42 protein-coding genes and 1 pseudogene are annotated in these 48,593 nt (G+C 73.5%); 19 read left to right on the top strand and 24 right to left on the bottom strand.

Features of this window, described 5'->3' with window-relative positions; genetic code table 11:
- Window positions 1–1,163: tetratricopeptide repeat protein (locus ABD350_RS05700; RefSeq protein ID WP_344346646.1), on the top strand; the 1,163-nt coding region annotated here is incomplete at its 5' end.
- A 190-nt stretch (window positions 1,164–1,353) separates the two neighbouring features.
- On the opposite strand, the gene pcaDC is transcribed toward ABD350_RS05700, so the two are convergent.
- From pcaDC to ABD350_RS05665, 7 genes are all read right to left on the bottom strand, one after another.
- Window positions 1,354–2,475, bottom strand: a complete 1,122-nt coding sequence (gene pcaDC / locus ABD350_RS05695) for a bifunctional 3-oxoadipate enol-lactonase/4-carboxymuconolactone decarboxylase PcaDC (protein ID WP_344346645.1) — start codon at window positions 2,473–2,475, stop codon at window positions 1,354–1,356.
- Window positions 2,472–3,812 (bottom strand): 3-carboxy-cis,cis-muconate cycloisomerase, encoded by a 1,341-nt coding sequence (gene pcaB, locus ABD350_RS05690; protein ID WP_344346644.1) that lies wholly within the window; start codon window positions 3,810–3,812, stop codon window positions 2,472–2,474. Before pcaB ends, pcaDC begins: the two co-directional genes overlap by 4 nt.
- A complete protein-coding gene (gene pcaG, locus ABD350_RS05685; protein ID WP_344346643.1) occupies window positions 3,809–4,411 on the bottom strand; it encodes a protocatechuate 3,4-dioxygenase subunit alpha in 603 nt (200 codons plus the stop codon). Before pcaG ends, pcaB begins: the two co-directional genes overlap by 4 nt.
- Window positions 4,412–4,416: 5 nt before the next feature.
- Window positions 4,417–5,190 (bottom strand): protocatechuate 3,4-dioxygenase subunit beta, encoded by a 774-nt coding sequence (gene pcaH, locus ABD350_RS05680; protein WP_344346642.1) that lies wholly within the window; start codon window positions 5,188–5,190, stop codon window positions 4,417–4,419.
- 19 nt (window positions 5,191–5,209) lie between these two features.
- On the bottom strand, window positions 5,210–6,430 hold the full coding sequence (locus ABD350_RS05675; protein WP_344346641.1) for a thiolase family protein: 1,221 nt from the start codon (window positions 6,428–6,430) through the stop codon (window positions 5,210–5,212).
- Window positions 6,431–6,707: 277 nt separating this feature from the next.
- Window positions 6,708–7,352: a CoA transferase subunit B gene (locus tag ABD350_RS05670; protein WP_344346639.1), complete on the bottom strand. Its 645-nt coding sequence runs from the start codon at window positions 7,350–7,352 to the stop codon at window positions 6,708–6,710.
- A complete protein-coding gene (locus tag ABD350_RS05665) occupies window positions 7,352–8,107 on the bottom strand; it encodes a CoA transferase subunit A (protein WP_344346638.1) in 756 nt (251 codons plus the stop codon). The genes ABD350_RS05670 and ABD350_RS05665 overlap by 1 nt, the downstream gene beginning before the upstream one ends.
- A 186-nt stretch (window positions 8,108–8,293) precedes the next feature.
- Here ABD350_RS05665 and ABD350_RS05660 point away from each other — a divergent pair, with 186 nt between their 5' ends.
- Window positions 8,294–8,779 (top strand): MarR family winged helix-turn-helix transcriptional regulator, encoded by a 486-nt coding sequence (locus ABD350_RS05660; RefSeq protein WP_344346637.1) that lies wholly within the window; start codon window positions 8,294–8,296, stop codon window positions 8,777–8,779.
- Window positions 8,780–8,900: 121 nt separating this feature from the next.
- Window positions 8,901–10,091 (top strand): zinc-dependent alcohol dehydrogenase, encoded by a 1,191-nt coding sequence (locus ABD350_RS05655; RefSeq protein WP_344346636.1) that lies wholly within the window; start codon window positions 8,901–8,903, stop codon window positions 10,089–10,091.
- Between the two features lie 99 nt (window positions 10,092–10,190).
- On the opposite strand, the gene ABD350_RS05650 is transcribed toward ABD350_RS05655, so the two are convergent.
- Window positions 10,191–11,273 (bottom strand): ATP-dependent DNA ligase, encoded by a 1,083-nt coding sequence (locus ABD350_RS05650; protein WP_344346635.1) that lies wholly within the window; start codon window positions 11,271–11,273, stop codon window positions 10,191–10,193.
- A 74-nt stretch (window positions 11,274–11,347) separates the two neighbouring features.
- On the opposite strand from ABD350_RS05650, the gene ligD reads away from it, so the two are divergent.
- Both ligD and ABD350_RS05640 read left to right on the top strand, forming a co-directional pair.
- Window positions 11,348–12,364: a non-homologous end-joining DNA ligase gene (gene ligD / locus ABD350_RS05645; protein ID WP_344346634.1), complete on the top strand. Its 1,017-nt coding sequence runs from the start codon at window positions 11,348–11,350 to the stop codon at window positions 12,362–12,364.
- Between the two features lie 173 nt (window positions 12,365–12,537).
- Window positions 12,538–13,614 (top strand): LacI family DNA-binding transcriptional regulator, encoded by a 1,077-nt coding sequence (locus ABD350_RS05640; protein ID WP_344346633.1) that lies wholly within the window; start codon window positions 12,538–12,540, stop codon window positions 13,612–13,614.
- 11 nt (window positions 13,615–13,625) lie between these two features.
- On the opposite strand, the gene ABD350_RS05635 is transcribed toward ABD350_RS05640, so the two are convergent.
- Window positions 13,626–14,417 carry a VOC family protein gene (locus ABD350_RS05635; protein WP_344346632.1) on the bottom strand — a complete coding sequence of 264 codons (792 nt, stop codon included), beginning with the start codon at window positions 14,415–14,417 and terminating at the stop codon, window positions 13,626–13,628.
- Window positions 14,418–14,663: 246 nt separating this feature from the next.
- Here ABD350_RS05635 and ABD350_RS05630 point away from each other — a divergent pair, with 246 nt between their 5' ends.
- Complete coding sequence (locus ABD350_RS05630) at window positions 14,664–14,909, top strand: WhiB family transcriptional regulator (protein ID WP_344346631.1); 246 nt, start codon at window positions 14,664–14,666, stop codon at window positions 14,907–14,909.
- An 89-nt stretch (window positions 14,910–14,998) separates the two neighbouring features.
- Here the strand turns inward: ABD350_RS05630 and ABD350_RS05625 are convergent, their stop codons facing one another.
- The 4 genes from ABD350_RS05625 to ssgD form a co-directional block, all read right to left on the bottom strand.
- Window positions 14,999–15,973, bottom strand: a complete 975-nt coding sequence (locus ABD350_RS05625) for an acyl-ACP desaturase (RefSeq protein ID WP_344346630.1) — start codon at window positions 15,971–15,973, stop codon at window positions 14,999–15,001.
- A gap of 227 nt (window positions 15,974–16,200) precedes the next feature.
- Window positions 16,201–16,977 (bottom strand): dimethylargininase, encoded by a 777-nt coding sequence (ddaH, locus tag ABD350_RS05620; RefSeq protein ID WP_344346629.1) that lies wholly within the window; start codon window positions 16,975–16,977, stop codon window positions 16,201–16,203.
- Window positions 16,978–17,090: 113 nt separating this feature from the next.
- The gene (locus ABD350_RS05615) at window positions 17,091–18,725 is read right to left on the bottom strand and encodes an ABC-F family ATP-binding cassette domain-containing protein (protein ID WP_344346628.1); all 1,635 of its coding nucleotides are present in this window, start codon (window positions 18,723–18,725) and stop codon (window positions 17,091–17,093) included.
- A gap of 309 nt (window positions 18,726–19,034) precedes the next feature.
- On the bottom strand, window positions 19,035–19,451 hold the full coding sequence (ssgD, locus tag ABD350_RS05610; protein WP_344346627.1) for a spore wall synthesis regulator SsgD: 417 nt from the start codon (window positions 19,449–19,451) through the stop codon (window positions 19,035–19,037).
- A gap of 223 nt (window positions 19,452–19,674) precedes the next feature.
- Between ssgD and ABD350_RS05605 the strand changes: the two genes are divergently transcribed.
- Complete coding sequence (locus ABD350_RS05605) at window positions 19,675–20,844, top strand: WD40/YVTN/BNR-like repeat-containing protein (protein ID WP_344346626.1); 1,170 nt, start codon at window positions 19,675–19,677, stop codon at window positions 20,842–20,844.
- Between the two features lie 75 nt (window positions 20,845–20,919).
- Entirely contained in the window at window positions 20,920–21,258 is a 339-nt protein-coding gene (locus tag ABD350_RS05600; RefSeq protein WP_030618251.1) for a hypothetical protein, read from the top strand.
- A 9-nt stretch (window positions 21,259–21,267) separates the two neighbouring features.
- Here ABD350_RS05600 and ABD350_RS05595 read toward each other — a convergent pair whose 3' ends face one another.
- Complete coding sequence (locus tag ABD350_RS05595) at window positions 21,268–21,564, bottom strand: YciI family protein (protein ID WP_344346625.1); 297 nt, start codon at window positions 21,562–21,564, stop codon at window positions 21,268–21,270.
- Between the two features lie 59 nt (window positions 21,565–21,623).
- Between ABD350_RS05595 and ABD350_RS05590 the strand changes: the two genes are divergently transcribed.
- Window positions 21,624–22,379, top strand: a complete 756-nt coding sequence (locus ABD350_RS05590; protein WP_344346624.1) for an endonuclease V — start codon at window positions 21,624–21,626, stop codon at window positions 22,377–22,379.
- A 155-nt stretch (window positions 22,380–22,534) separates the two neighbouring features.
- Here the strand turns inward: ABD350_RS05590 and ABD350_RS05585 are convergent, their stop codons facing one another.
- Window positions 22,535–23,713 carry a saccharopine dehydrogenase family protein gene (locus ABD350_RS05585; RefSeq protein WP_344346623.1) on the bottom strand — a complete coding sequence of 393 codons (1,179 nt, stop codon included), beginning with the start codon at window positions 23,711–23,713 and terminating at the stop codon, window positions 22,535–22,537.
- Window positions 23,714–24,052: 339 nt separating this feature from the next.
- Between ABD350_RS05585 and ABD350_RS05580 the strand changes: the two genes are divergently transcribed.
- Genes ABD350_RS05580 through ABD350_RS05570 form a run of 3 tightly spaced genes read left to right on the top strand, consistent with a single transcriptional unit; the run spans window position 24,053 to window position 28,729 of the window.
- Window positions 24,053–25,252 carry a CaiB/BaiF CoA transferase family protein gene (locus tag ABD350_RS05580; protein WP_344346622.1) on the top strand — a complete coding sequence of 400 codons (1,200 nt, stop codon included), beginning with the start codon at window positions 24,053–24,055 and terminating at the stop codon, window positions 25,250–25,252.
- Window positions 25,253–25,295: 43 nt separating this feature from the next.
- Complete coding sequence (locus ABD350_RS05575) at window positions 25,296–26,510, top strand: acetyl-CoA C-acetyltransferase (RefSeq protein WP_344346621.1); 1,215 nt, start codon at window positions 25,296–25,298, stop codon at window positions 26,508–26,510.
- A 41-nt stretch (window positions 26,511–26,551) separates the two neighbouring features.
- Window positions 26,552–28,729 carry a 3-hydroxyacyl-CoA dehydrogenase NAD-binding domain-containing protein gene (locus tag ABD350_RS05570; RefSeq protein ID WP_344346620.1) on the top strand — a complete coding sequence of 726 codons (2,178 nt, stop codon included), beginning with the start codon at window positions 26,552–26,554 and terminating at the stop codon, window positions 28,727–28,729.
- Window positions 28,730–28,891: 162 nt separating this feature from the next.
- Here the strand turns inward: ABD350_RS05570 and ABD350_RS05565 are convergent.
- A pseudogene (locus ABD350_RS05565) lies at window positions 28,892–29,578 on the bottom strand (MerR family transcriptional regulator); the annotation flags it as partial.
- A 218-nt stretch (window positions 29,579–29,796) separates the two neighbouring features.
- Between ABD350_RS05565 and ABD350_RS05560 the strand changes: the two are divergent.
- Genes ABD350_RS05560 through ABD350_RS05550 form a run of 3 tightly spaced genes read left to right on the top strand, consistent with a single transcriptional unit; the run spans window position 29,797 to window position 32,477 of the window.
- Window positions 29,797–31,263, top strand: coding sequence for an amino acid permease (locus ABD350_RS05560; protein ID WP_344346618.1), 1,467 nt, complete (start codon window positions 29,797–29,799; stop codon window positions 31,261–31,263).
- Window positions 31,264–31,305: 42 nt separating this feature from the next.
- Window positions 31,306–31,563: a macro domain-containing protein gene (locus ABD350_RS05555; RefSeq protein WP_344346617.1), complete on the top strand. Its 258-nt coding sequence runs from the start codon at window positions 31,306–31,308 to the stop codon at window positions 31,561–31,563.
- Complete coding sequence (locus ABD350_RS05550) at window positions 31,560–32,477, top strand: PfkB family carbohydrate kinase (protein ID WP_344346616.1); 918 nt, start codon at window positions 31,560–31,562, stop codon at window positions 32,475–32,477. The genes ABD350_RS05555 and ABD350_RS05550 overlap by 4 nt, the downstream gene beginning before the upstream one ends.
- Before the next feature lie 52 nt (window positions 32,478–32,529).
- Here ABD350_RS05550 and ABD350_RS05545 read toward each other — a convergent pair whose 3' ends face one another.
- Window positions 32,530–34,017 (bottom strand): M1 family metallopeptidase, encoded by a 1,488-nt coding sequence (locus tag ABD350_RS05545; protein ID WP_344346615.1) that lies wholly within the window; start codon window positions 34,015–34,017, stop codon window positions 32,530–32,532.
- 179 nt (window positions 34,018–34,196) lie between these two features.
- Between ABD350_RS05545 and ABD350_RS05540 the strand changes: the two genes are divergently transcribed.
- Window positions 34,197–36,143, top strand: coding sequence for a Xaa-Pro dipeptidyl-peptidase (locus ABD350_RS05540; protein ID WP_344346613.1), 1,947 nt, complete (start codon window positions 34,197–34,199; stop codon window positions 36,141–36,143).
- Between the two features lie 405 nt (window positions 36,144–36,548).
- Here ABD350_RS05540 and ABD350_RS05535 read toward each other — a convergent pair whose 3' ends face one another.
- Window positions 36,549–37,463 carry an FAD-dependent oxidoreductase gene (locus ABD350_RS05535; RefSeq protein WP_382466805.1) on the bottom strand — a complete coding sequence of 305 codons (915 nt, stop codon included), beginning with the start codon at window positions 37,461–37,463 and terminating at the stop codon, window positions 36,549–36,551.
- Window positions 37,464–37,596: 133 nt separating this feature from the next.
- On the opposite strand from ABD350_RS05535, the gene ABD350_RS05530 reads away from it, so the two are divergent.
- Window positions 37,597–39,237: an ABC-F family ATP-binding cassette domain-containing protein gene (locus ABD350_RS05530; RefSeq protein ID WP_344346610.1), complete on the top strand. Its 1,641-nt coding sequence runs from the start codon at window positions 37,597–37,599 to the stop codon at window positions 39,235–39,237.
- On the opposite strand, the gene ABD350_RS05525 is transcribed toward ABD350_RS05530, so the two are convergent.
- The 4 genes from ABD350_RS05525 to ABD350_RS05510 all read right to left on the bottom strand — a co-directional run bounded on the left by ABD350_RS05525 (window position 39,234) and on the right by ABD350_RS05510 (window position 43,495).
- Entirely contained in the window at window positions 39,234–39,809 is a 576-nt protein-coding gene (locus tag ABD350_RS05525; protein ID WP_344346609.1) for a DinB family protein, read from the bottom strand. The genes ABD350_RS05530 and ABD350_RS05525 overlap by 4 nt on opposite strands.
- A gap of 85 nt (window positions 39,810–39,894) precedes the next feature.
- Window positions 39,895–42,336: a Tex family protein gene (locus ABD350_RS05520; RefSeq protein WP_344346608.1), complete on the bottom strand. Its 2,442-nt coding sequence runs from the start codon at window positions 42,334–42,336 to the stop codon at window positions 39,895–39,897.
- Between the two features lie 106 nt (window positions 42,337–42,442).
- On the bottom strand, window positions 42,443–42,574 hold the full coding sequence (locus tag ABD350_RS05515) for an LPFR motif small protein (RefSeq protein WP_268253357.1): 132 nt from the start codon (window positions 42,572–42,574) through the stop codon (window positions 42,443–42,445).
- A 165-nt stretch (window positions 42,575–42,739) separates the two neighbouring features.
- Window positions 42,740–43,495 carry an enoyl-CoA hydratase/isomerase family protein gene (locus ABD350_RS05510; RefSeq protein WP_344346606.1) on the bottom strand — a complete coding sequence of 252 codons (756 nt, stop codon included), beginning with the start codon at window positions 43,493–43,495 and terminating at the stop codon, window positions 42,740–42,742.
- Window positions 43,496–43,775: 280 nt separating this feature from the next.
- Between ABD350_RS05510 and ABD350_RS05505 the strand changes: the two genes are divergently transcribed.
- Window positions 43,776–44,270: an ATP-binding protein gene (locus tag ABD350_RS05505; protein ID WP_344346659.1), complete on the top strand. Its 495-nt coding sequence runs from the start codon at window positions 43,776–43,778 to the stop codon at window positions 44,268–44,270.
- 9 nt (window positions 44,271–44,279) lie between these two features.
- Here the strand turns inward: ABD350_RS05505 and idi are convergent, their stop codons facing one another.
- On the bottom strand, window positions 44,280–44,873 hold the full coding sequence (gene idi, locus ABD350_RS05500) for an isopentenyl-diphosphate Delta-isomerase (RefSeq protein WP_344346605.1): 594 nt from the start codon (window positions 44,871–44,873) through the stop codon (window positions 44,280–44,282).
- A gap of 302 nt (window positions 44,874–45,175) precedes the next feature.
- Window positions 45,176–46,117, bottom strand: coding sequence for a cation diffusion facilitator family transporter (locus ABD350_RS05495; RefSeq protein ID WP_344346604.1), 942 nt, complete (start codon window positions 46,115–46,117; stop codon window positions 45,176–45,178).
- A 580-nt stretch (window positions 46,118–46,697) separates the two neighbouring features.
- On the opposite strand from ABD350_RS05495, the gene ABD350_RS05490 reads away from it, so the two are divergent.
- Complete coding sequence (locus ABD350_RS05490; protein ID WP_344346603.1) at window positions 46,698–48,527, top strand: DUF5941 domain-containing protein; 1,830 nt, start codon at window positions 46,698–46,700, stop codon at window positions 48,525–48,527.
- Window positions 48,528–48,593 lie beyond the last annotated feature (66 nt).

The raw sequence follows: 48,593 nt of genomic DNA, 5'->3' as shown, positions 1-48,593 counted from the left end.
TCCGCACCGTCGAGGCCGAGGCCGCCCGGCACGCGGCCGGACCGGTGCGACTGCGGCTGCAGGCGTTCCAGTTCATGTGGGAGGGCATCCACGGCGAGACCGCCGCCCCGGCCCGCTCCCGGCGCCTCGCCGACCTCGCGAGCACCTGCACCGGCCGCGACAACGCCGAACGCGCCCTGCTGATCCTGCGCGCCTTCGACGCCATGACCCACGGCGAGAGCGCCGACGCGGTCGTCGACCTGTGCGACCGCGCCCTCGTCAACGGCCGCCTCGCGCCCGGCCTCGGCTGGACCGACCCCGAATGGGGCATGGAACTGCTGATGATGCTCGGCAGCGCGTACGCCTACGCCGACCGACTCGACCGCGCGGAGAGCCTGTTCTCCGAGGCCCGGCGCGTCTACACCTCGGCCGGCTGGCGCGGCGTCCACCTCTCCCTGGCCAACGCCTTCCTCGGGCTCGCCTACCGCAGACAGGGCCGGCTGCGCGATGCCGAGACCACCCTGCGCGAGGCCGTGCGGCTCGCCGAACGCGTCGGCCGCCGCCTGCCGTTGTACTGGTCGGCCACCTGCGGACTGGTCGACACCCTGCTGGCCCGCGGCCGGGTGGCGCAGGCCTGGTCGGTCGCCGAGCAGTACGGCTTCGCACCGCCGTACCCGTCCACCATCGTGCTGCCCGACATCCGCTCCGTGCGCGGCCGGCTGCTGCTCGCCGTCGGCCGCACCGCGGAAGGCGTCGGCGAACTGGAGGCCGCCGAGAAGACCGCCGCCTCCCGCGGCGGCCACAACCCGGTCCTCGCGCCCTGGTCCGTCGACCTCGCCCGGGCCCTCGCCGGGACGGACCCGGCCCGCGCCGCCCAGCTCGCCGCCGACGCCCGCAAACAGGCCGAGCGGTTCGGCACGGACACCGCCATCGGCGAGGCCCTGCGCTGCGCCGCCGCGCTGGAGACGGGCCAGCGCGCGGTACGGCTCGCCGCCCGCGCCGTGGCCTACCTGGAGGCCTCGCCCTGCCAGTACGAACACGCGGCGGCCCGCATCGAGTACGGCATCGCCGCCGGCTCGGCCGCCGACCTCACCCGGGGCCTGGACCTCGCCCGCCTCTGCGGCGCCGACGGACTGGCCCACCGGGCCCAGGAGGCACTGGAGAGCGGGCGGGGACCGCGCTGAGCCGGGCCCGGACCAGCCCTCCGGCAAGCGCCCGGCGACCGCCGCCGGCCGCTGCCGTACCCGCGGGCCGTAGGCGGCCTCGTGCGCCCGCGCGGGACGGGTGCCGTAGAAGCAGCCGCCGCTGCCGGGCACCCCGCCGCCTCGCGCACCGGCCGCGACGGGGTCCCACGGGCCACGACCCCGCCGCCCGTCAGCCCGCCTCCTCCTCGGCGAGCACCCGCTGGGCCGTCGCGAACGCCGAGTTGGCGGCCGGCACCCCGCAGTACACGGCCGTCTGCAACAGCACCGCGCCGATCTCCTCCGGCGTCAGCCCGTTGCGCCGCGCCGCCCGGACATGCATCGCCAACTCGTCGTAGTGGCCGTACGCGACCAGCGCGGTCAGTGTGATCATGCTGCGCTCGCGGCGCGACAGCGTCGGGTCGGTCCAGATCTCCCCCCACGCGTAGCGGGAGATGAAGTCCTGGAAGCGGGCGGTGAACGGGGTCTGCCGGGCCTGCGCGCGGTCCACGTGGGCGTCGCCCAGCACCTCCCGGCGCACCGCCAGCCCGCTCGCCGACGGCCCGTCGAGGTGGGTGCGCAGCGCCGCCAGCACCGCCCGGGGGACCTGCGCCGGGGCCAGATGGGAAGCCCCGGGCAGCTCCACCAGCGCCGCCCCGGGCACCGCGTCCGCGATCTCCCGCAGATGCGCGGGCGGGGTCGCGGGATCCTCCCGCCCGGCCACCAGCAGCGTCGGTACGGTGATGTCGGCGAGCCGGTCGCGCAGGTCGAACGCGGCGAGCGCGTCGCAGCAGGCGGCGTACGCCTCCGGGTCGGCCCTCCGGTGGTCCCGGACCAGTTCCGGCACGCTGAACCCGGGCGTGAACCAGCGCGCGTCGGCGCTCGCCGCCAGCCACTCCAGGCCCTCCCGGCGCACCCGCTCCGCCCGCTCCCGCCAGGGCGCCGCCCCGCCGAAGTGGGCCGAGGAGCACACGAGGGCCAGCGAGGTCAGCCGCTCGGGATGGTGGACGGCCAGGTGCAGGCCGACCGCGCCGCCCAGGGACACGCCCGCGTAGGCGAACCGGTCGACGCCGAGGGCGTCGGCGAGCGCCAGCACCAGCGCGGCCAGGTCGCCGACGGTCGCGCCCGCTCCGATCAGGTCCGCCGCCGAACCGCCGTGCCCCGGCAGGTCCCAGCGGACCACCCGGTGGGCGGCGGACAGTTCGGGCGCCACCTGGTCCCACAGGGCCAGCGAGGTGCCGAGCGAGGGCCCGAGCAGCAGCGGCGGCGCGGAAGCGGGGCCTTCCGCACGGTGGTTGAGGAGGGTCACGGTCAACGTCGCTCCAGAGCACGGTCGGTGAGGGGCCCGGCGAAACCGGTGTACCGGGCGGGGTCGGTCGCCTCGTCCAGGTCGAGGCCCGCCAGCTCCGGCTGTTCGGCCAGGAGTTCGCGCAGCGGGCGGTCCTCGGCGTGGGCGCGGCCGGCCAGTTCGGTCAGCAGCTCCTTGGCCCGGGCCCGGCCGAGGACGGGCGTGAGGACGGCGGCCAGCCGCTCGGAGACGATCAGTCCCCGGGTACGGCCGAGGTTGCGGCGCATCACCTCCGGGTGCACGCGCAGTCCTTCGGCCAGCTCCGCCGCGTGCCCGGCCGCGCCGCCCACCAGCCGGAGCAGATCGCGCAGCGGCTCCCACTCGGCGTGCCAGGCACCGGCCGGCCGCTCGTCCTCGGCGGCCAGACAGCCGTACAGCGTCGCCGCGAGCTGGGGAGCGCGCCGGGCGGCGGCCGCCAGCAGCGTGGAGCGCACCGGGTTCGCCTTGTGCGGCATGGCGGACGAACCGCCGCCGCTGCCCTCGCTCACCTCGCCGGTCTCGGTGCGCGACAACGTCAGTACGTCCACGGCGAGCTTGCCCAGCGCGCCCGCCGTGAAGGCCAGGCACCCGGCCAGGTCCGCGATCGGCGTGCGCAGCGTGTGCCAGGGCAACGCCGGTGCGGCCAGCCCGACTTCACGGGCGTACGCCTCCGTCAGGACGGCCGGGTCCGGGGCGCCGTACGCCTGGAAGGCCGCCAGCGTGCCGGCGGCGCCGCCGAGCTGGACGGGGAGCGAGTCGCGTACCCGGGTGAGGCGGTCGCGCGCGTCCAGCACCAGCGCGCGCCAGCCGGCCGCCTTCAGCCCGAACGTGGTCGGCACCGCGTGCTGGGTGAGCGTCCGGCCCGGCAGCACGGTGTCCCGGTGCCCGGCCGCGAGGCGGCCCAGCGCCCGCTCGGCACGCCCGAGATCGGCCAGGACCGGGCCGAGGGCGCGCACGGCGACCAGCATCGTCGCCGTGTCCATGATGTCCTGGCTGGTGGCGCCCCGGTGGACATAAGGACCGTACTCGGCGCCGACCGCCGCGGTCAGGTCGGCGGCCAGCGGGATCACCGGGTTGCCGCCGCCGGCGGCCCGGGCCGCCAGGGAACCCAGGTCGAACCGGGCCGGGTCGGCCGCCTCGGTCACCGCCGCCGCGGCCCCGGCCGGGGCCAGCCCCAGCGCGGCCTGCGCCCGGGTCAGCGCGGCCTCGGCATCGAGCAGCGCCCGCAGATACGCGGGGTCGCCCGTCTCGGACACGGCGCCCGCCGGCCCCCGCCCGGGGGCCAGCAGACCGGTGTCGGCGCAGGAAGGGAACTCGGATGTCACGAAAACTCCAGGAAGACCGTCTCGCCCTCGCCCTGAAGGCGGATGTCGAAACGGTAGGTGCCGTTCCCCTCGTCATCCGCGATCAGCGTGTCCCGCCGGTCGCCCACCCGGGTGAGCAGCGGGTCGGCGGCCAGGGCGGCTTCGTCGCCCGGCAGGTAGACACGGGTGAACAGGTGCACGAGCAGGCCCCGCGCGAAGACGCAGACACTGAGGTACGGAGAGTTGCGCCCGCGTGCGCCGGGGCGCAGCGTCCGCGCGTACCAGTGGCCGTTCGCATCCGTCTGGATCCGCCCCCAGCCGGTGAACTCCACCCCGTTGCGGCCCAGGAAGCCGCCCGTGGCCGGGTCCCGCCGCAGCGAGCCGTCCACCCGCGGCACCGTGCCGTCGGGCCGCGGGCCCCACACTTCGAGCAGCGCGTCGGGCAGCGGATCACCCGCGCCGTCGAGGACGTACCCGTGCACGGTGACGGTGTCCGGATGACCGGGCGGGGCGATCTCCTCGCCGCCGCGGAACGGCAGCGCGTAACCGTAGAACGGGCCGACCGTGTGGGACGGGGTGGGCGGCACCTGCTCCGGACTGCCCGGGTCGATGAGCGTCATGGCGGTCAGCGTCCTTCTTCGATCCAGGTGGCGGCCGGGCCGTCCAGCACGATGTCCCAGCGGTAGCCCAGGGAGAACTCGGGCACCGACAGGCCGTGGTCGTAGGTGGCGACCAGCCGCTGCCGGGCCGCGTCGTCCGTCACGGACTGCAGGATCGGGTCGTAGGGGAACAGCGGGTCGTTCGGGAAGTACATCTGGGTCACCAGCCGCTGGGTGAACGCCGTGCCGAACACCGAGAAGTGGATGTGGGCCGGGCGCCAGGCGTTCACGTGGTTGCGCCAGGGGTAGGGGCCCGGCTGGATGGTGGTGAAGTCGTAGCGGCCCCCGGCGTCGGTGAGGGTGCGGCCGACACCGGTGAAGTTCGGGTCCAGCGGCGCGTCGTGCTGCTCGCGCCGATGGGCGTAGCGGCCGGCCGAGTTGGCCTGCCAGATCTCGATCAGCTGACCGCGCACCGGACGCCCGTCGCGGTCCAGCAGCCGCCCGGAGACGGTGATGCGCTCGCCGATGGGCTCCCCGGTGTGCTGCCGGGTGAGATCGTTGTCGATCTCGGTGACGTCCCGCTCCCCGAAGGCGGGGGAGCGCAGTTCCACCAGCTCCGGGTCCTGGCGCGTGTCGATCGCCACCAGGGGCTGTTTCGGATGGCGCAGTACCGAGGACCGGTACGGCGCGTAGTCGCGGCGCGGATGGTGCTCGACGGGCGCGCCGTCGGCGAGGCGCTTGCCGTACGCGAGGCGCTCGGCGGCCATCTCCTGGTCGATGTCCTGCTGGGTGAGAGCCATGGTGGTACCTGACGCTTCCTTATCGTTCGAGGACGAGGGCGAGGCCCTGGCCCACGCCGATGCAGAGGGTGGCCACGCCGGTGCCGGAGCCGCGGCGGGCGAGCTGGTGGGCGACGGTCCCGGCGAGCCGGGCCCCGGAGGCGCCGAGCGGGTGGCCGAGCGCGATGGCGCCGCCCTGCGGGTTGAGGAGGGCCGGGTCGAACTCCGGCCATTCGGCGAGGCAGCCGAGCACCTGCGCGGCGAACGCCTCGTTCAGCTCCAGGACGGACAGATCGCCGAAGCCCTTGCCGGCCTTGGCGAGGGCCCGGTTGACGGCCTCCACCGGCGCCAGCCCGAAGTACTGCGGGTCGATGGCGGACAGGCCGGTCGCGCTGATCCGGGCCAGCGGCTCCCGGCCGGTGGCCCGCAGCCCCTCCTCGTCGGCGAGGAGCAGGGCCGCCGCGCCGTCGTTGAGGGGAGAGGCGTTGCCCGCGGTGACCGTGCCGCCTTCGGCGCGGAAGGCGGGCTCGAGCTTCGCCATGGCGGCGAGGGAGGCGTCCGGCCGTACGCACTCGTCGGCGGTGAAGCCCACCGGCTCGCCCTTGCGCCGCGGCACCGGGACCGACGTCAACTCGGCGTCGAACAGCCCCTGTTCCCGCGCCGTTGCGGCCTTGCGGTGGGAGTCCAGGGCGAACTCGTCCTGCCGCTCGCGACCGATGCCGTGCTTGTCGGCGATTCTTTCGGCGCTCTCGCCCAGCGGGATGGTCCACTCGGGGTCCATCCGCGGGTTGACCATGCGCCAGCCGAGCGTGGTCGAGAACAACTCGGTGTGGGCGGCCGGGAACGGGCCGTCCGGCTTCGGCAGGACATACGGCGCCCGGGTCATGGACTCCACCCCGCCCGCCACGGCGAGGGACGCGTCACCCAGGGCGATGGCACGGGCCGCCTGGATCACCGCCTCCAGGCCGGAGGCGCACAGCCGGTTCACGGTCACGCCGGGCACGGAGGTCGGCAGCCCGGCGAGCAGGGCGGCCATACGGGCGACGTTACGGTTCTCCTCGCCGGCGCCGTTGGCGTTGCCGAGGTAGACGTCGTCGATCCGCGCGGGATCCAGCTCCGGGGTGCGGGCGAGCAGCGCGCGGAGGGTGTGGGCGGCCAGGTCGTCGGGACGGACGGCGGCCAGGGCGCCGTTGTAGCGGCCGAACGGGGTGCGGACGGCGTCGACTATGTATACGGGCTTCGGGGTGTGAGCGGAGTTCACGGGGTGGGCGCCTCTGTGGTGTGAGCGGGGGCGGGGACGACGGGGCGAGCGGAGTCAACGGGGCCGGCGGGGGTGACGGCGGCGCGAAGAGGCGCGGCGGTGTGAGCGGGGTTCACGGCGACGAGGCTCACGGCGGGGTGAGCGAGGTGAACGGTGTGAACGCGGTTCACATCGCCGGAGGCCACGGCTGTGTGAGCGGGGTTCACGGTGCCGGAGGCCGCGGCAGTGTGAGCGGAGTTCACAGCACCGCAGGTCGCGGCGGCGGTGTGAACGCGGTTCACAACAGCCCCTCCGCAATGCTCAGTTCGGCGTCCGTCCTGGCGATGACCTCGTCCACGCTCACACCCGGCGCGGTCTCCGTCAGCGTCAGCCCCTCCTCGGTGACGTCCAGCACCGCCAGATCCGTGATGACTCGGTTCACACACCCCTTGCCTGTCAACGGCAGCGTGCACTCCTTGAGGATCTTCGCCGAGCCGTCCTTCGCGGTGTGCGTCATCACCACGATCACCTGCCGGGCACCGTGCACCAGGTCCATCGCGCCCCCGATCCCGGTGACCAGCTTCCCGGGCACCGCCCAGTTGGCCAGGTCGCCCCGGGCCGACACCTGCATCGCGCCGAGAACGGCCACGTCGATATGCCCGCCCCGGATCATCGCGAAGGACAGCGCCGAGTCGAAGAAGGACGCCCCCGGCAGCACCGTCACGGTCTCCTTGCCCGCGTTGACCAGATCGGGGTCGACCTGGTCCTCCGTGGGATACGGGCCGGTGCCCAGGATGCCGTTCTCCGACTCCAGCACCACCTCGACCCCCTCGGGGAGATGGTTCGGGATCAGCGTCGGCAGACCGATCCCCAGGTTCACGTACTGGCCGTCCCGCAGTTCACGGGCCGCGCGGGCGGCCATCTCCTCGCGTGTCCAGGCCATCAGCCGCTCACCGTCCGGAACTCGATCCGCTTGTCCGCCGCCTGTTCCCGGGTGAGCGGCACCACCCGCTGCACGAAGACGCCCGGCACGTGCACCGCGTCCGGATCGAGCGCGCCGGGCTCGACCAACTCCTCCACCTCGGCGATCGTGATCCGGCCGGCCATCGCGGCCAGCGGGTTGAAGTTCCGCGCCGACCTGCGGAACACCAGATTTCCGTGCCGGTCCCCGCGCGCGGCCCGGACCAGCGCGAAGTCGGTGCGGATGCCCCGCTCCAGCACGTACTCCACGCCGTCGAACTCCCGCACCTCCTTTGGCGGCGAGGCCAGCGCGACCCCGCCCGAGCCGTCGTAGCGCCAGGGCAGTCCGCCCTCGGCGACCTGGGTGCCGACGCCGGCCGGGGTGTAGAAGGCGGGGATGCCGGCGCCGCCCGCGCGCAGCCGTTCGGCCAGCGTGCCCTGCGGGATCAGCTCCAGCTCCAGCTCACCGGCTAGATACTGGCGGGCGAACTCCTTGTTGCCGCCGATGTACGAGCCGGTCACCCGGGTGATCCGGCCCGCCGCCAGCAGCACCGCCAGCCCGGACTCCATCGCGCCGCAGTTGTTCGACACCACCTTCAGCCCGCCGACACCGCGCTCGTGCAGCGCCTGGATCAGCACGTTCGGCACACCGCTGAGCCCGAACCCGCCGACGGCGAGCGACGCGCCCTCCGGCACATCGGCCACCGCCTCGCCGGCGGTGGCCACCACCTTGTCCATCCGTGTAGCTCCGTCTCTCCGGTACCCAGATAGTCAGGGCACTGAGTATTTCGTGAGGTGCCGCTCACGCTGCCACCAGAGTCGAAGGCCGTCAAGACCTGGATTTTCCGGCGGTCTCAGTACAGGACAGCCGGTTGGTGGCCGGGTATCGTTCAGTGCACCAACGAATCGATCAGGGGAGCGCACATGGCCGCGGTGGACCTCACCACCCATCCCGGACACCTCGCCCGGCGGCTGCAGCAGGCGCACTACCTGCTGTGGAACACGATGGTCTCTGAGGAGATCACCTCGCCGCAGTTCGCGGTCATGAACGCGCTCGTCGCCGAACCCGGGCTCGACCAGCGGACCGTGGGGGAGCGGGTGGGCCTCGACCGGTCCACCATCGCCGAGGTGATCAGCCGCCTCGACCGTCGCGGACTGCTGCACAAGGTGCGCGATCCGCAGGACGGCCGGCGTTTCCTGCTCCGCCTCACCGACGAGGGCGCGCGCACCCACCGCAAGCTGTCCGTCCGCACCGCCCGGATGAACCAGGTCTTCCTCGCCCCGCTGTCCGCCGACGAGCAGACCGTGTTCTTCGACCTGATCCGCCGGGTCGCCGACGCGGCCGAGGGCCTGCGCAACCCGGCCGAGAGCCGGCGCGGTCCCGCCGAGCCACTGGCCGCCCAGGGCTGACCGGGCCACGCCGACCGCCTCGCCGCCGCCCTCTCGGTACCGGGTTCGGCCCCGGCCCGCCCGGGTACCCGGCCGCCACCGCACACGGACGAGGCCGAACGTGACCTAGGGAGTGCGACCGATGAAGGCAGTCACCTGGCAGGGCAAGCGCGACGTCCGGGTCGAGGACGTGCCGGACCCGCGGATCGAGGAACCCACGGACGCCGTCATCCGCGTGACGTCCACCGGACTGTGCGGCTCCGACCTGCACCTGTACGAGGTGCTCACCCCGTTCATGACCCCGGGCGACATCCTCGGTCACGAACCCATGGGCATCGTGGAGGAGGTCGGCCCGGAAGTGCCCGGGCTGCGCCCCGGCGACCGGGTCGTGGTGCCCTTCCAGATCGCCTGCGGGCACTGCTTCATGTGCGACACGGGCCTGCCCACCCAGTGCGAGACGACCCAGGTCACCGGCGAGGGCATGGGCGCCGCCCTGTTCGGCTACACACGCCTGTACGGCGCCGTGCCCGGTGGCCAGGCCGAGTATCTCCGGGTTCCGCAGGCGCAGTTCGGCCCGATCAAGGTTCCCGAGGGCCCGCCGGACGACCGGTTCGTCTACCTCTCCGACGTGCTGCCCACCGCATGGCAGGCCGTCGAGTACGCCGCCGTCCCGCCCGGCGGCACCCTCGCGGTGCTCGGCCTCGGCCCGATCGGCGACATGGCCTGCCGGATCGCCAGGGTCCACGGCGCGGAACGGGTCTTCGGGGTGGACCTGGTGCCCGAGCGGCTGGCCCGGGCGCAGCGGCGCGGCGTCGAGACGTACGACCTCAGGGCGTTCGACGACGAGAAGGCACTGGTCCACGCGATCCGGGAGGCGACCGGCGGGCGGGGCCCGGACGCCGTGATCGACGCGGTGGGCACCGAGGCGCACGGCAGCGCCGCCGCCAAGCTCGCCCAGACGGCGACCGCGATGATGCCGCGCAAGCTCAGCGGCCCGCTCGCCGAACGCTTCAGCATCGACCGGCTCGGCGCCCTGTACATGGCGATCGACCTGGTCCGCCGCGGCGGCACGATCTCGCTGAGCGGCGTCTACGGCGGCATGGCCGACCCGATGCCGATGCTCACCCTGTTCGACAAGCAGATCCAGCTCCGCATGGGCCAGGCCAACGTCCGCCGCTGGACCGACCAGATCCTTCCCTACCTCACGGACGACGACCCGCTCGGCGTGGACGACTTTGCCACGCACCGGCTGCCGCTGGCGGAGGCGCCGCACGCCTACGAGATGTTCCAGCGCAAGCAGGACGGCGCCGTCAAGGTCCTCATGCAGCCGTAGCCCGGTCGGATGCGGCCGTAGCCCCGGCCGGACCCGCCGCGCTGCGAACCGGACCGGCCCGCAGCGCGTACCGGCCGCGGCCGCTCGGCCGGGTCCCGCTCAGCCGGGGCCGGGGTCCTTCTCGCCGAGCACCTCCGCCAGGTCGTAGCGCACCGGCTCCTCCAGCTGGGCGTACGTGCAGCTCTCCGGCGTACGGTCCGGGCGCCAGCGGCGGAAGCGGGCCGTGTGCCGGAAACGCTGCCCGTTCTCCATGTGGTCGTAGGCCACCTCGGCCACCCGCTCCGGCCGCAGCGGCACCCAGGACAGGTCCTTCTTACCGGACCAGCGGCTCGGTGCGCCCGGCAGCCGGGCCGTCTCGTGCGCGGCCTCGTCCGTCCAGGCGGCCCAGGGGTGCCCCCGGACGTCGTCCATCCGCAGCGGCTCAAGCTCCTCGACCAGTTCGGCGCGCCTCTTCATGGAGAACGCGGCCGACACGCCGACGTGCTGGAGCCGGCCCCGCTCGTCGTAGAGGCCCAGCAGCAGCGAGCCCACCACCGGGCCGCTCTTGTGGAGGCGGTACCCGGCGACGACGACGTCCGCCGTCCGCTCGTGTTTGACCTTGAACATGGCCCGCTCGTCCTGGAGATAGCGCAGGTTCGGCGGTTTGGCGACGACCCCGTCCAGTCCGGCGCCCTCGAACTGCTCGAACCACTGCCGGGCCACCTCGATGTCGGTCGTCGAGGGCGCCAGATGCACCGGCGGGGCCGCGTCCGCCAGGGCCCGGTCCAGCAGGGCGCGGCGGTCGGTCAGGGGCACGTCGAGCAGGGCGTGGTCGTCCAGGGCCAGCAGGTCGAAGGCGACGAAGGAGGCCGGGTTCTTCTCGGCCAGCATCCGTACCCGGGAGGCGGCCGGATGGATGCGCTCGGTCAGCGCGTCGAAGTCCAGCCGCCCGCCGCGCGCGATCACGATCTCCCCGTCCAGTACGCACCGCTTCGGCACCCGCTCCTTCAGTGCCTCGACCAGCTCGGGGAAATACCTGGTCAACGGCTTGCCGGTGCGGCTGCCCAGCTCGACCTCGGCCCCGTCACGGAACACGATCGACCGGAAGCCGTCCCACTTCGCCTCGTAGCGCATGCCCGGCGGGATCTTCGCCACCGACTTGGCGAGCATCGGCTTCACGGGCGGCATGACGGGCAGATCCATGCCTTCGATTCTGCTCGCATGCATACGGCTTCGCCCGGTATGCGAGGTATGCGGGGTGCGCCTACGGTGGCCGCATGGGTGATGCGGTGGAACTGGAGGTGGGCGGCCGGACCGTACGGCTGTCCAGCCCGGACAAGGTGTTCTTCCCGGAGCGGGGCTTCACCAAGCTGGACCTCGCCCGCTACTACGCCTCGGTCGCCCCCGGCATCCTGCGCGCCCTGCGCGAGCGCCCCACCACCCTGGAACGCTACCCGGACGGCGTCGGCGGCGAGTGGTTCTACCAGAAGCGGGCCCCCAAAGGCATGCCCGACTGGATCCCGACCGCCCACATCACCTTCCCCAGCGGGCGCAGCGCCGACGAGATGTGCCCCACCGAGGAGGCCGCCGTGGTGTGGGCCGCCCAGTACGGCACCCTCACCTTCCACCCCTGGCCGGTCCGCGCCACCGACGTCGACCACCCCGACGAACTCCGTATCGACCTCGACCCGCAGCCCGGCACCGACTACGACGACGCGGCCCGCGCCGCCCACGAACTGCGCGCGGTGCTGGAGGAGTTCGGCGGACTGCGCGGCTGGCCGAAGACCTCCGGCGGCCGGGGCCTGCACGTCTTCGTCCCCATCGAGCCCCGCTGGACCTTCACCCAGGTGCGCCGCGCGGCGATCGCGGTCGGCCGGGAGATGGAACGCCGGGTGCCCGAGCACGTCACCATCAAGTGGTGGAAGGAGGAACGCGGGCGCCGCATCTTCCTCGACTACAACCAGACGGCACGGGACCGCACGATCGCCTCCGCCTATTCGGTACGCTCCCGCCCGCACGCCCCCGTCTCGGCGCCCCTGCGCTGGGAGGAGGTCGGCGTCGCCCAGCCCCGCGACTTCGACCTCGCCACCATGCCCGCCCGGTTCGCCGAACTCGGCGACGTGCACGCCGACATGGACGACCACGCCTACTCCCTGGACGCGCTGCTGGAGCTGGCCCGGCGGGACGAACACGACCACGGCCTGGGCGACCTGCCGTACCCGCCGGAGTACCCGAAGATGCCCGGCGAGCCCACCCGCGTCCAGCCGAGCCGGGCCCGCCGCCCCTCGTCATGACGGCCAGGACCTCGCGCCCGCCCGACACGCGTTCCGGGCAGCGGGGTGCCGGGGCGCCGGGGTGACGGCCGGGCCGCCGGGCCGAGGGCCCGGCCCGGGCGGAGCACGGCACCGGCCGGGCGGCGCCCCGCGGCTATCCTGAGTGCCGGCCGCCGAAGAGGGGGTGTCCCGAAGTGACCGAGGCCGTCTCGCGTCCCACCCTTGAGGCCGTGGCCGCGCGGGCCGGGGTGTCCAGGGCCACCGTGTCCCGGGTGGTCAACGGCGGCGACGGGGTCCGCGCACCCCTGGCCGAGCGGGTCCGGCGGGCCGTGGAGGAGCTGGGCTACGTCCCCAACCAGGCGGCGCGCAGCCTGGTGACCCGACGCCACGACGCCGTCGCGGTCGTCGTCGCCGAGCCCGAGAGCCGGGTCTTCGCCGACCCCTTCTTCGCGCTGCAGCTGCGCGGCATCGGCAAGGAGCTGGCCGTGCACGACAGCCAGCTGGTGCTGCTGCTCACCGAGGGCCGCGCCGACCACGCGCGCGTGGCCCGCTATCTCGCCGGCGGCCATGTCGACGGCGCGCTCGTCTTCTCCCTGCACCTGGACGACCCGCTGCCCGGCCTCATCCGGGACGCCGGCGTGCCCACCGTGTTCGGCGGACGCCCCCACGGGGACCCGGACACCGGGGCGGGGGGCCCCGGCGTGGTGTACGTCGACTGCGACAACCGGGGCGGGGCCCGTGCTGCGGTACGACATCTGCTGGGGCTCGGCCGCCGGCGTGTCGCCCACCTCACCGGCGCCCTGGACCAGACCTCGGCGGTGGACCGGCTCGACGGCTACCGCGACGCGCTCGCCGACGTGCCCGGCGGGTACGATCCCCGGCTGGTCGTGGAGGGCGATTTCACCCCGGCCGGCGGTGAGCGCGCCATGCGGGAACTCCTGGGACGCTGCCCGGACGTGGACGCCGTGTTCGCCGCCAACGACCTGACCGCGCTCGGTGCGCTGCGGGTGCTGCGCGAGAGCGGCAAACGGGTCCCCGAGGACGTGGCCGTGGCCGGCTTCGACGACATGGCGCCGGTCGCCGAGCAGACCGATCCGCCGTTGACGACGGTGCGTCAGGACATCGAGGAGATGGGCCGGCTGATGGCCCGGCTGCTGCTGGAGGGCCTGTCCGGCGGCCGGGACCGGGAGCGCACGACGGCCGGCGCGCCGGCCGTGCGGGGCAAGGGCGTGATCCTGCCGACGACCCTGATCCGCCGCGCCTCCGCCTGAGCCGTCGGCGGTCAGCCGGCGGGCGGCTCGGGTCTGATCACCGCGAACCGGGCCCCGTACGGATCGGCGAGTCCTGCCATCCGCCCCACCCCCGGTACGGTCGTCGCGGGTCCGCGGACCGCCCCGCCGAGCCGCCGGGCCCGGTCGACGACGGCGTCCGTGTCCGCCACCTCGAAGTACGGCAGCCAGTACGCACCGGACCGCGCCCGAGCGGGATCACCGGCCGTCGCCACCAGCCCGCCGAACATCGCCTCCTCACCGCCGCCGTCCGGATTGACACAGGTATAGGTCCCGCCCGGGAAGGGCACCCCGGACGTCTCCAGGCCGAGCACCCGGCGATAGAACGCGGCGGCCGCCGCGATGTCCGGCGTGTACAGCTCGACCCAGCACAGCGCGCCCGGCTCGCCCGCCGCCTCCATGCCCTCGGCCGGGCCCGCCTGCCGGATCCCGAACGGCGCGCCGGCCCGGTCGGCGAGCACCGCGCACCGGCCCCGCTCCCGCCCGTCCGCCGGCCGCACCAGCACGCTGCCGTGCGCCTCTTCGGCCGCGTCCGCGGTGGCTCGCAGGTCCTCGCTGCGGAAGTACACCGTCCAGCCCGGCGGCCCCTGCCCGGGAGCGGCCCGCGCGCCTCCCGCCACGGTCCGGCCGGCCAACCGGAAGACGCCGTAACCGCCGGCGTCCGGCTCCGCCGCATGGAACCGCCAGCCGAACAGGGCGCCGTAGAAGGCGGCGGCAGCCTCGATGTCGGGGCTCGTCACGTCGATCCAGTCGGGCGCGCCGGTGACGAAACGGGTCGTGAGCATCTCGGCCCTCCTCGCAAGGGTCCCGTTCTGTGCACTGCCGAGTCTGGCACCGGCCACTGACAATCGCCGCCGGAGCACCGCACGCGCACGCACTTCCCGGGGCTACCCGGCTTTTCACACCGGTCCCGCGCGCCGCCGTGCGCGCCCCGGGAGCGAGAGGGCATCATCGGGGCGGCCGGCGGCCCCGGGCCCGCCGTTGAGCCGACGTTGATCGAACGTTTTTCTGCCTGGGGCAGGCTCCTGGCCATGCATTCCGACACCATCACCCCGGCCGACGACACCTGGCAGGCGCAGGCCCTGTGCGCACAGACCGGGCCGGACTTCTTCTTCCCCGAGCCCGGCAGCTCGGTGCGCGAGGCGAAGCGCATCTGCGCCATGTGCGAGCTGCGCCCGGCCTGCCTGCAGTACGCGCTCGCCCACGACGAGCGGTTCGGCGTCTGGGGCGGCCTGTCGGAGAAGGAACGCCTAGCCCTGCGACGCACCGCCCGCTGACCCACGCCCTGCGGCGCACCGCCCGCTGGTTCTCGGCATCCGGCGCACCGCCCGCCGACCCGTCGGCGGCCCGGCCCGAGTGCGGGGTGTCAGCCCCCGGCGCGCGCCACCATACGGGCCTTGCGCGCGGCGAGCTTCTCGTCGAACTTCGACGCCTCCGCGTCCAGGCCGCCGAGGAACAGGCCGAGCTCCTCCTGCGCCCGCAGCCCCTCGGGACCGAGGCCGTCGATCTCCATGACCCTCAGGAAGCGCAGCACCGGCTGCAGCACGTCGTCGTGGTGGATACGCAGGTTGTACACCTCGCCGATCGCCATCTGCGCGGCGGCCCGCTCGAAGCCGGGAATGCCGTGGCCGGGCATGCGGAAGTTCACCACGACGTCCCGGACCGCCCGCATGGTCAGGTCGGGGGCGAGCTCGAAGGCGGCCTTGAGCAGGTTGCGGTAGAACACCATGTGCAGGTTCTCGTCGGTCGCGATGCGGGCCAGCATGCGGTCGCAGACCGGGTCCCCGGACTGGTGGCCGGTGTTGCGGTGCGAGATCCGCGTGGCCAGCTCCTGGAAGGCGACGTAGGCGATCGAGTGCAGCATCGAGTGCCGGTTGTCGGACTCGAAGCCCTCGCTCATGTGCGCCATCCGGAAGCGCTCCAGCTGGTCCGGGTCCACCGCGCGCGAGGCCAGCAGATAGTCGCGCATCACGATGCCGTGCCGGCCCTCCTCGGCGGTCCAGCGGTGCACCCAGGTGCCCCAGGCGCCGTCCCGGCCGAACAGTGTGGCGATCTCGTGGTGGTAGCTGGGCAGGTTGTCCTCGGTGAGCAGGTTGACCACGAGGGCGATACGGCCGACCTCCGTCACCTTCGACTGGCCTTTCTCCCAGCCCTCCCCGTCCTCGAACAGACCGGGGAAGTTACGGGCGTCGCTCCACGGCACGTACTCGTGCGGCATCCAGTCCTTGGCGACCTTCAGATGGCGGTTCAGTTCGTTTTCGACCACTTCCTCCAGTGCGTACAGAAGCCGCGCGTCGGTCCAGACGGACGGGCTGCCGAGGTGAGGGGAAGTGATCGTCACAGGAACTCCAGGGGGACGCCGGACAAGGGCGGGGAAAGGGGAACGACCCGGCGAGCGGTGCCGGGAACTCCTACGTGATCGTAGGCTACGAAACCGTAGGTTACGAAGCCGTAGGTTAAGGCGGCGGTAAAGAACCCCTGATCAGCCTTGCCGGCCGGCCTGCCGCGCGGACCGGAAAGCCCCGGGATCCGCAGGTCCCGGGGCTGTCGGACGGGCGCGTCACCCGGTCAGGCGTACAACTCCCGCAGGCGCACGGAGAGGCAGGTCACACAGCCCTCCAGCTTCTCGAACTCGCTGATGTCGACCGTGACCACGTCGTGGCCGAGATCGCTCAGCAGCTCCGCGGTCCGCGGCGCGCTCGCCGCCATCAGCAGCTTGCCGCCGCCCAGCAGCACCACGTGCGCCCCGGACTCCTCCGGCACCGACAGGAACCCCGGGAACAGCGAGGGCCGGTCCACCCGCGGGATGTGCCCGATCACCGTGCCGTCGGGCAGCGCGGTCACCGCCGACTTCAGGTGCAGCACCTTGCTCACCGGCACGGCCACCACCCGGGCGCCCAGCGGTTCGAAGGCCGCCCGCAGCTGCTGCACACCGGCCGCGTTGGTACGCCCGCCGCGGCCGACGTACACGGTGTCGCCGACCTTGAGGACGTCACCGCCGTCCAGCGTGCCCGGATCCCATATCCAGTTCACCGAGCAGCCGAGGCTCGCCACGGCCTCCTCGACACCGGCCGTCTCCGCGCGCCGGGCGGCGGCACCCGGACGGGTGATCAACGCCACGTTCCGGAACATGACGACGGTGTCCTCGACGAACACCGAGTCCGGGCAGTCGTCGGCCGGTTCGACCTCGATCGTCTCCCAGCCGTGCGCGCGCAGGGCCGCCACATAGGCCTCCCACTGCTTTACGGCGAGCCCCACGTCGACCTGCTGCCGCGCGATGTGCGTCACCAGGCCGTCGGCGAGGCGGGGGCTGGGGCGGCGGACGAGGGCCTTCTTGCTGGGCACGACGGGCCTTTCGTATCGGTCGGTGCGATGGTGCGGTGGCCGGCGCCGATCACTCGGCGCCGGTCCGTCATCATGCAGCGCGCTCCGGCCAGGGCCAAACCCCGGCCGGTCTCTCACGCCGGTTCGGCCAGCGCCTCCGGTGTCGTCTCCGTCAGCTCCCCTCCCTCGATCAGCAGCCAGCGCGTGATCCCGACCGACTCCAGGAACGGCAGGTCGTGGCTCGCGACGAGCAGCGCGCCCTCGTACGACTCCAGGGCCTGGGTCAGCTGCCGGACGCTGGCCATGTCCAGGTTGTTCGTCGGCTCGTCGAGCAGCAGCAGCTGTGGTGCGGGCTCGGCGAGCAGCAGCGCGGCCAGGGCCGCCCGGAAGCGCTCGCCGCCCGAGAGGGTGGCCGCCTTCCGGTCGGCCCGGGCGCCCCGGAACAGGAAGCGGGCGAGCCGGGCCCGGATCCGGTTGTTGGTGGCGTCCGGCGCGAACCGGGCCACGTTCTCGGCCACCGACAGGTCGTCGTCCAGCACGTCCAGCCGCTGCGGCAGGAACCGCAGCGGCACGTGCGCCGTCACGGTGCCGGCCAGCGGCGCCAGCTGCCCGGCGACGGTCCGCAGCAGCGTCGTCTTGCCGGCGCCGTTGCGGCCGACGAGCGCGATCCGCTCCGGGCCGCGCAGGTCGAGGATGCCCGGCACGCGCGCGTGGCAGACCGTTTCCAGGTTCTCCAGGGTGAGCACCTGCCGGCCGGGCGGCACGGCCGTGTACGGCAGTTCGACGCGGATCTCGTCGTCGTCCCGTACCGCCTCCACCGCCTCGTCCAGCCGTTCCCTGGCTTCGGCGAGCCGCTCCTCGTGCAGGATGCGGTGCTTGCCGGCGGACTCCTGGGCGGCGCGTTTGCGCGCACCCATGATGATCTTCGGCTCGCGCTTGGAGTCCCACATCTTCTGGCCGTAGCGCTTGCGGCGGGCCAGTTTCAGCTGGGCATCGGACAGTTCGCGCTTCTGCTTGCGCACATCGGCCTCGGCGACGCGCACCATGCGCTCGGCCGCCTCCTGCTCGACGGCCAGCGCCTCCTCGTAGGCCGAGAAGTTGCCGCCGTACCAGGTGACCTCGCCCGCCCGCAGGTCCGCGATCTGGTCGGCCAGGTCGAGCAGTTCCCGGTCGTGGCTGACCACGACCAGGACGCCCGGCCAGGCGGCGACGGCCTGGTAGAGCCGCCGGCGCGCGTACAGGTCGAGGTTGTTGGTGGGTTCGTCGAGCAGCAGGATGTCGGGGCGGCGCAGCAGCAGCGCGGCGAGGCGCAGCAGCACCGACTCGCCGCCGGACACCTCGCCGACGGTCCGGTCCAGGCCGATGTGGCCGAGGCCGAGTTCGCCGAGGGTGGCCAGGGCGCGCTCCTCGACGTCCCAGTCGTCGCCGAGGGTCTCGAAGTGCTCCTCGGAGGCGTCGCCCGCCTCGATGGCGTGCAGGGCGGCCCGCCGCTCGGCGATCCCGAGGGCCTGGTCGACGCGGAGCGCGGTGTCCAGGGTGACGTTCTGCGGGAGGTAACCGATCTCGCCGGCCGCCCTGACGGTGCCGTCGGCCGGGGCGAGTTCCCCGGCCAGCAGCTTGAGCAGGGTGGACTTGCCCGATCCGTTGACGCCGACGAGCCCGGTCCGGCCGGGGCCGAACGCGAGGTCGAGGCCGTCGAAGACGGCGGTGCCGTCGGGCCAGGCGAAGGACAGGGAGGTACAGGTGAGGAAAGCAGGGGTAGCGGACATGGGCGCCTCGCGAGGGTGTGGGCGTTCGAATGGACGCGTATCGAGACACCGCGAGGCGGAAAACCGAAGGGCCGGGCAGGGAAGGGCCGCGGAAGAGGGGCCTGTGCCTGGGGGACGGCTCGGACGCCGAGGTCGTCGTACGCCGCGCACACCTCACCGGTGCGACGCGGTGTCTCAGGACCTCAGACGAGCAACGTCCTTCTCCAATCGACGGCAACAGAACCGCTGAACACCGTACGAGTGGCGGGGAAGGGGTGTCAACGCGATTAATTCGGGGCGCCCCGGCCGGTCCTCAGGCGCGCGTGCCGTTCAGCAGGCGTCCCGCATCAGCTCGGCGAGGCCGTGGTCGAGGTCGAGCTGGAGGTGTTCCAGGCCGGCGGGGACCAGTTCGTCGGCGGCCTGGAGGAAGCGCCGTATCTCGCCCGAGCGCACGTGCACGATCGCGGTGCCCTCCGGGGCGTGGAACTCCAGCACCGTGCGGTCGTACCCGTACGGCCGCACCCGGACGTCACCCTGGCCGGCGGGGTCCTCCAGCCCGGCCGTCAACAGCTCACGGGAGAAGGTCCAGCACACCTCGACGCCCTCCAGGGTGGCCGGCGCCGGGAAGGTCATGCGCACGGCGAACGGGTCGCGCCGGTCGTAGCGCAGCGTGGCGGGAATGTTCGGCATGCGCGGTGCGGCGGCGACGAGACGGGCCTCGACGGGCTGCTCGATGACGGTGGACAACGCCTTGCTCCCTCGTGACGGCTGGACTGCGCCCGGATGCGCCCACACCCGGCACTGGAAGAGACGACGGAAACGGCCGGTGCGTGCACACCCGGACCGAGTGACCTCGGTCACCGCGTTCATGCACGGGAAGGCGTGGCCGATGCGGTCCGCCGCCGCCCCCCGGTACTGCGGCGCCGGGTCCTCTGGACGGGCCCGGGGGGCTGGGCTAGCTTCGCCCGCCATGAGGCGCTTGGGGAACACGCGACGCGGGGGACGGGCGAGCCGGCCGGTGGTGACGGCGGTGGCGTGCGCGGCGGCACTGGCCGCCCTGACGCTTCCGGCGGCCGGGGCCCCGGGGCAGGGGAGACCGGGCCCGGAGCGGGGGAGTACCGGGCCGGCGAGCCCGGAACAGGAGCGGGGGCGCACCGGGTCGGCGAGCCCGCGGTGGGCCCCTCGGGACACCGGCGCCCCCCAGGTCCGCTTCCGCGGTCTCGCCGCCGTGGACCGGCGCACCGCCTGGCTGGCCGGCACCGGCGGCACGGTACTGCGGACCACGGACGGCGGCGCGAGCTGGCGGGACGTCTCTCCGCCGGGCGCGGCCGGACTGGAGTTCCGGGACGTGACGGCGTTCGACGCGCGGCGGGCCGTGGTGCTGGCCATCGGCGCGGGAGAGGCCTCGCGCGTCTACCGCACCGACGACGGCGGTACGACCTGGACGGAGTCCTTCCGCAACACCGACCCGAGGGCCTTCTACGACTGCCTCGCCTTCTTCGACGGCCGCCACGGCCTCGCCCTCGGCGACCCCGTGGACGGCAGGTTCCGCGTCCTGTCCACCGCCGACGGCGGACGCTCCTGGAGCCTGCTGCCCACCGCGGGCATGCCGCCCGCGCGGGACGGTGAGGCCGGGTTCGCCGCGAGCGGCCAGTGCCTGGTCACCGCGGGCCCGCGGGACGCCTGGCTGGCCACCGGCGGCGGCCCGCACGCGCGCGTGCTGCACTCCGCCGACCGCGGCCTGACCTGGTCGGCCGCCGACACGCCCGTCCCGGCGGGCGATCCGGCCAGGGGCGTCTTCGCGCTCGCCTTCCGTGACCGCGCGCACGGCGTCGCGGTCGGCGGCGACTACCGCGCCGGGCAGCCCTCACCGAGGTCCGCCGCGGTCACGGCCGACGGCGGCCGGACCTGGCGCCCCGCCACCACCCCGCCGCCCGGGTACCGCTCCGGCGCCGCCTGGCTGCCGTACAGCCGCACAGAAGCGCTCGCCGTCGGCCCGACCGGCACCGATCTGACCACCGACGGCGGTCACACCTGGCGGACCATCGGCACGGGTTCCTACGACACCGTGGCCTGCGCCCCCGACCGGAGCTGCTGGGCGGCCGGCGAACAGGGCCGGGTGGCACGGCTGGAACGGTGAGACGGCGGCCGGCCGGGTGACGTGAGCGCGCGGAAGACGGGTACCCGTTCTCCGCCGCGAAGGAAAGGAGCGATCATGCCAGCCGGTTCCAGCCCCAAGCGCGAGCGTCAGTACGAGCACATCAAGAAGAGCGCGCAGGACCGGGGCGAGAGCACCGGACGCGCCAAGGAGATCGCCGCGCGGACGGTGAACAAGGAACGCGCCCGCTCCGGCGAGTCCAAGACCGCCAGCCGCACTTCGACCCAGGACATGTCGTCCGGCAAGCGGGGCGGTCAGCGGTCCGGCAACCGGGTCGGCTCGCACGGACCGACCCGCGACCAGTTGTACAACGAGGCAAGGCAGCGCGGCATCGAAGGCCGTTCGCACATGAACAAGGAGCAGTTGCAGCGCGCGCTGGACCGCAAGAAGGGATGACCTGCCGGCTCAGCCGAGCGTCTGCCGGTGCCGCTCCAGTTCGGGGGCCGTCTTCGTGGCGAGGAACTCGATGACGCGGTAGGAGCACACCCCGGCGGTGACGAACGGGTCGGTGGCCACGACCTCCTCGATCTCGGCGCGGTCCCCCGTGACGGCCAGGATCACCCCGCCGTCGCGGGGGTTCTTGCGTCCGGAGGCCAGGAACCGGCCCTCCTCGTACTGCCGCTCCAGCCAGGCCACATGGTCGGGCAGGACGGCGTCCACGGCATCGAGGGGCGCGGTGTAGGTCAGCTCAAGGACGAACATGATCGCGACCCTACCCCCGCCCCGCCGCCGGTGACCGGCGAACCCGTACAGTCACCCGCGTGACGATCGTCGGCGTACCCGCGGGCTGGCCCGCGACGGAGGAAGAGGCCCGCGCGGTCCAGGACGAGCTGCGCGGCCGGGTGGTGCTCGACGAGCCCGGACCGCCGCCCGGGGCGGGCCGGGTCACCGGGGTCGACGTCGCCTACGACGACGACCTGGACCTGGTCGCGGCGGCGGCCGTGGTGCTGGACGCCGCCACCCTGGACGTCATCGCGGAGGCGACGGCCGTCGGCCGGGTCTCCTTCCCCTACGTGCCCGGGCTCCTCGCCTTCCGGGAGATCCCGGCCGTGCTGGCCGCCCTGGACCGGCTGCCCGGCCCGCCGGGCCTGGTCGTGTGCGACGGCTACGGCCTGGCCCACCCGCGCCGCTTCGGCCTGGCCAGCCACCTCGGGGTGCTCACGGACCTGCCGGTCATCGGCGTCGCCAAGAACCCGTTCACCTTCACCTACGACGACCCCGGCCCGGCGCGCGGCGGGTCCGCGCCGCTGATGGCGGGAGCGGAGGAGGTCGGGCGCGCCCTGCGCACCCGGGACGGCGTGAAACCGGTCTTCGTCTCCGTCGGCCACCGGGTGAGCCTGCCCGGCGCCCTGGCGCACACCCTCGCGCTGACCCCGCGGTTCCGGCTCCCGGAGACCACGCGCCGGGCCGACGCCCTGTGCCGGCGGGCCCTGCGCGAGGCGGTCCTGAGCGCCGCGGCGCGGCGCCCGGCCGGCGGCGGTCAGGCCCCCTCGACGCGCCAGGCGCCCACCTCCTGACCCGCCGAGCCGTGGACGGCCGCACCCTCGCCGGGTCCGCGGGCGCAGTGGCGCGGGTTGCCACCCCGGCGGCGCAGGACGCGCTCCGGCTCGCGCGCCCGGTCCGCGCGGTGCCTCCACGCATCCGCGGGCACGCCGGGACGAACGCGTTCCGGTCAGCGCCGCGCCGCCACCCGGAAGGTGATCCCGGCCGCGCGCAGCCGGTCGGTCAGGGCGTCGCCCATCGCCTCGGCCGTGGTGACCTGACCGGCCGTCGGCGGCAGTTCGTCGAAGGCCAGGCAGAGGGCGGCCTCGGCGAACATCTTCGCCGTCTCGTCGTAGCCCGGATCGCCGCCCGCGACCTCGGTGTACACGCGCTCCCCGCCGCCCTCGCCGACGAACCGCACCCGGAACCAGCTCTTCGCCCGCTTCTCGGGACTCGGTCCGTCTCCCGGCCGGAGCAGGTCCGACAGCCGGCGCCGCAGGGGCGGCAGCTGGGCGGCGACCGCCACCGCGCCGACGGCGGCGGCCCCGCCGAGCGCGACCGGCAAGTGGCGCACGGCGGCGTAGTGGCGGTAGCGGAAGTCCGGGCCGTACCGCTCCAGCGCCCGCGCCGAACGGCGCACGACGCCCGGGTCGATGGTGGGCAGCGGCAGCGCCCACGCGCCGGCCTCCGGGGCGTACCTCGGCGCGCCGTGCGGCGCCGCAACCCGGCGGCCCGGCAGCCGTGGCTCGTGCCGGGCCCGTTCGCGGGCGGCGGCCCGCATCCGCCCGCCGCGGGCCAGCTGGCTCAACGCCGAGGCGAAGGTGCCGCCGGAGAAGGCCGCGTCCACGGTCACATAGCCGTCCACGGTCAGCGGCACGCCCTCGGGCAGCCGGTGGACCGTGAAGTACACGCCCAGGTCGTGCGGCACCGAGTCGAACCCGCAGGCGTGCACCAGGCGCGCACCCGTCTCACGCGCGCGTGCGTCGTGCCGGACGTACACCAGGTCCACGAACTCCGGCTCGCCGGTGAGGTCCAGGTAGTCGGTGCCGCTGTCGGCGCAGGCGGCGACGAGTTCCTCACCGTGCAGCACGTACGGTCCGACGGTCGTGGCGACCACGCGCGCGTGCCCGGCGAGCGCGCGCAGGGTGGCCGGTTCGCGCACGTCGGCCCGCAGGACACCGACGCCCTCACCGCCGGGCAGGCTCTCGCGCAGCCGCTCCAGCCGCCGTTCGTCGCGGCCGGCGACCGCCCAGCGCAGCCCCCGCGGCGCGTGCGCGGCGAGATAGCGGGCCGTGAGCGTGCCGACGAAGCCCGTGGCTCCGAAGAGCACGAGGTCGTAGGGACGGCCGGTCCTGCCGATGCTGCTCATGTCACCCCTTGTCCACACGCCCCCAGCGCAGCCCGCGCCGCTGTCGGTGGCCGAGGCTAGCGTGAGGAGTGCGCAGTCCGAAGACCAGCCCGGAGGCAGCGGTGCCCGCAGCCAGGAACACCCCGCGCCCGCGGGAGCCGACGCACGCGCCCCGGCGGGCGCGCCGGCACCGCGCACGGGGCGGGGCCGGCACAGGAGCCGTTCACTCGTCCGGGTGGTGACTGACGCGCCGGGCACTTGGCTAAGCGCTTGCTCGTTGGGTCTTGTGTTCGGTGGAACGCGTTCTTAGCATCACCGGTGTTACAGCAGCGGTGTCACACACGCTTGGGGGCTGGACGGATGACAACGGCACAGACGCCGCCGACGCCGGGTACCGGCCCGCTGTCCGGCGTGCGCGTGGTGGAGCTGGCCGGCATCGGGCCGGGCCCGTTCGCCGCCATGCTGCTGGCCGACCTGGGCGCCGACGTGGTCCGGGTGGACCGCCCGGGCGGCGTGGGCCTCGGCCTGGACCCGGCCCGCGACCTCACCAACCGCAACAAACGCTCGGTCGTGGTCGACCTCAAGGCGCCGGACGGCCCCGCGCGCGTCCTGGACCTCGCCGAACGGGCCGACATCCTCGTGGAGGGCTACCGCCCCGGCGTCGCCGAACGGCTCGGCGTCGGTCCCGGGGACTGCCACGCCCGCAACCCCCGCCTGGTCTACGGCCGGATGACCGGCTGGGGCCAGGACGGCCCCCTCGCCCACCGCGCCGGCCACGACATCGCCTACATCGCGCTCACCGGCACCCTCAACATGATCGGCCGCCCGGACGAACCCCCGGCCGTGCCCGCCAACCTCCTCGGGGACTACGCGGGCGGTTCCCTCTACCTGGTCGTCGGAGTCCTCGCCGCGCTGCACCACGCGCGCGCGACCGGCACCGGCCAGGTGGTCGACGCGGCCATCGTCGACGGCACGGCCCACCTGTCCACGATGATCCACGCCATGCTCGCCGCCGGCGGCTGGCAGGACCGGCGCGCCGCCAACCTCCTGGACGGCGGCTGCCCCTACTACGGCACCTACGAGACCGCCGACGGCCGGTACATGGCGGTCGGCGCCCTGGAAGAGAAGTTCTACGACGAGTTCCTGAGCCTGCTGGGCCTCACCGGTCTCGCCTCCGCGCGCACCGACCTCACCCGCTGGGAGGAGCTGCGGGAACGGGTCGCCGCCGCCTTCAAGACCCGCACCCGGGCCGAGTGGACGGCCGTCTTCGAGGACTCCGACGCCTGCGTGGCGCCCGTGCTCGGCCTGCGCGAGGCCCCGCACCACCCGCACCTCGCCGCCCGCGCCACCTTCACCGACCACGACGGCATCACCCAGCCCGCCCCCGCCCCCCGGTTCTCCGCCACCCCGACCGCCGTCCGCACCGGCCCCGCCCGGCCCGGCGCGGACACCGCGGCGGTCGCCCGGGACTGGCGCATACCGCCCCGCCCCGCCGACGACCCCGGCACCCCGGACACCGAAGGCCCGGTCACCGAAGGCCCGGTCACCGACGGCGGCTGACCCCGCCCACCCCGCTCGGCCCACCCTCCCGAAAGGCACCCCAGTGAGCACCGAAGCGTACGTGTACGACGCGATCCGCACCCCGCGCGGGCGCGGCAAGGCGAACGGCGCCCTGCACGGCACGAAGCCCATCGACCTGGTCGTCGGCCTCATCCACGAGATCCGCGACCGCTTCCCGGACCTGGACCCGGCCGGGATCGACGACATCGTGCTCGGCGTCGTCAGCCCCATCGGCGACCAGGGCTCCGACATCGCCCGGATCGCCGCCCTCGCCGCCGGGCTGCCGGACACCGTCGCCGGCGTCCAGGAGAACCGCTTCTGTGCCTCCGGCCTGGAGGCCGTCAACCTGGCCGCCGCCAAGGTCCGGGCCGGCTGGGAGGACCTGGTCCTGGCCGGCGGCGTCGAGTCCATGTCCCGCGTCCCGATGGCCTCGGACGGCGGCGCGTGGTTCAACGACCCGATGACCAACCTTTCCGTCGACTTCGTGCCGCAGGGCATCAGCGCCGACCTGATCGCCACCATCGAGGGCTTCTCCCGCCGCGATGTGGACGAGTACGCGGCCCTGTCCCAGGAACGCGCCGCCACCGCCTGGAAGGAGGGCCGCTTCGAGCGCTCGGTGGTCCCCGTCAAGGACCGCAACGGCCTGGTCGTCCTCGACCACGACGAACACCCGCGCCCCGGCACCACCGCGGACTCCCTCGCGGGGCTCAAGCCGTCGTTCGCGGACATCGGCGACCTGGGCGGCTTCGACGCGGTCGCGCTGCAGAGGTACCACTGGGTGGAGAAGATCGACCACGTCCACCACGCGGGCAACTCCTCCGGCATCGTGGACGGCGCCGCGCTCGTCGCCATCGGCTCCCGGGAGGCCGGCGAACGCCACGGCCTCACCCCCCGCGCGCGGATCGTCTCCGCCGCCGTCTCCGGCTCCGAGCCGACCATCATGCTCACCGGCCCCGCCCCCGCCAGCCGCAAGGCCCTGGCCAAGGCCGGTCTCACCATCGACGACATCGACCTGGTCGAGATCAACGAGGCGTTCGCCGCGGTCGTCCTGCGCTACGCGAAGGACATGGGCCTGAGCCTGGACAAGATCAATGTCAACGGCGGTGCCATCGCCTTGGGTCACCCGCTCGGCGCCACCGGCGCGATGATCCTCGGCACGCTCGTCGACGAACTGGAGCGCCAGGACAAGCGCTACGGCCTCGCCACGCTGTGCGTCGGCGGCGGCATGGGCATCGCCACCATCGTCGAGCGCATCTGAACTCCCCGCGGAAACAAGCGACTTCAACGGAGACGACTGTCATGACCGAGAGCACCACCATCCGCTGGGAGCAGGACGACACCGGTGTCGTCACCCTCGTCCTGGACGACCCCGACCAGTCCGCGAACACCATGAACCAGGCGTTCCGCGACTCCCTCGCCGCGATCACCGACCGGCTGGAGGCCGAGCGGGACTCCCTCCGCGGCATCATCCTCACCTCGGCCAAGAAGACCTTCTTCGCCGGCGGCGACCTGCGCGACCTCGTCCGGGTCACCCCCGGCACCGCACAGGAACTGTTCGACGGCGGCCTCGCCATCAAGCGCAACCTGCGCCGCATCGAGACCCTCGGCAAACCGGTCGTCGCCGCGATCAACGGCGCGGCCCTCGGCGGCGGCTTCGAACTGGCCCTCGCCTGCCACCACCGGATCGCCCTGGACACCCCGGGCACCCGGATCGGCTGCCCGGAGGTCACCCTCGGCCTGCTCCCCGGCGGCGGCGGAGTGGTGCGCACCGTACGCCTGCTGGGCATCGCGGACGCCCTGCTGAAGGTGCTTTTGCAGGGCACCCAGTACAACGCCCGGCGCGCCCGGGAAAACGGCCTCGTCCACGAGGTGGCCGAGACCCCCGAGGAACTCATCGCCAAGGCCCGCGCGTTCATCGACGCCCACCCCGAGTCCCGGCAGCCCTGGGACACGCCGGGCTACAAGATCCCCGGCGGCACCCCGGCCCACCCGAAGTTCGCCGCCAACCTGCCCGCCTTCCCGGCCAACCTGCGCAAGCAGACGAACGGCGCCCCCTACCCGGCCCCGCGCAACATCCTCGCCGCGGCCGTCGAGGGCTCCCAGGTCGACTTCGAGACCGCCCAGGTCATCGAGGCCCGCTACTTCGTGGAACTCGCCGCCGGGCAGATCTCGAAGAACATGATCCAGGCGTTCTTCTTCGACCTCCAGGCGGTCAACTCCGGCGCCAACCGGCCGAAGGGCGTCGAGCCCCGCCAGGTGCGCAAGGTGGCCGTCCTCGGCGCCGGCATGATGGGCGCCGGCATCGCCTACGCGTGCGCCCGCGCGGGCATCGACGTCGTCCTCAAGGACGTCTCCGCCGAAGCCGCGGCCAAGGGCAAGGCGTATTCGGAGAAGCTGTGCGCCAAGGCCGTCGCCAAGGGCCGCACCAGCCAGGAGAAGGCCGACGCGCTGCTCGCCCGGATCACCCCCACCGCGGAGACGGCCGACCTCGCGGGCTGTGACGCGGTCATCGAGGCCGTGTTCGAGGACACCGCCCTGAAGCACAAGGTGTTCCAGGAGATCGAGTCGGTCGTCGCCCCCGACGCGCTGCTGTGCTCCAACACCTCCACCCTGCCGATCACCACGCTCGCCGAGGGTGTCGAGCGCCAGGCCGACTTCATCGGGCTGCACTTCTTCTCACCGGTCGACAAGATGCCGCTGGTCGAGATCATCAAGGGCGAGCGCACCGGCGAGGAGGCGCTCGCGCGCGCCTTCGACCTGGTCCGGCAGATCAACAAGACCCCGATCGTCGTCAACGACTCGCGCGGCTTCTTCACCTCCCGGGTGATCGGCCACTTCATCAACGAGGGCGTCGCCATGGTCGGCGAGGGCATCGAGCCCGCCTCCGTGGAACAGGCCGCCGCCCAGGCCGGCTACCCCGCCAAGGTGCTCTCCCTCATGGACGAGCTGACCCTCACCCTCCCGCGCAAGATCCGCGGCGAGACCAGGCGGGCCGTGGAGGAGGCCGGCGGCACCTGGACCGCGCACCCGGCCGAGGCGGTCGTCGACCGCATGGTGGACGAGTTCGGCCGCACCGGCCGCAGTGGCGGCGCCGGCTTCTACGACTACACCGAGGACGGCAAGCGGGCCGGGCTGTGGCCGGGGCTGCGCGAGCACTTCACCAGGCCCGGCCACGAGATCCCGTTCCGGGACATGCAGGAGCGCATGCTCTTCGCCGAGGCGCTCGACACCGTACGCCTGCTGGAGGAGGGCGTCCTGACCTCGGTCGCCGACGCCAACATCGGCTCCATCCTCGGCATCGGCTTCCCCGGCTGGACCGGCGGTGTGCTCCAGTACATCAACGGCTACGAAGGGGGCCCGGCCGGCTTCGTGGCCCGCGCGCGCGAGCTGGCCGAGCGCTACGGCGACCGGTTCACCCCGCCCGCGCTGCTCGTGGCGAAGGCGGAGAAGGGGGAGACCTTCACCGACGCCCGCTGAGCCGGTTCACCCGGACGGCGTGCCCCGGGACTCCGCCCCCGGGGCCGCCGCGCCGTCCGCGCCGTCCATGCCGTCCGCCCAGGCCCCGCCGTCCGCTTCGCCGGGGCCGCCCGGGTCCGCGGCCTTGTCCGCGCCGCCCCCTCCCGCCGGGCGGTCCGTCCCGTCCAGCCACCGGCGCAGCTCCTCCCGCAGCGACCGCTGGAAGGTGGTGAGCAGCGCCTGGACCACGAGGGGGTGCATATGGGCCGACAGGGACCTCACATCCCGGGTGTCGCGTTCGGCCACCGCCTCGCGCAGCAGATCCGACAGCTCGTGCGCCGCCGCCCGCGCGTGGCCGGTCAGAACGGTCCGCGCGGCCAGGATCGTCTCCTGCGCCAGCGGCACGTCCAGCAACTGCACCGCGAGCCGCAGCAGACCGCCGTCCACACGGAAGGACTCCCCCTCCCGTGTCACCACGTTCATCGCGGCCAGCCGGTCCAGGTCCGCCCCGGCCAGCCGCCGCCCCGCCCGCCGCTCCAGCTCCGCACGGGAGACGGTCTCCACGGTGTCCGGCGCCCAGGAGGCGACCACGGCCCGGTGGATCGCCAGATCGTGCGGGCCGAGATCGGCCGGCAGCTGCCGCAGATGCCGCTCGATCGCGGCGAGCGTCATGCCCTGGTGCTGCATCTCCTCGATCAGCGCCAGCCGGGCCAGGTGCTCGCGGCCGTAGTGGCCCACCCGACGCGGCCCGATCACCGGCGGCGGCAGCAGCCCCTTGGTGCCGTAGAAGCGGACCGTGCGGACCGTGACGCCCGCCCGCGCGGCCAGCTCGTCGATCGTCAGGGTGGGCTCCCCGGTGTCGGTCGTCATGTACAGCAGTATCGCTGTCTCACCAAAGGTGTGAAACCCGTGGGGCGCCCCGGCCGGAGGTGTGAGAAGTTCCGCTCTGTGACGTGGATCACCGCCTATCGCCGGTGTGTCTGGGAAGCTGCTGCCTTGGTCTGTGCCGCGAAAAGGGTGGTGCGGGCCAAGACCTGCACGAACCCCGGACCCATGAGGCCCGGGCGCACCAGGAAGTGAAACCACCCGTGAGCAAGGACGCCGTGCAATCGGCACAGGCCACCACCCACCCCCAGGTGGCCCAGACGCCCGCGGACGCGGGCGACGCCGGATACAGCAAGGACCTCAAGGCCCGCCACGTCAACATGATCGCCATCGGCGGCGCCATCGGCACCGGCCTCTTCCTGGGCGCCGGCGGCCGCCTGCACAACGCCGGTCCGGCACTCGCCCTGGCCTACCTGGTCTGCGGTGTCTTCGCCTTCTTCGTCGTGCGGGCCCTGGGCGAGCTGGTCCTGTACCGCCCGTCCTCCGGGTCCTTCGTGTCGTACGCGCGCGAGTTCCTCGGCGAGAAGGGCGCCTATGTCGCCGGCTGGATGTACTTCCTGAACTGGTCGACCACCGGCATCGCGGACATCACCGCGATCGCGCTCTACACGCACTACTGGAGCATGTTCACCTCCATACCCCAGTGGGTGCTGGCGCTGATCGCCCTCGCCGTCGTCCTCACCGTGAACCTGATCTCGGTGAAGATCTTCGGCGAGATGGAGTTCTGGTTCGCGATCATCAAGGTCGCCACCCTCGTGGCCTTCATGCTGATCGGCATCTTCCTGCTGGCCACCCAGCACGACGTCGGCGGCAGCAAGCCGGGCCTGAGCGTCATCACCGACCACGGCGGTGTCTTCCCGCACGGTGTGATGCCGGTCGTCCTGGTCATGCAGGGCGTGATCTTCGCCTACGCCGCGCTGGAGCTGGTCGGCGTGGCCGCCGGCGAGACCGCCGAGCCGGAGAAGGTCGTCCCGCGCGCGGTGAACTCGATCATGTGGCGGGTGGGCCTGTTCTACGTCGGCTCGGTCGTGCTGCTCGCCCTGCTGCTGCCCGGTTCGGTGTACTCCGCCGACCAGAGCCCGTTCGTGACCGTGCTGTCCAAGATCGGCGTTCCGGCGGCCGGTGACGTGATGAACCTGGTCGTGCTGACCGCGGCCATGTCCTCGCTGAACTCCGGCCTGTACTCCACCGGCCGCATCCTGCGCTCGATGGCCATGGCCGGCTCGGCGCCGAAGTTCACCCGCGTGATGAGCCGCAGCCAGGTGCCCTACGGCGGCATCCTGCTGACCTGCGCGGTCTGTGTGCTCGGCGTCGTCCTGAACTACCTGGTGCCCAGCAAGGCCTTCGAGATCGTGCTGAACGTCGCCTCGCTCGGCATCATCAGCACCTGGGTGATCATCATGATCTGCCACGCGATCTTCGTCCGCCGCGCCCGTGCCGGCCTGGTCACCCGGCCGCACTTCCAGCTGAAGTTCAGCCCGGTCACCGAGATCGCCACCGTCGTGTTCCTGCTGGTCTGCCTCGGCATGATGTGGAACGACGAGGAGGTCGGCCGCAAGACCCTGCTGCTGATCCCGCTGATCGCCGTCATGCTGGTCGTCGGCTGGTTCGGCATCCGCCGTCAAGTGGCCAAGGACGCCGCTCTGGCCTCGTCGGAGCCGCAGAAGTAGCGGCTCGGCGCCACTGTCAGTGGCATCGCCTACGGTGTCGTCATGTCGGAGATCGCGTACGTCCGGGGTGACGCCACCGTGCCGTCCGCCAAGGACGCCAAGGTGATCGCAGCCATCGACACCGCCCTCGCCCGCCTCGCCGACGACGTGCTCCGGCTCGGCGCGTCCGTGCCCATGCCCCGGATAGGCTGCGGTCTGGCGGGCGGGAAGTGGTCCCGCACAGAGCCGCTCGTCGCCGGCCGGCCGGCGGCACGGGGCATCGCCGTGACGGTGTACGACCACGGGGAGGGCGGGGCATGACCGCAGCGACGGACATCGGCGAGGTGCTGGTGCTGGGCGGGGCCGGGGTGGACACGATCGTCCGGGTCCCCGAGCTGCCGCTGCCGTACGCCGACAGCTACATGATCGACTCGGGGATCCGCACCCGCGCCGGACAGACCGGTGACTTCGTCGCCCTCGGGCTGGCTGCCCTGGGCCTGCGCACCCACCATCTCGACTTCCTCGGCGACGACCCCGAGGGCGACCTCGTCCGCGCCCTGCACCGCGAGCACGGGATCGCCCTCACCGCGCTGCCGCAGCCGGCCGGGACCAAGCGGGCGGTCAACCTCGTCGGCCCGGACGGCCGCCGCCTGTCGCTGTACGACACCACCCGCGCCCACCCCGGTGACCGCTTCCCCGAGGCCACCCTGCGGGCGCTGGCCGCCACGAGCCGGCATGTGCACGTGACCATCACCCAGCCCGGCGCCCACGCCCTGCCCGTGCTCCGGGAGACCGGCGTGCCGCTCTCCACGGACCTGCACGACTGGGACGGCGAGAACCCGTACCACGAGCCGTTCGCGTACGCGGCCGACATCGTCTTCCTGTCGGCCGCCGCCCTCGCCGACCCCGAGCGGACCATGCGGCGCATCGCCGAGCGCGGCCGTGCCGGGACCGTCGTCGCCACCGCCGGCGCCGAGGGCGCGTACCTGCTCGCCGACGGCGCCCTGACCCGGATACCGACGGCGGAGCCGCCCGCGCCCGTGGTGGACTCCAACGGCGCGGGCGACGCCTTCGCCGCCGCGTTCCTCTACGGCCGGCTCGCCGGCGAGCCACCCGAGCGCTGCGCCCGGTACGGCGCGATCGCGGGCGCCCACGCCTGCACCGTCCCGGCCGACCGCGCGGACGCGATAGACCGGGAGGAACTGCTGCGACGGGCGACCGCACCGACCCTCTGAGGCACCGGGAACCGAGCCCCCGAGGCTCCGGTACCCGAGCCCCGGAGCCCGCTCAGTGCTGGTGCACCTCGTTCGTCGCCTCGATCTTCTTCCACGACTTCGGCTGCGCCACCGCCGTACCCGTCTTCACCAGGGCGCGGGCCGACGGCGCGACCGGCTTCGACGGCTGGAACAGCCAGGTGTCGAACAGCGCGGCCAGCGGCTTGCCGGACACCCGCTCGGCGTACCGCTGGAAGTCGGCCACCGAGGCGTTGCCGTAGGCGTGCTCCTTCGGCCAGCCCTTCAGGATCGCGAAGAACGCGTCGTCGCCGATCTCGTTGCGCAGCGCCTGGATGGCGAGGGCACCCCGGTCGTAGACGGCACCGGCGAACTGGTGGTCCGGACCGGGGTCGCCCGGCGCGATCGTCCAGAACGCGTCGTCGGCCGGGTGCGAGGCGTACACGTAGTCGGCCAGCTCCTGCGTGGTGCCCTCGCCCTCGTGCTCGGACCACAGCCACTGCGCGTACCGGGCGAAGCCCTCGTTGATCCAGATGTCCTTCCAGCCCTTGACCGACACGTAGTCGCCGTACCACTGGTGGGCCAGCTCGTGCACGACAAGGGAGGTGTTGGTGCCGTTCGCGAACTGCCGCGGGCTGTAGTAGACGCGGGACTGCGTCTCCAGCGCGTACCCGGTGGTGGTGTTCGGGACGTAGCCGCCGGCCGAGGAGAACGGGTACGGCCCGAAGTAGTCGCTCAGCCAGTCGACGATCTCCCCGGTGCGCTCCACGCTGGCCCGCGCGGCGCCCTCGTGGTCGCCGAGGTCCTTGCTGTAGGCGTTGACGACGGGCACCCCGCCGTCGGAGGTGCTGGTGGTGATGTCGAACCGGCCCAGCCCGAGCGTGGCCAGATAGGTGGCCTGCGGCTTGTTCTGCCGCCAGTTGTAGCGGGTCCAGCCCAGCCTCGAACTGGTCGACTGGAGCGTGCCGTTGGAGATGGCCTGGGTGCCGTCCGGGACGGACACCGACACGTCGTAGGTGGCCTTGTCGGTCGGGTGGTCGTTGCTCGGGAACCACCACCAGGCGGCCTCGGGCTCGTTGGCGGCCACCCCGCCGTCGGGGGTGCGGTGCCAGGAGGTGAAGCCGTAGGCGCTCTTGGCCGACGGCACCCCGTGATAGCGGACCACGATCGTGACCGGCGTGCCCTTGGGCAGCGGGGTCTTCGGGGTGACGACCAGCTCGTGCTCGCCGGAGGTGGTGAAGGCGGCCCTGGTGCCGTTGACCCGCACCTCGCTCACGTCCAGCAGGAAGTCCAGGTCGAAGCGGGACAGGTCCTGGGTGGTCTTCGCCAGGATCGTCGCCGTGCCCTGCAACTCGTCCGTCTTCGGCTGGTATTGCAGCCTCAGGTCGTAATGGGAGACGTCGTAGCCGCCATTGCCGTAGTACGGGTAGTAGGGGTCGCCGATGCCCGGTGCGCCAGGGGTGTAACTCGCGGCCGATGCCGGGATCGCCAGCAGGACGGAGGCCGCCGCCAATGCGCCCGGCGCGATGATTCTGCGGTGCACGTCAGCTCCAAGTCGTCAGGACCACGGGTCCAGTCGGAAAGGCTCTGTTCCGCAGCCTATTCATTTCCTGTGGCCCCTGCCCTGTCCATGGCACCCGCTGTCACATGATCGCCATTCAGCCGTCACGCGGCCCGGAGAGTCCTCTTTCTCCGGGGAGTCGACCGGAGTACCGTCCGCGCATGCCGACACGCACGCGCTCCGCGATCCGCAGAACGCTCGTCATCGCCGCCGCCACCACCCTGACGGCCCTCCTCCCCGCCCCGGCCGGCGCCCGGCCCGTACCCCGCGAGAGCACCCCCGTCTACTCCTACGCCCAGGCGATCCGCGAGTCCGTATGGGTGGACACCGGGTCCGACGAGGACGGCGACGGGAGGAACGACCGCGTCGCCGCCGATATCGTCCGGCCCGCAGAACCCGCCCGGCAGGGCCGCAAGGTGCCGGTCGTCATGGAGGCCAGCCCCTACTACTCCTGCTGCGGGCGGGGCAACGAGAGCCAGCTCAAGACGTACGACGCCCAGGGCCGCGTCGACCGGATGCCGCTGTTCTACGACAACTTCTTCGTACCGCGCGGCTATGCCTTCGTCGGCGTCGACCTCGCCGGCACCAACCGCTCCGACGGCTGCGTGGACATCGGCGGCCCCTCCGACATCGGGTCCGCGAAGGCCGTGATCGACTGGCTGAACGGCCGCGCCACGGCCTACACGAGCCGCACCGGCGGCACCCCGGTACGGGCCGGCTGGACCAACGGCCGCACCGGCATGATCGGCAAGAGCTGGGACGGCACCGTCGCCAACGGCGTCGCGGCCACCGGCGTCAAGGGGCTGAAGACCATCGTCCCGATCAGCGCCATCTCCTCCTGGTACGACTACTACTTCGCCCAGGGCGCCCCGCTCTACGACGGCGGCCCCGACCGGCTCGCCGACCGCGTCGAGAGCGCCGGCGCGCGCGCCCACTGCGCGGCCGTACAGCGCAGACTGGCGGAGGGCAGTCCGCGCAACGGCGACTGGACCCCGCTGTGGACCGAGCGGGACTACGTCAAGGACGCGGCCAGGGTCCGGGCGAGCGTCTTCGCGGTGCACGGCACACAGGACCTCAACGTCCGCACCCAGCACCTGGGTCCATGGTGGGACGCCCTCGCCCGGCACGGCGTCCGGCGCAAGATCTGGCTGTCCCAGACCGGACACGTCGACCCGTTCGACTTCCGGCGCGGCGCCTGGGTGGACACCCTGCACCGCTGGTTCGACCACGAACTCCTCGGCTACGACAACGGCATCGACCGTGAGCCGATGGCCGACGTCGAACACCACCCCGACCAGTGGGCCACCACCCCCGTGTGGCCCCCGGCCGGTACCCGCGCCACCGTGCTGCACCCGGCCCCGGGCCGCCAGGCGGGCGTCGGCACGCTCGGCTCGCACCGGGCCCACGGCACCGCGGTCTTCACGGACGACCCGCGGCTGAGCGAGACCGACTGGGCCGCCCACGCCACCGTGGCCACGCCCGAGAAGGCGGGTTTCGTCACCGCGCCCCTCTCCCGCGCGCTCCGCCTGGCCGGATCCCCCGAGGTGACGGTCACCGCCACCCCGTCCACGTCCTCCGCCCACCTGTCCGCCGTCCTGGTCGACCTCGGTCCGGACACCATCCGCGACTACGCCGACCCCGCCGAGGGCATCTCCACCCTCGCCGAGCGCACCTGCTGGGGGGAGAGCACGGCCGGGGACAGCGCCTGCTACAAGGAGACCCGGGCCAAGACCGCGGCCGTCGGCTACACGGTGGTCAGCCGCGGCTGGGCCGACCTCGGACACCACGCCTCGGCGGCGAAGGGCGTCCCGCTCACCCCGGGCAAGGCCTACACGATGACCCTCCGGCTCGGGGCCACCGACCATGTCGTACCCGCGGGGCACCGGCTGGCGCTGATCGTCGCGGGCACGGACGAGTACCTCGTCGAACCGCCGTCCACCCGGCCGACACTCACCGTGGACCTGTCCCGTACGACGGCGAAGGTGCCGCTGGTGGGCGGGGCGGACGCGTTCGCCCGGGCCACGTCCGGCGGGGCGGGGGTTCCCGCGCCGGTGGTGCGGGAGGGGGTGGGGGCGCCGCGATCCGGTCCGCACCTGCCGGCCGACTGACGATTCGGGGACCTGGGGGCGGGTAGCGGGTCGTTGTTCGGGTGCGGGTGGTTGTGGGGTGGGTGGCTGGTCGTCGTGTTCGGGTGCGGGTTGTCGTGGGTCGGGCGCGCAGTTCCCCGCGCCCCTGGGGAGTTGCCGCCCGGCTCGCTCGAAACGCCGGCCCCGTTTCCGCTCGGCTGTACCGCCGGCCCTCGCTCGCGCCCGGTCGAGCCGTCGGCCCTCGCCCCCGCTCAGCCGAACCGTCGGCCTCGGGTTACGCCCAGTCGGACCGTCGCCTCTCGCTCCCACCGGACCACCGGGCCCCGCTCACGCCCGGTCGGCCGGTCGAAACGTCCGGCCCGCTTCCGTCGGCCGCTCGTTCCGGTCGGTCGGGAAACCCTCCCGCTCACTGCCCGTAGCGAGCGCTCAGGGGGTGGGAGACGCCAGCCCGGCCGCTTCCCGTGCGCAGCCCCACGCCACCGTGACGCCGGCGCCGCCGTGGCCGTAGTTGTGGACCAGGACGCGTCCGTCCGGCAGGAGCTGTCGCTCCAGGCGTACCGCCGGCCGGGCCGGGCGCAGGCCCACCCGGTGGGCGAGGATCCGGGCGCCGGCGACTTCGGGCTGGACCGACGCGCAGCGGGCGACGATCGCCGAGGCGGCCCTGGGGTCCGGCTCCAGGTTCCAGTCGTCCTCCTCGGCCGTACCGCCCAGCAGGAGCCGGTCCGGCTGCGGGATGACATACGTGGACGCGGCCGAGGAGTCGTCGACGGCGGTGAACCATTCCGTGACGCCCGGGTTCTCCACCACGACCAGCTGCCCGCGCACCGGACGCACCGCGGGGTCCGGCACCAGCCGACGGGCGCCGAGCCCCGCGCAGTTGACCACCACGGCGGCGGGCACGGCCGCCAGGTCGGTCACCTCACGGAGTTCCACCGTGCCCCCCGCCCGCTCCAGCCGCCGCCGCAGCCACGCGAGATGCACCGGCATGTCGGCCACCGGCAGCCGTGCCGCCAGCCCTCCGGCCACCGCCCGCAGTCCCGCCACCCGGCCCGCCCAAGCGTCCAGCTCCGCGAGCCGGGCCCCGTGGTGGACGCCGTCCACCAGGCGTACCCCGGTTTCCTCCGGCCGTGCCGCCAGTTCCTGGTAGACGCGCAGGGATTCCAGGGCCCACGCCCCGACCAGCGGCCGGGGTTCGATGCGGTACGGCCACCACAGGCCGCCGGCGACCGCCGAGGTGGTCCGCTCGGCCGGCTCCCGCGCCCACACCCGTACCCGTCGCCCGGACTCGGCCAGCAGCACGGCCGTCGTCAGCCCGGCGACCCCGCCTCCGACCACGATCACTTCGTCACTCGGCTCAGTGTCCACGCCAGGACGATAGGCCCCTCGGCCCAGCCCGGGACCGCAGGCCCCTCGGTCCGGCCCAGGACCGCGGGGGCGGGGGCGGGTGCGGGCCGCCGTTAGGATCGGCGTCCTGATGACTGCCACCCTCGTTGCCAAGAATCTCGCCGCCGGACACGGTGACCGGCCCCTGTTCTCCGGGCTGGACCTGGTCGTCGCGCCCGGCGATGTGATCGGGCTGGTCGGCGCCAACGGCGCGGGCAAGTCCACCCTGCTGCGGATGCTCGCCGGACTCACCCAGCCCGAGCAGGGTGAACTGAGGCTGTCCCCGCCGGGCGCGACCGTCGGCCATCTGCCGCAGGAGCCGGAGCGCCGGCCGGGCGAGACCGTCCGGGAGTTCCTGGCCCGCCGTACCGGTGTCGCCGCCGCCCAGCGGGCCATGGACGAGGCCACCCAGGCGCTGGTCGACGGCGCGCCGGGCGCCGACGACGCCTACGCCACCGCCCTGGAGCGCTGGCTCGGCCTCGGCGGCGCCGACCTGGAGGAACGCGCGGAGGAGGTCGCCGACTCCCTCGGCCTGGCGGTGGACCTGGAGCAGCCGATGACCGCCCTGTCCGGCGGCCAGGCGGCCCGCGCCGGCCTCGCCTCCCTGCTGCTGTCCCGCTACGACGTCTTCCTCCTGGACGAGCCCACCAACGACCTCGACCTGGACGGCCTGGAGCGCCTGGAACGGTTCGTCACCGGACTGCGCGCGGGCACGGTCGTCGTCAGCCACGACCGCGAGTTCCTCACCCGCACGGTCACCAAGGTCCTCGAACTCGACCTCGCCCAGCGGGAGATCAACCTGTACGGCGGCGGCTACGCGGCCTACCTGGAGGAGCGCGAGGTGGCCCGCCGGCACGCCCGCGACGAGTACGAGGAGTACGCCGACAAGAAGGCCGCCCTCCAGGACCGCGCCCAGATGCAGCGGACCTGGATGGACAAGGGCGTGAAGAACGCGCGCCGCAAGGCGGGCGGCGACAACGACAAGATCGGCCGCAAGTTCCGCAGCGAGGCCAGCGAGAAGCAGGCCGCCAAGGCCCGGCAGACCCAGCGCATGATCGAGCGTCTGGAGGTGGTCGAGGAGCCCCGCAAGGAGTGGGAGCTGCACATGGAGATCGCCTCCGCCCCGCGGTCGGGCGCGGTCGTGGCCACCCTGCGGGACGCCGAGGTACGGCGCGACGGCTTCACCTTCGGACCGGTGTCGCTCCAGGTCGACTGGGCGGACCGGATCGCGGTGACGGGCGCCAACGGCGCGGGCAAGTCCACCCTGCTCGGCGCCCTGCTCGGCCGGATCCCGCTCGATGCGGGGCACGCGGCGCTCGGCTCCGGAGTGCTGGTCGGCGAGGTCGACCAGGCCCGGCGGCTGTTCCACGGCCCCGAGACCCTGCTGGACGCGTTCCGCGCGGCCGTGCCCGACACCGAGCCGGTGGAGGTCCGCACCCTGCTGGCCAAGTTCGGCCTGAAGTCGGACCACGTCCTGCGGCCCGCCGAGACCCTCTCGCCGGGCGAACGCACCCGCGCCGCCCTCGCCCTGCTCCAGGGCCGCGGCGTCAACCTCCTGGTCCTGGACGAGCCCACGAACCACCTGGACCTGCCCGCCATCGAGCAGCTGGAGTCGGCCCTCGACGCGTACGAGGGGACCCTGCTGCTGGTCACCCACGACCGGCGCATGCTGGACGCGGTCCGGGTGACCCGGCGCCTGGAGGTGGCCGACGGCAAGGTGACGGAGCGCTAACGGCCGCCCGCCGCCGCTTCCTTGGCCGCTCGTTCGACCCGGCCGTAGTGGTCCGGGTCGTGGGGCGCGACGTTGAGACCGTCCGGCCGCTGGCCCACGGCCCCGTCGATCAGCTCGCGCACGATGTCGGCGTGACCGGCGTGCCGCTGGGTCTCGGCGACCATGTGGGTCAGCGTCCGGTGCAGCGTGATCTCCCCGGGCGCGCCCGGCACCCGGCCGACCGCGTCCAGGGGAAGCGCCGCGATGGTCTCGTCCGCGTGCGCGCAGGCCCGCCGGTACCGCTCGGTGATCTCCTCGCGGGTCTCGTCGGCCCGCGCCCACAGGTCCGAGTCCGGTGCGGCGTCGCCCGTCACCCACAAGGGCGTCCCGGCGAAGGGCCGGCCGAAGGTCGCGCCGAAGTACAGGGCCTCGGCCCCGGCCAGGTGCTTGACCAGGCCGAGCAGATTGGTGCCGGTGGGCGTCAGCGGGCGGCGGATGTCGTACTCCGCGAGGCCGTCGAGCTTCCAGAGCAGCACATCGCGCGCGTCCTGGAGGTACACCTGAAGGTCGGCTTTGGGATCTGATCCTGTCATGGGACGAGTCTGACGATCGGATGATCCTTGTCCACGGATTATCCGGGGCCGGACGGAGCCACCGCCCGGCCCCGGAGTCGTCGTATCAGCGCTTCTTCGGGTCCAGCAGTCCCGCGCGGCGCAGGGCGTCCGCCATCGCGCTGTTCGCGGGGGCCGGAGCCTGGCGGCCGCCCCGGTCGCCACCGCCCCGGCCCTGCCGCCGGTCCTGGCCACCGCCCTGCCGCTGCCCCTGGCCGCCGTCCTGCCGTCGGCCCTGTCCCTGGCCACCGCCCTGCCGCTGCTGGGGCGGGCGGGCACCGCCGCGCTGAGGCCGGCCGCCGCCCTGTTCCTGCGGGGCCGCCTCGTCGTCCAGCCGCAAGGTCAGGGCGATCCGCTTGCGCGGGATGTCCACGTCCAGGACCTTCACCTTGACGATGTCACCGGGCTTGACGACATCGCGCGGGTCCTTCACGAACGACTTGGACATGGCCGACACGTGCACCAGGCCGTCCTGATGGACGCCGATGTCCACGAACGCGCCGAACGCCGCCACGTTCGTCACCACGCCCTCCAGGACCATCCCGGTGGACAGGTCGGAGATCTTCTCCACGCCCTCCTTGAAGGTGGCCGTCTTGAAGGCCGGACGCGGGTCGCGGCCCGGCTTCTCCAGCTCCTTGAGGATGTCGGTGACGGTCGGCAGACCGAAGGTGTCGTCCACGAAGTCGGCCGGCCTGAGCGAGCGCAGCACCCCCGTGTTGCCGATGAGGGACGCCACTTCCCGGCCCGTGGTCTTCACCATGCGGCGCACCACCGGGTATGCCTCCGGGTGCACGCTGGAGGCGTCCAGCGGGTCCGTGCCGCCCCGGATGCGCAGGAAGCCCGCGCACTGCTCGTACGCCTTCGGACCGAGCCGCGCCACCTTCTTCAGCTCCGCGCGGGAGGTGAAGGGACCGTTGGCGTCCCGGTGCGCCACGATGTTCTCGGCCAGCCCCGCGGAGATGCCCGACACGCGCGACAGCAGCGGCACGCTCGCGGTGTTGACGTCCACGCCGACGCCGTTCACACAGTCCTCGACGACCGCGTCCAGCGAGCGGGACAACTTCGCCTCGGACAGGTCGTGCTGGTACTGGCCGACACCGATGGACTTCGGGTCGATCTTCACCAGCTCGGCCAGCGGGTCCTGCAGCCGCCGAGCGATGGACACCGCGCCCCGCAGCGACACGTCCAGGCCGGGCAGCTCCCGCGAGGCGTACTGCGACGCCGAGTACACCGACGCGCCCGCCTCGGACACCATCACCTTGGTGAGCTTCAGCTCCGGGTGCCTGGCGATGAGTTCACCGGCAAGCTTGTCGGTCTCGCGGGAGGCCGTGCCGTTGCCGATCGCGACCAGCTCGACCGCGTGCTCCTTCGCCAGCCGTGCCAGCGTGGCGATCGCCTGGTCCCACTTGTTGGCCGGCACATGCGGGTAGATCACGTCCGTGGCGACGACCTTGCCGGTGGCGTCGACCACGGCGACCTTCACCCCCGTACGGAAACCCGGGTCGAGGCCGAGCGTGGCGCGGGTGCCGGCCGGAGCGGCCAGCAGCAGGTCCCGCAGGTTCGCCGCGAACACGTTCACCGCCTCGTCCTCGGCGGCCGTGCGCAGCCTGAGCCGCAGATCGATGCCCAGGTGGACCAGGACACGGGTGCGCCAGGCCCAGCGGACCGTGTCCGTCAGCCACTTGTCGGCCGGGCGGCCCCGGTCGGCGATCCCGAACCGCGACGCGATGACGCCCTCGTACGACGACGGTCCCTCGGTGGGCTCCTCCGGTTCCAGGACGAGGTCGAGGACCTCCTCCTTCTCCCCGCGCAGCATTGCCAGGATCCGGTGCGAGGGCAGCTCGGTGAACGGCTCGGCGAAGTCGAAGTAATCGGCGAACTTGGCGCCCGCCTCCTCCTTGCCCTCGCGCACCTTCGAGGCGAGCCGCCCGCGCACCCACATGCGCTCGCGCAACTCGCCGATCAGGTCGGCGTCCTCGGCGAACCGCTCGGTCAGGATCGCGCGGGCACCCTCCAGCGCGGCCTGCGGATCGGCCACGCCCTTGCCGGCGTCCACGAACGCGGCGGCCGCGGCCCGCGGTTCCGCCGTCGGATCGGCCAGCAGCCCGTCCGCGAGCGGTTCCAGACCCGCCTCGCGCGCGATCTGCGCCTTGGTGCGCCGCTTGGGCTTGTACGGCAGGTAGATGTCCTCCAGCCGCGCCTTGGTCTCGGCGCCGCGGATCCGCGCCTCCAGTTCCCCGGTGAGTTTGCCCTGCTCCCGCACCGACTCCAGGACCGCGGTCCGCCGGTCCTCCAGCTCCCGCAGATAGCGCAGCCGCTCCTCGATGGTGCGCAGCTGCGCGTCGTCGAGCATCTCGGTCGCTTCCTTGCGGTAGCGCGCGATGAAGGGCACCGTCGAGCCGCTGTCCAGCAGCTCCACCGCGGCCTTGACCTGCCGCTCCCGTACGCCGAGTTCCTCGGCGATCCTGCCTTCGATGGACCCTGCTCCGAGGGACCCGGGTGTGGTCACGATGCCGTACCGCCTTCTCCACTGAGGTTGCGCGGCAATTGTGGCAGGTGGCACCGACAACCGGGGATCAAGGGCGGTGCCCGGCGGGGCGCCGGGCCCGGGTGTGTCAGGCCCGGCTGCCGCGCGCGGTGGACGAGGCTCCGCCGAACAGCCGGGCGAGCGCCCGGAACGGCAGCGTGACCACCGTCGCGACGGCTCCGCCGATCTGCCGCAGTACGTCTGCGAGGGCACGGAACACGGCACGGTCTCCTCTCGTCGGGGAACTCCGCACACCGGGTACCTCGCAACGGCCCGGGAAACCAGGGGAGGGGCGAACGAGCCCCCGGGGAGGGAGCCACGGCCGTGAGGCACGGCCGGGTGGCAACGGCCCGCGGACCCGGGACCGGACGTCCGCGGCGGCCCCTCAGCCGGATCCGGACGTCGTCCAGGTGAAGCGCGGCTGCCTGCGCTCCAGGAACGCGGCGACCCCCTCCGCCGTATCGCCGCTCCCGCGCGCCCGCGCCGCCCAGTGAGCGTCCCGGTCGGTGCGGCCGGCCGCGAACTCCTTGGCGGCGGCCTGGGTGAGCTGCGAGCGCGACACCAGGACCCGGGTCAGCTCCGCGGTCCGCTTGTCCAGTTCCCCCTCGGGCAGCACCTCGTCCACCAGGCCGGTGCGCAGTGCCCGCCCGGCGTCGATCAACTCGGCCGTGAACAGCAGGTACTTGGCGGTGGCGGGGCCGACCAGGGACACCAGCCGGCGGGTGGAAGAGGCCGGGTAGACGATGCCGAGCCGCGCCGGGGTCACCCCGAACAGCGCCCCTTCCTCCGCCAGCCGCAGATCGCAGGCCGCCGCCAGCTGTGTCCCGCCGCCCACACAGTGCCCGCGCACCGCGGCGACGGTCGGCTTGGGGAACGCGGCCAGGGCCTCCTCGGCCGCCACCGCGAGATGCTGTGCCTCCTCCGGCGAGCCCTGGAGCGTGGAGATGTCGGCGCCCGCGCAGAAGGTGCCGCCCTCGCCGGTCAGCACCAGCGCCCGCACGTCCGGGTCGGCCGCGAGGGTGTCCAGCAGCGGGGGCAGGGCCCGCCACATCGCCGCCGTCATGGCGTTGCGCTTGGCGGGATGACGGATCACCACGGTGGCGACGGAGTCGGCGACGTGAGGGGACAGCTGGGGGTCCATGCGGCGGATCGTAGCGGAGGCGCAGCGGGGCGCCGCGGGGGAGAGCGGGTGGCACCGCCGGAGGGAGCGGGCGGCACCGCCGGGCAAACCCGTACAACCCGACTAATTCGCGAACCGGCGCCCGGAGAACAGGAACAGTCCCGCCCGCGACCAGGTCAGGCGCGGTCGGTCAGAAAGCGTTCGATACCCGCCGACTTGTGTTCAGGACTCCGGACGGCGGCGCACCGTTACCAACACTCGACGTGTGGTGACAATCGAGCGCGAGGACGGCGACCGGACGATGGACGACCACGGGCGCGGGGACGGTCCGTGCCCGGCGGAGGGCGGCGAGCGGCCGCCGGGCCCGCTGCCGTACGAGGGCGTCTGGCGGTTCACCGCGGCCGCGGTGGACGCCTCGGTGCCGCAGGCCCGGCACGCGGTACGGGACCTGCTGCTGCGCCAGGGCGTGCCGGCCTCCGACGACCTGGTGCACGGGCTGCTGCTGATCGTCACCGAACTGGTCACCAACGCGGTGCGGCACGCGGCGCTCCTGTCGCCGGTACTCGCCGTGGAGGTGGCCGTCGGGGCCGAGTGGGTGCGGGTGTCGGTGGAGGACAACCACCCCTACCGCCCCACCGCCCTGGAGGCCGACCACGGCCGGACGGGCGGGCGGGGACTGCTCCTGGTCCGCGAGGTGGCCCGGGAGGCCGGCGGGGTGGTCGACGTCGAGCACACGGCGAGCGGCGGCAAGGTGATCTGGGCCGCCCTGCCGCTCAAGCCCCCGGCGCTGCCGTAGCGGGCCGGGTCACCAGCCGGCGGTCGGGCCCGTCAGCTCCCTGATCGCCGGCCGGGCCGCGTCCAGGACGGTCATGAACCAGGCCGAGAACGGGTCCCGGGCGTGCCGCTCGGTCAGCTCGTCCGGCGTCACGAAGACGGTCTCGCCGACCTCCTCCGGGTCCGGCGCGGGCGGCGCCTGCACCAGGCCGACGAACAGGTGGTTGTACTCCTGCTCCACCAGGCCCGAGGCGGGGTCCGGGTGGTTGTAGCGGACCGTGCCGGCCGCCGCGAGCAGCGACGGCGACACGCCCAGCTCCTCGTGGGTGCGCCGGGCCGCCGCCGCGAACGGCGCCTCGCCCGGGTACGGGTGACCGCAGCAGGTGTTGGACCACACGCCGGGGGAGTGGTACTTGCCGAGCGCCCGCTGCTGGAGCAGCAGCCGCCCCCGCTCGTCGAAGAGGAACACCGAGAACGCCCGGTGCAGCCGCCCCGGCGGCTGATGGGCGGCGAGCTTCTCCTCGGTGCCGATCGTCACACCGTTCTCGTCGACCAGTTCCAGCAAGATCGCCTCTGCGGTGTCCTCCGACGAGCCGTGCGTCGCGGTGGCGGGTGTGATCGGCATACGCATCCTTCGCTTCGGTCCCAGCATCCCAAGTCTGCCGTACGGGTCCGGCGCCCCGGGCGCGCCCCGCGTCTCCGCGCGGCGCGGCACCGGGCACCTGACCCGGTAGCCCATCGTGCCCGCAGCCCGCCCCCGGAAACCGGCCGGGGCACGCGGACGGCGGGATGCGCCGGAGGGCGGGGCGTGCCGGACGGGGGAGGCACACGACCGGAAGGCTGTACGGCGAGGCACGCGACCGGAAGGCTGTACGGCGAGGTCCGGCCGAGCGGTGCCGCCGAGCGATGCGACCGGCCCCCGTGCCGTCAGTGGCAGAGCCGTACCTCGTGCTCCGCGTGCCCGCCCGGCTCCAGCTGGAACGTGCAGTGCTCCACGTCGAAGTGGTCGCCCAGGCAGCCCTGGAGTTCGTGCAGCATCTTCTCGTTCCCGATGGCGTTCAGCACCTCGGAGCTGACCACCACGTGCGCCGACAGCACCGGCATGCCCGAGGTGATGGTCCAGGCGTGCAGGTCGTGCACGTCCTCCACGCCGTCCAGCGCCAGGATGTGCGCCCGCACCTGCGCCATGTCGACGCCCTTGGGGGCCGCCTCCAGCAGCACGTCCAGCGTCTCGCGCAGCAGCTTCAGCGTGCGCGGCACGATCATCAGCCCGATGACCAGGGAGGCGACCGGGTCCGCCGCCTGCCAGCCGGTGGCCAGGATCACGGCCGCCGACACCAGTACCGCCACCGAGCCCAGCGCGTCGGCGGCCACCTCCAGGAAGGCGCCGCGCACGTTCAGGCTCTCCTTTTGCCCGCGCATGAGCAGCGCCAGCGAGACGGAGTTCGCGACCAGGCCCACCAGACCGAACACGATCATCAGCCCGCCCCGGGTCTGCGCGGGCTCGACGAACCGCTGGACCGCCTCGTACAGGACGTATCCGCCGACCCCGAGCAGCAGCAGACAGTTGGCCAGGGCCGCGAGGATCTCGGCGCGCGCGTAGCCGAAGGTGCGGTTGGTGCTCGGCGGGCGGCCCGCGAAGTGGATCGCGAGCAGCGCCATGCCGAGGCCGACCGCGTCGGTCGCCATGTGTGCCGCGTCCGCGATCAGCGCGAGCGAGTCCGCGGCCAGCCCGCCGACGATCTCCACGACCATGACCGTGAGCGTGATGCCCAGCGCGGCGCGCAGCCGGCCGCGGTACGCGGCCGTGGCCGTACCCGGGGCCGGCGCGTGGGAATGCGCATGCCCGTGGTCATGCCCTGCGCCCATGACTACCGCCTTCCGTTCGCCTGTCCGGAGGGCCAGTGAACTACGGGTGGGGGGTATTGGCAACGCGGCACTGAACACCGTTGTCATGTGCCTTGACCTGCGGAAACGCTGCGCAGGTCAGCGTGCTGCCGGTTCACTCGCCGTAGCACGCCGCTGACCGGTGGCCCTCCGCCGCGGAGCCTCCTCGGCGAGGCGCCCGTCACGACCGGTCTCCGGATACACCCCGATGGACGTGACGCATGGCACCCCCGGCGGAACGGCCCGGCGTCACCGTCACCCGGCGTGCCGGTCCACCCGGCGTCCTGATCGCTCGGCGTCCCGGCCAACCGCCTCACGATCGCCCGGTGTCCCGGTTGCCCGGGTCTGCTCCATGGGTTTGTGGGCGGGGCCCCGGATCACCGATGATGATCGCGGCAAAGGCCGGGTCAGCCCCGGTGGGCCGGGCCGTGAACGGCCGGTGAACGCGGGCTCCGGCCCATCCGATAGCCTCTGCCGACATGCCGCCCGGGTGCCGCAGGCCGGGGCGCCCCACCATGCAGCAGACCGGCGCCGGGCGCCGGCACCCAGGGAGTGAGTTCGGTTGTCGACCGCCATCGTCACCGGTCAGCCGGTCCCCGGATCGTCACTGGAGAACGATCTGCGGTCCCTCGGCTTCGACGTGCGCGTGGCCGCCGACGCCGCCGAGGCGCAGACCCTGCTCGCCGCCGTGCCGGCCGACCGGCGCGTGGCCCTGGTCGACGCCCGCTTCGTGGGCCACCCGCACGCCCTGCGCCTCGGCCTGACCGACCCGCGCTTCCCGCTCGCCGCCGTACCCGGCGCCGTCACCGCCCAGCCCGCCGCCCGGCAGGCCCTCACCCGGGCCGTGGCCCGCGCGGCCTCCGCGCACGCCGGTACGGCCGCCCGCCCCACCGGGGGCGGCGCCCCCGCGCCCGCCGCGGACAGCCTCGCCGACCGCGTCGCCACCGCCCTGGGAGACGACGGCGGCGCGGTGCACCGGCCCGAGCTGGGCAGCCTGGTGGCCACCGTGCCGGACGGTCCGCGGGCGCTGGACGAGGCCCGGCGGGCCGTCGCCGCCGTCGACGAGGAGGCCGTGCGCCTGAAGTCGGCCGTGAAGTCCCGCGACGGCTTCTTCACCACGTTCTTCATCAGCCCCTACTCGCGCTACATCGCCCGCTGGTGCGCCCGCCGCGGCCTGACCCCGAACCAGGTCACCACGGCCTCGCTGCTCACCGCGCTGATCGCGGCCGGCTGCGCGGCGACCGGCACCCGCGGCGGCTTCGTCGCGGCCGGCGTGCTGCTCATCGCCTCCTTCGTACTGGACTGCACCGACGGCCAGCTCGCCCGCTACGCGCTGAAGTACTCCACCCTCGGCGCCTGGCTGGACGCCACCTTCGACCGGGCCAAGGAATACGCCTACTACGCGGGCCTCGCCCTCGGCGCGGCCCGCGGCGGCGACGACGTCTGGGCGCTCGCCCTCGGCGCGATGGTCCTGCAGACCTGCCGGCACGTGGTCGACTTCTCCTTCAACGAGGCCAACCACGACGCCACCGCCAACACCAGCCCCACCGCCGCCCTCTCCGACAAGCTCGACAGCGTCGGCTGGACGGTCTGGGTGCGCCGCATGATCGTGCTGCCGATCGGCGAGCGCTGGGCGATGATCGCGGTCCTCACCGCGGTCACCACCCCGCGCATCACCTTCTACGCCCTGCTCGTCGGCTGCGCCCTGGCCGCGGCGTACACCACGGCGGGCCGGGTGCTGCGCTCGGTGACCCGCAGGGCCCGGCGCACCGACCGGGCCGCGCGGGCCCTCGCCGACCTCGCCGACTCCGGCCCGCTGGCGCACGCGGTCGGCCGGGTGTTCCGGCGCGGCCTGCCCGGCTTCGCCGTGCCCGCGGTCGCCCTGCTGGGCGGCGCGGCGGTCGTGGCCTGCTCGGCCCTCACGGACTTCGGCGGCGCCCTCCCGGTGGCCGGGGCCCTGGTGTACGTCCTGACCTCGGCCCTCGCCGTGGCCCGCCCGCTCAAGGGCGCCCTGGACTGGCTGGTCCCCCCGCTGTTCCGGGCCGCCGAGTACGGCACGGTCCTCGCCCTCGCCGGTAAAGCGGGGGTGAACGGAGCCCTTCCCGCCGCTTTCGGGCTGGTGGCGGCCGTCGCCTACCATCACTACGACACGGTGTACCGCATCCGCGGCAACGCCGGAGCGTCCCCGGCCTGGCTGGTGCGCGTCATCGGTGGGCAGGAGGGGCGGACACTGCTCGTCGCCATCCTGGCCGCCGTGCTCACCGCCGCGCAGTTCAAGGCCGCGCTCACGGTTCTCGCCGTGGCCATCGCCCTGGTGGTGCTCGTCGAGAGCGTCCGCTTCTGGGTGTCCGCCGGGGCGCCCGCCGTACACGATGAAGGAGAAACCGCATGATCGGCCTTGTGCTGGCGGCCGGCGCCGGACGGCGTCTGCGCCCCTACACCGACACGCTGCCCAAGG

The organism is Streptomyces nogalater, assembly GCF_039532885.1.
Lineage (GTDB): Bacteria > Actinomycetota > Actinomycetes > Streptomycetales > Streptomycetaceae > Streptomyces > Streptomyces nogalater.
Note: the sequence above shows the minus strand (reverse complement) of the source record. Positions and strands in the feature narration are given on the sequence as shown.

What these genes read in the sequence shown, in the direction of transcription:
- ABD350_RS05615 (WP_344346628.1), bottom strand. Translation starts at nt 18,725, where the DNA reads ATGTCCGCTACCCCTGCTTTCCTCACCTGTACCTCCCTGTCCTTCGCC.
- ABD350_RS05495 (WP_344346604.1), bottom strand. Translation starts at nt 46,117, where the DNA reads ATGGGCGCAGGGCATGACCACGGGCATGCGCATTCCCACGCGCCGGCC.
- ABD350_RS05655 (WP_344346636.1), top strand. Translation starts at nt 8,901, where the DNA reads ATGAAGGCAGTCACCTGGCAGGGCAAGCGCGACGTCCGGGTCGAGGAC.
- ABD350_RS05650 (WP_344346635.1), bottom strand. Translation starts at nt 11,273, where the DNA reads ATGGATCTGCCCGTCATGCCGCCCGTGAAGCCGATGCTCGCCAAGTCG.
- ABD350_RS05595 (WP_344346625.1), bottom strand. Translation starts at nt 21,564, where the DNA reads ATGTTCGTCCTTGAGCTGACCTACACCGCGCCCCTCGATGCCGTGGAC.
- pcaH (WP_344346642.1), bottom strand. Translation starts at nt 5,190, where the DNA reads ATGGCTCTCACCCAGCAGGACATCGACCAGGAGATGGCCGCCGAGCGC.
- ABD350_RS05540 (WP_344346613.1), top strand. Translation starts at nt 34,197, where the DNA reads ATGCCGACACGCACGCGCTCCGCGATCCGCAGAACGCTCGTCATCGCC.
- ABD350_RS05505 (WP_344346659.1), top strand. Translation starts at nt 43,776, where the DNA reads ATGGACGACCACGGGCGCGGGGACGGTCCGTGCCCGGCGGAGGGCGGC.
- ABD350_RS05600 (WP_030618251.1), top strand. Translation starts at nt 20,920, where the DNA reads ATGCCAGCCGGTTCCAGCCCCAAGCGCGAGCGTCAGTACGAGCACATC.
- ABD350_RS05550 (WP_344346616.1), top strand. Translation starts at nt 31,560, where the DNA reads ATGACCGCAGCGACGGACATCGGCGAGGTGCTGGTGCTGGGCGGGGCC.
- ABD350_RS05530 (WP_344346610.1), top strand. Translation starts at nt 37,597, where the DNA reads ATGACTGCCACCCTCGTTGCCAAGAATCTCGCCGCCGGACACGGTGAC.
- ABD350_RS05670 (WP_344346639.1), bottom strand. Translation starts at nt 7,352, where the DNA reads ATGGCCTGGACACGCGAGGAGATGGCCGCCCGCGCGGCCCGTGAACTG.
- ABD350_RS05525 (WP_344346609.1), bottom strand. Translation starts at nt 39,809, where the DNA reads ATGACAGGATCAGATCCCAAAGCCGACCTTCAGGTGTACCTCCAGGAC.
- ABD350_RS05660 (WP_344346637.1), top strand. Translation starts at nt 8,294, where the DNA reads ATGGCCGCGGTGGACCTCACCACCCATCCCGGACACCTCGCCCGGCGG.
- ABD350_RS05580 (WP_344346622.1), top strand. Translation starts at nt 24,053, where the DNA reads ATGACAACGGCACAGACGCCGCCGACGCCGGGTACCGGCCCGCTGTCC.
- pcaG (WP_344346643.1), bottom strand. Translation starts at nt 4,411, where the DNA reads ATGACGCTCATCGACCCGGGCAGTCCGGAGCAGGTGCCGCCCACCCCG.
- ABD350_RS05585 (WP_344346623.1), bottom strand. Translation starts at nt 23,713, where the DNA reads ATGAGCAGCATCGGCAGGACCGGCCGTCCCTACGACCTCGTGCTCTTC.
- ABD350_RS05605 (WP_344346626.1), top strand. Translation starts at nt 19,675, where the DNA reads ATGAGGCGCTTGGGGAACACGCGACGCGGGGGACGGGCGAGCCGGCCG.
- ABD350_RS05630 (WP_344346631.1), top strand. Translation starts at nt 14,664, where the DNA reads ATGCATTCCGACACCATCACCCCGGCCGACGACACCTGGCAGGCGCAG.
- ABD350_RS05635 (WP_344346632.1), bottom strand. Translation starts at nt 14,417, where the DNA reads ATGCTCACGACCCGTTTCGTCACCGGCGCGCCCGACTGGATCGACGTG.
- ABD350_RS05570 (WP_344346620.1), top strand. Translation starts at nt 26,552, where the DNA reads ATGACCGAGAGCACCACCATCCGCTGGGAGCAGGACGACACCGGTGTC.
- ABD350_RS05555 (WP_344346617.1), top strand. Translation starts at nt 31,306, where the DNA reads ATGTCGGAGATCGCGTACGTCCGGGGTGACGCCACCGTGCCGTCCGCC.
- ligD (WP_344346634.1), top strand. Translation starts at nt 11,348, where the DNA reads ATGGGTGATGCGGTGGAACTGGAGGTGGGCGGCCGGACCGTACGGCTG.
- idi (WP_344346605.1), bottom strand. Translation starts at nt 44,873, where the DNA reads ATGCCGATCACACCCGCCACCGCGACGCACGGCTCGTCGGAGGACACC.
- ABD350_RS05665 (WP_344346638.1), bottom strand. Translation starts at nt 8,107, where the DNA reads ATGGACAAGGTGGTGGCCACCGCCGGCGAGGCGGTGGCCGATGTGCCG.
- ABD350_RS05510 (WP_344346606.1), bottom strand. Translation starts at nt 43,495, where the DNA reads ATGGACCCCCAGCTGTCCCCTCACGTCGCCGACTCCGTCGCCACCGTG.